The organism is Kribbella sp. NPDC026611, from assembly GCF_040638345.1.
Lineage (GTDB): Bacteria > Actinomycetota > Actinomycetes > Propionibacteriales > Kribbellaceae > Kribbella.
On the sequence record NZ_JBEZYC010000009.1, the window covers coordinates 1 to 55,364 of the forward strand.

58 protein-coding genes, 1 pseudogene and 1 riboswitch (1 of these 60 running past the window's edge) are annotated in these 55,364 nt (G+C 69.0%); of the genes and pseudogenes, 24 read left to right on the top strand and 35 right to left on the bottom strand.

Annotation, left to right across the window (positions count from 1 at the left end; genetic code table 11):
• Positions 1-1,032: 1,032 nt before the first annotated feature.
• Positions 1,033-1,740 carry an SDR family NAD(P)-dependent oxidoreductase gene (locus AB0E69_RS31220; RefSeq protein ID WP_360154208.1) on the bottom strand — a complete coding sequence of 236 codons (708 nt, stop codon included), beginning with the start codon at positions 1,738-1,740 and terminating at the stop codon, positions 1,033-1,035.
• Complete coding sequence (hisC, locus tag AB0E69_RS31225; protein ID WP_360154211.1) at positions 1,737-2,816, bottom strand: histidinol-phosphate transaminase; 1,080 nt, start codon at positions 2,814-2,816, stop codon at positions 1,737-1,739. The genes AB0E69_RS31220 and hisC overlap by 4 nt, the downstream gene beginning before the upstream one ends.
• 143 nt (positions 2,817-2,959) lie before the next feature.
• On the opposite strand from hisC, the gene AB0E69_RS31230 reads away from it, so the two are divergent.
• The gene (locus AB0E69_RS31230; RefSeq protein WP_360154214.1) at positions 2,960-3,832 is read left to right on the top strand and encodes an arginine deiminase family protein; all 873 of its coding nucleotides are present in this window, start codon (positions 2,960-2,962) and stop codon (positions 3,830-3,832) included.
• Here AB0E69_RS31230 and AB0E69_RS31235 read toward each other — a convergent pair.
• Together AB0E69_RS31235 and AB0E69_RS31240 are read right to left on the bottom strand one after the other, a co-directional pair.
• Entirely contained in the window at positions 3,816-4,427 is a 612-nt protein-coding gene (locus AB0E69_RS31235; protein ID WP_360154217.1) for a PEGA domain-containing protein, read from the bottom strand. The two genes, AB0E69_RS31230 and AB0E69_RS31235, sit on opposite strands and share 17 nt — an antisense overlap.
• A gap of 14 nt (positions 4,428-4,441) precedes the next feature.
• On the bottom strand, positions 4,442-6,055 hold the full coding sequence (locus tag AB0E69_RS31240; RefSeq protein WP_360154220.1) for a phage tail tip lysozyme: 1,614 nt from the start codon (positions 6,053-6,055) through the stop codon (positions 4,442-4,444).
• A gap of 170 nt (positions 6,056-6,225) precedes the next feature.
• Between AB0E69_RS31240 and AB0E69_RS31245 the strand changes: the two genes are divergently transcribed.
• Positions 6,226-6,894, top strand: a complete 669-nt coding sequence (locus AB0E69_RS31245) for a GntR family transcriptional regulator (protein WP_360154223.1) — start codon at positions 6,226-6,228, stop codon at positions 6,892-6,894.
• Positions 6,895-6,904: 10 nt separating this feature from the next.
• Here AB0E69_RS31245 and AB0E69_RS31250 read toward each other — a convergent pair whose 3' ends face one another.
• The 9 genes and pseudogenes from AB0E69_RS31250 to AB0E69_RS31290 all read right to left on the bottom strand — a co-directional run bounded on the left by AB0E69_RS31250 (position 6,905) and on the right by AB0E69_RS31290 (position 16,066).
• Positions 6,905-8,950, bottom strand: coding sequence for a hypothetical protein (locus AB0E69_RS31250; RefSeq protein WP_360154226.1), 2,046 nt, complete (start codon positions 8,948-8,950; stop codon positions 6,905-6,907).
• On the bottom strand, positions 8,947-10,161 hold the full coding sequence (locus AB0E69_RS31255) for an enolase C-terminal domain-like protein (RefSeq protein ID WP_360154229.1): 1,215 nt from the start codon (positions 10,159-10,161) through the stop codon (positions 8,947-8,949). Before AB0E69_RS31255 ends, AB0E69_RS31250 begins: the two co-directional genes overlap by 4 nt.
• Positions 10,158-10,775, bottom strand: a complete 618-nt coding sequence (locus AB0E69_RS31260) for an SDR family oxidoreductase (RefSeq protein ID WP_360155279.1) — start codon at positions 10,773-10,775, stop codon at positions 10,158-10,160. The genes AB0E69_RS31255 and AB0E69_RS31260 overlap by 4 nt, the downstream gene beginning before the upstream one ends.
• 324 nt (positions 10,776-11,099) lie before the next feature.
• Positions 11,100-11,297: pseudogene (locus AB0E69_RS31265) on the bottom strand (SDR family NAD(P)-dependent oxidoreductase); the annotation flags it as partial.
• A 10-nt stretch (positions 11,298-11,307) separates the two neighbouring features.
• The gene (locus AB0E69_RS31270; protein ID WP_360154232.1) at positions 11,308-12,117 is read right to left on the bottom strand and encodes a carbohydrate ABC transporter permease; all 810 of its coding nucleotides are present in this window, start codon (positions 12,115-12,117) and stop codon (positions 11,308-11,310) included.
• On the bottom strand, positions 12,104-12,979 hold the full coding sequence (locus AB0E69_RS31275; RefSeq protein WP_360154235.1) for a sugar ABC transporter permease: 876 nt from the start codon (positions 12,977-12,979) through the stop codon (positions 12,104-12,106). Before AB0E69_RS31275 ends, AB0E69_RS31270 begins: the two co-directional genes overlap by 14 nt.
• Positions 12,976-14,247 (bottom strand): extracellular solute-binding protein, encoded by a 1,272-nt coding sequence (locus AB0E69_RS31280; protein ID WP_360154238.1) that lies wholly within the window; start codon positions 14,245-14,247, stop codon positions 12,976-12,978. The genes AB0E69_RS31275 and AB0E69_RS31280 overlap by 4 nt, the downstream gene beginning before the upstream one ends.
• The gene (locus tag AB0E69_RS31285; RefSeq protein WP_360154241.1) at positions 14,244-14,960 is read right to left on the bottom strand and encodes an FCD domain-containing protein; all 717 of its coding nucleotides are present in this window, start codon (positions 14,958-14,960) and stop codon (positions 14,244-14,246) included. Before AB0E69_RS31285 ends, AB0E69_RS31280 begins: the two co-directional genes overlap by 4 nt.
• On the bottom strand, positions 14,957-16,066 hold the full coding sequence (locus AB0E69_RS31290) for a DUF4185 domain-containing protein (protein ID WP_360154244.1): 1,110 nt from the start codon (positions 16,064-16,066) through the stop codon (positions 14,957-14,959). Before AB0E69_RS31290 ends, AB0E69_RS31285 begins: the two co-directional genes overlap by 4 nt.
• Before the next feature lie 102 nt (positions 16,067-16,168).
• On the opposite strand from AB0E69_RS31290, the gene AB0E69_RS31295 reads away from it, so the two are divergent.
• Positions 16,169-16,552: a phage holin family protein gene (locus AB0E69_RS31295; protein WP_360154247.1), complete on the top strand. Its 384-nt coding sequence runs from the start codon at positions 16,169-16,171 to the stop codon at positions 16,550-16,552.
• Positions 16,553-16,554: 2 nt separating this feature from the next.
• Entirely contained in the window at positions 16,555-16,992 is a 438-nt protein-coding gene (locus AB0E69_RS31300) for a low molecular weight protein-tyrosine-phosphatase (RefSeq protein ID WP_360154250.1), read from the top strand.
• Here AB0E69_RS31300 and AB0E69_RS31305 read toward each other — a convergent pair.
• Both AB0E69_RS31305 and AB0E69_RS31310 read right to left on the bottom strand, forming a co-directional pair.
• On the bottom strand, positions 16,961-18,160 hold the full coding sequence (locus tag AB0E69_RS31305) for a pyrophosphate--fructose-6-phosphate 1-phosphotransferase (RefSeq protein WP_360154253.1): 1,200 nt from the start codon (positions 18,158-18,160) through the stop codon (positions 16,961-16,963). The two genes, AB0E69_RS31300 and AB0E69_RS31305, sit on opposite strands and share 32 nt — an antisense overlap.
• A gap of 76 nt (positions 18,161-18,236) precedes the next feature.
• Positions 18,237-18,713: an Lrp/AsnC family transcriptional regulator gene (locus AB0E69_RS31310; RefSeq protein WP_360154256.1), complete on the bottom strand. Its 477-nt coding sequence runs from the start codon at positions 18,711-18,713 to the stop codon at positions 18,237-18,239.
• Between the two features lie 53 nt (positions 18,714-18,766).
• Between AB0E69_RS31310 and AB0E69_RS31315 the strand changes: the two genes are divergently transcribed.
• Entirely contained in the window at positions 18,767-19,666 is a 900-nt protein-coding gene (locus tag AB0E69_RS31315; protein WP_360154263.1) for an EamA family transporter, read from the top strand.
• Positions 19,663-20,637, top strand: coding sequence for a TIGR03560 family F420-dependent LLM class oxidoreductase (locus tag AB0E69_RS31320; RefSeq protein ID WP_360154265.1), 975 nt, complete (start codon positions 19,663-19,665; stop codon positions 20,635-20,637). The genes AB0E69_RS31315 and AB0E69_RS31320 overlap by 4 nt, the downstream gene beginning before the upstream one ends.
• On the opposite strand, the gene AB0E69_RS31325 is transcribed toward AB0E69_RS31320, so the two are convergent.
• On the bottom strand, positions 20,630-21,625 hold the full coding sequence (locus AB0E69_RS31325) for an acetamidase/formamidase family protein (RefSeq protein WP_360154267.1): 996 nt from the start codon (positions 21,623-21,625) through the stop codon (positions 20,630-20,632). The genes AB0E69_RS31320 and AB0E69_RS31325 overlap by 8 nt on opposite strands.
• A 141-nt stretch (positions 21,626-21,766) precedes the next feature.
• Here AB0E69_RS31325 and AB0E69_RS31330 point away from each other — a divergent pair, with 141 nt between their 5' ends.
• The 5 genes from AB0E69_RS31330 to AB0E69_RS31350 all read left to right on the top strand — a co-directional run bounded on the left by AB0E69_RS31330 (position 21,767) and on the right by AB0E69_RS31350 (position 27,269).
• The gene (locus tag AB0E69_RS31330; RefSeq protein ID WP_360154270.1) at positions 21,767-22,459 is read left to right on the top strand and encodes a response regulator transcription factor; all 693 of its coding nucleotides are present in this window, start codon (positions 21,767-21,769) and stop codon (positions 22,457-22,459) included.
• The gene (locus tag AB0E69_RS31335) at positions 22,456-24,054 is read left to right on the top strand and encodes a HAMP domain-containing sensor histidine kinase (protein ID WP_360154273.1); all 1,599 of its coding nucleotides are present in this window, start codon (positions 22,456-22,458) and stop codon (positions 24,052-24,054) included. Before AB0E69_RS31330 ends, AB0E69_RS31335 begins: the two co-directional genes overlap by 4 nt.
• An 88-nt stretch (positions 24,055-24,142) precedes the next feature.
• Positions 24,143-25,567, top strand: coding sequence for a trypsin-like peptidase domain-containing protein (locus AB0E69_RS31340; RefSeq protein ID WP_360154276.1), 1,425 nt, complete (start codon positions 24,143-24,145; stop codon positions 25,565-25,567).
• Positions 25,568-25,633: 66 nt separating this feature from the next.
• On the top strand, positions 25,634-26,347 hold the full coding sequence (locus AB0E69_RS31345) for a pirin family protein (protein ID WP_360154279.1): 714 nt from the start codon (positions 25,634-25,636) through the stop codon (positions 26,345-26,347).
• Positions 26,348-26,366: 19 nt separating this feature from the next.
• A complete protein-coding gene (locus tag AB0E69_RS31350) occupies positions 26,367-27,269 on the top strand; it encodes a TIGR03620 family F420-dependent LLM class oxidoreductase (protein ID WP_360154283.1) in 903 nt (300 codons plus the stop codon).
• Between the two features lie 14 nt (positions 27,270-27,283).
• On the opposite strand, the gene AB0E69_RS31355 is transcribed toward AB0E69_RS31350, so the two are convergent.
• The gene (locus AB0E69_RS31355) at positions 27,284-27,613 is read right to left on the bottom strand and encodes an L-rhamnose mutarotase (protein WP_360154286.1); all 330 of its coding nucleotides are present in this window, start codon (positions 27,611-27,613) and stop codon (positions 27,284-27,286) included.
• A gap of 240 nt (positions 27,614-27,853) precedes the next feature.
• On the opposite strand from AB0E69_RS31355, the gene AB0E69_RS31360 reads away from it, so the two are divergent.
• Together AB0E69_RS31360 and AB0E69_RS31365 are read left to right on the top strand one after the other, a co-directional pair.
• Positions 27,854-29,755: a penicillin-binding transpeptidase domain-containing protein gene (locus tag AB0E69_RS31360; protein WP_360154289.1), complete on the top strand. Its 1,902-nt coding sequence runs from the start codon at positions 27,854-27,856 to the stop codon at positions 29,753-29,755.
• 80 nt (positions 29,756-29,835) lie between these two features.
• On the top strand, positions 29,836-30,126 hold the full coding sequence (locus AB0E69_RS31365) for a zf-TFIIB domain-containing protein (protein WP_360154292.1): 291 nt from the start codon (positions 29,836-29,838) through the stop codon (positions 30,124-30,126).
• An 8-nt stretch (positions 30,127-30,134) separates the two neighbouring features.
• Here AB0E69_RS31365 and AB0E69_RS31370 read toward each other — a convergent pair whose 3' ends face one another.
• Both AB0E69_RS31370 and AB0E69_RS31375 read right to left on the bottom strand, forming a co-directional pair.
• Positions 30,135-30,545 carry a PaaI family thioesterase gene (locus AB0E69_RS31370; protein WP_360154295.1) on the bottom strand — a complete coding sequence of 137 codons (411 nt, stop codon included), beginning with the start codon at positions 30,543-30,545 and terminating at the stop codon, positions 30,135-30,137.
• A gap of 22 nt (positions 30,546-30,567) precedes the next feature.
• Positions 30,568-30,861 carry a WhiB family transcriptional regulator gene (locus tag AB0E69_RS31375; protein WP_360154298.1) on the bottom strand — a complete coding sequence of 98 codons (294 nt, stop codon included), beginning with the start codon at positions 30,859-30,861 and terminating at the stop codon, positions 30,568-30,570.
• An 85-nt stretch (positions 30,862-30,946) separates the two neighbouring features.
• On the opposite strand from AB0E69_RS31375, the gene AB0E69_RS31380 reads away from it, so the two are divergent.
• From AB0E69_RS31380 to AB0E69_RS31405, 6 genes are all read left to right on the top strand, one after another.
• On the top strand, positions 30,947-31,411 hold the full coding sequence (locus AB0E69_RS31380) for a GNAT family N-acetyltransferase (RefSeq protein ID WP_360154301.1): 465 nt from the start codon (positions 30,947-30,949) through the stop codon (positions 31,409-31,411).
• A 138-nt stretch (positions 31,412-31,549) separates the two neighbouring features.
• Entirely contained in the window at positions 31,550-32,554 is a 1,005-nt protein-coding gene (locus AB0E69_RS31385; RefSeq protein ID WP_360154304.1) for an ATP-binding cassette domain-containing protein, read from the top strand.
• Entirely contained in the window at positions 32,554-33,360 is an 807-nt protein-coding gene (locus tag AB0E69_RS31390) for an ABC-2 family transporter protein (protein ID WP_360154307.1), read from the top strand. The genes AB0E69_RS31385 and AB0E69_RS31390 overlap by 1 nt, the downstream gene beginning before the upstream one ends.
• On the top strand, positions 33,357-34,145 hold the full coding sequence (locus AB0E69_RS31395) for an ABC-2 family transporter protein (protein ID WP_360154310.1): 789 nt from the start codon (positions 33,357-33,359) through the stop codon (positions 34,143-34,145). Before AB0E69_RS31390 ends, AB0E69_RS31395 begins: the two co-directional genes overlap by 4 nt.
• Positions 34,146-34,181: 36 nt before the next feature.
• Positions 34,182-35,261, top strand: coding sequence for a DNA polymerase IV (locus tag AB0E69_RS31400; protein ID WP_360154313.1), 1,080 nt, complete (start codon positions 34,182-34,184; stop codon positions 35,259-35,261).
• A 51-nt stretch (positions 35,262-35,312) separates the two neighbouring features.
• Positions 35,313-36,518, top strand: coding sequence for a Fic family protein (locus tag AB0E69_RS31405; protein WP_360154316.1), 1,206 nt, complete (start codon positions 35,313-35,315; stop codon positions 36,516-36,518).
• 937 nt (positions 36,519-37,455) lie between these two features.
• Here AB0E69_RS31405 and AB0E69_RS31410 read toward each other — a convergent pair.
• The 6 genes from AB0E69_RS31410 to AB0E69_RS31435 are packed head-to-tail and all read right to left on the bottom strand — an operon-like array spanning position 37,456 to position 44,056.
• Complete coding sequence (locus tag AB0E69_RS31410; protein ID WP_360154319.1) at positions 37,456-38,298, bottom strand: amidohydrolase family protein; 843 nt, start codon at positions 38,296-38,298, stop codon at positions 37,456-37,458.
• The gene (locus AB0E69_RS31415) at positions 38,295-39,812 is read right to left on the bottom strand and encodes a sugar ABC transporter ATP-binding protein (RefSeq protein WP_360154322.1); all 1,518 of its coding nucleotides are present in this window, start codon (positions 39,810-39,812) and stop codon (positions 38,295-38,297) included. Before AB0E69_RS31415 ends, AB0E69_RS31410 begins: the two co-directional genes overlap by 4 nt.
• The gene (locus AB0E69_RS31420) at positions 39,809-40,804 is read right to left on the bottom strand and encodes an ABC transporter permease (RefSeq protein ID WP_360154325.1); all 996 of its coding nucleotides are present in this window, start codon (positions 40,802-40,804) and stop codon (positions 39,809-39,811) included. Before AB0E69_RS31420 ends, AB0E69_RS31415 begins: the two co-directional genes overlap by 4 nt.
• Positions 40,801-41,889 (bottom strand): ABC transporter permease, encoded by a 1,089-nt coding sequence (locus AB0E69_RS31425; RefSeq protein ID WP_360154328.1) that lies wholly within the window; start codon positions 41,887-41,889, stop codon positions 40,801-40,803. Before AB0E69_RS31425 ends, AB0E69_RS31420 begins: the two co-directional genes overlap by 4 nt.
• Positions 41,886-42,974, bottom strand: a complete 1,089-nt coding sequence (locus AB0E69_RS31430) for a mandelate racemase/muconate lactonizing enzyme family protein (RefSeq protein ID WP_360154331.1) — start codon at positions 42,972-42,974, stop codon at positions 41,886-41,888. Before AB0E69_RS31430 ends, AB0E69_RS31425 begins: the two co-directional genes overlap by 4 nt.
• Positions 42,971-44,056, bottom strand: coding sequence for a substrate-binding domain-containing protein (locus AB0E69_RS31435; RefSeq protein ID WP_360154334.1), 1,086 nt, complete (start codon positions 44,054-44,056; stop codon positions 42,971-42,973). Before AB0E69_RS31435 ends, AB0E69_RS31430 begins: the two co-directional genes overlap by 4 nt.
• A 126-nt stretch (positions 44,057-44,182) precedes the next feature.
• Here AB0E69_RS31435 and AB0E69_RS31440 point away from each other — a divergent pair, with 126 nt between their 5' ends.
• Genes AB0E69_RS31440 through AB0E69_RS31450 form a run of 3 tightly spaced genes read left to right on the top strand, consistent with a single transcriptional unit; the run spans position 44,183 to position 46,400 of the window.
• Positions 44,183-44,893 carry a GntR family transcriptional regulator gene (locus AB0E69_RS31440; RefSeq protein WP_360154337.1) on the top strand — a complete coding sequence of 237 codons (711 nt, stop codon included), beginning with the start codon at positions 44,183-44,185 and terminating at the stop codon, positions 44,891-44,893.
• Between the two features lie 16 nt (positions 44,894-44,909).
• Complete coding sequence (locus tag AB0E69_RS31445) at positions 44,910-45,770, top strand: fumarylacetoacetate hydrolase family protein (protein ID WP_360154340.1); 861 nt, start codon at positions 44,910-44,912, stop codon at positions 45,768-45,770.
• A 33-nt stretch (positions 45,771-45,803) separates the two neighbouring features.
• Positions 45,804-46,400 (top strand): class I SAM-dependent methyltransferase, encoded by a 597-nt coding sequence (locus AB0E69_RS31450; RefSeq protein WP_360154343.1) that lies wholly within the window; start codon positions 45,804-45,806, stop codon positions 46,398-46,400.
• Here AB0E69_RS31450 and AB0E69_RS31455 read toward each other — a convergent pair.
• The 4 genes from AB0E69_RS31455 to AB0E69_RS31470 form a co-directional block, all read right to left on the bottom strand.
• Positions 46,397-46,780, bottom strand: coding sequence for a hypothetical protein (locus AB0E69_RS31455; protein WP_360154346.1), 384 nt, complete (start codon positions 46,778-46,780; stop codon positions 46,397-46,399). The two genes, AB0E69_RS31450 and AB0E69_RS31455, sit on opposite strands and share 4 nt — an antisense overlap.
• An 80-nt stretch (positions 46,781-46,860) precedes the next feature.
• Entirely contained in the window at positions 46,861-47,412 is a 552-nt protein-coding gene (locus AB0E69_RS31460) for a histidine phosphatase family protein (protein ID WP_360154349.1), read from the bottom strand.
• A 46-nt stretch (positions 47,413-47,458) separates the two neighbouring features.
• The gene (locus AB0E69_RS31465) at positions 47,459-48,208 is read right to left on the bottom strand and encodes a CbtA family protein (protein ID WP_360154352.1); all 750 of its coding nucleotides are present in this window, start codon (positions 48,206-48,208) and stop codon (positions 47,459-47,461) included.
• A 5-nt stretch (positions 48,209-48,213) separates the two neighbouring features.
• Positions 48,214-48,411, bottom strand: coding sequence for a CbtB-domain containing protein (locus AB0E69_RS31470; protein WP_360154355.1), 198 nt, complete (start codon positions 48,409-48,411; stop codon positions 48,214-48,216).
• A gap of 52 nt (positions 48,412-48,463) precedes the next feature.
• A riboswitch (cobalamin riboswitch) is annotated at positions 48,464-48,530 on the bottom strand.
• 137 nt (positions 48,531-48,667) lie between these two features.
• Here AB0E69_RS31470 and AB0E69_RS31475 point away from each other — a divergent pair.
• Positions 48,668-49,309, top strand: a complete 642-nt coding sequence (locus tag AB0E69_RS31475) for a LysE family translocator (protein ID WP_360154358.1) — start codon at positions 48,668-48,670, stop codon at positions 49,307-49,309.
• Here AB0E69_RS31475 and AB0E69_RS31480 read toward each other — a convergent pair.
• From AB0E69_RS31480 to AB0E69_RS31495, 4 genes are all read right to left on the bottom strand, one after another.
• On the bottom strand, positions 49,299-50,663 hold the full coding sequence (locus AB0E69_RS31480) for an MFS transporter (protein WP_360154361.1): 1,365 nt from the start codon (positions 50,661-50,663) through the stop codon (positions 49,299-49,301). The two genes, AB0E69_RS31475 and AB0E69_RS31480, sit on opposite strands and share 11 nt — an antisense overlap.
• Before the next feature lie 29 nt (positions 50,664-50,692).
• Entirely contained in the window at positions 50,693-51,061 is a 369-nt protein-coding gene (locus tag AB0E69_RS31485; protein ID WP_360154364.1) for a DUF1304 domain-containing protein, read from the bottom strand.
• 15 nt (positions 51,062-51,076) lie between these two features.
• Positions 51,077-51,988 carry a hypothetical protein gene (locus AB0E69_RS31490; protein WP_360154367.1) on the bottom strand — a complete coding sequence of 304 codons (912 nt, stop codon included), beginning with the start codon at positions 51,986-51,988 and terminating at the stop codon, positions 51,077-51,079.
• 124 nt (positions 51,989-52,112) lie between these two features.
• Positions 52,113-53,546 (bottom strand): DEAD/DEAH box helicase, encoded by a 1,434-nt coding sequence (locus tag AB0E69_RS31495; RefSeq protein ID WP_360154369.1) that lies wholly within the window; start codon positions 53,544-53,546, stop codon positions 52,113-52,115.
• Positions 53,547-53,920: 374 nt separating this feature from the next.
• Between AB0E69_RS31495 and AB0E69_RS31500 the strand changes: the two genes are divergently transcribed.
• Positions 53,921-54,430 (top strand): DinB family protein, encoded by a 510-nt coding sequence (locus AB0E69_RS31500; protein WP_360154372.1) that lies wholly within the window; start codon positions 53,921-53,923, stop codon positions 54,428-54,430.
• Positions 54,431-54,434: 4 nt separating this feature from the next.
• On the opposite strand, the gene AB0E69_RS31505 is transcribed toward AB0E69_RS31500, so the two are convergent.
• On the bottom strand, positions 54,435-55,169 hold the full coding sequence (locus tag AB0E69_RS31505; protein ID WP_360154375.1) for a phosphotransferase: 735 nt from the start codon (positions 55,167-55,169) through the stop codon (positions 54,435-54,437).
• Between the two features lie 41 nt (positions 55,170-55,210).
• Positions 55,211-55,364 carry the end of a TetR family transcriptional regulator gene (locus AB0E69_RS31510; protein WP_360154378.1) on the bottom strand. 533 nt of this gene lie beyond the right edge of the window, so only the last 154 of its 687 coding nucleotides appear in the window; the start codon falls outside the window, past its right edge; its stop codon occupies positions 55,211-55,213.

Sequence of the window (55,364 nt, forward strand, 5' to 3'; positions counted from 1 at the left end):
ACCCCGTTCGAAGCCCTCACCAACCACCAACGAACAACCCCCGCCGCCTAACCAACCACCCACCACAACTGTCCAAGATCCTTGACACAGCCCACCCCGGCTTAGCGCCGGCTTCCTGCCAGCTACCGCTGGCGAGTTGCTCGCTGCCGCTCGCGGGTGACAACTCCGGGCTGGCGCATTACTCGCCGTACTGCTGGTGCCTGGTGCAGGTGGTAGTCCCATCGCGCTGCTACGCACCGCTCCTCCGTCGCCGAGCTACGCGCCGCCCCACCCACCCTGTTGTTCGGGGGCGAGTGGCCCCCGGTGCATCCGGCTACCGCCGGGGGTTCGCTCGCTGCGCTCGCGGGGTTCGCGGCTGGCGCCGCGGGTTGCTCGCTGCCGCTCGCGGGTGACTGCCCCGGGCCGGCGCATTACTCGTCGTACTGCTGGTGGGTGGTGCTGCTGGTAGTCCCAGCGCGGTGCTACGCACGGCTCCTTCGTCGCCGAGCTACGCGCCGCCCCACCCACCCGTCTGTTCGGGGCGAGTGCCCCCGGTGCATCCGGCTACCGCCGGGGGTTCGCTCGCTACGCTCGCGTGTTGCGAGCTGCCGCTCGCGGGTGACAACTCCGGGCTGGCGCACTACCCGTCGTACTCCTGGCGCGTGGTGCTGGTGTAACCCCACCGCGGGGCTACGCACGGCTCCTTCGTCGCCGCACTACGCGCCGCCCACCCACCCTGCCTGTTCGGGGGCGAGCGCCCCAGGTGCGTCCGGCTGGCGCCGGGAGCTCGCTTCGCTCGCGGTTGCGAGCTGCCGCTCGCTGGTTCGCGGCTGCCGCCACGGGTTGCTCGCTTCGCTTGCGGTTGCGAGCTGGCGCTCGCGGGTGACTACGGCGGGCTGGCCTACTAACCCGTCATACCGGTGGTTTCGGGTGCTGCAAGTGAACCCTGCGCGGTGCTACGCACTGCTCCTCCCGCGCTGGCCTCACGCTCGATCTTCGGAAGGAAAGTGTCGTCACATGACACTTTTCCTCCGGAAACCAGGGGCGCCGGGCCTACAGGTTGCGGAGGTCCACGCAGGAGCCGTTGGGGAGGTCCTTCGTCAGGAGCGACCAGATGCCGGACGCCGCCGTCTCGGGGCTAGACAGCGCTCCGGTGGACTTCAACGTCTGGAAGCGGGCTACGGACGGGAACGACTCGACATCTGCAGAGCGGATCTCCGACTGCATGGGAGTGTCGACCACCCCGGGCGCGACGGCCAGGACCTGGCAGGTGGGTGGGAGTTCCAGGGCAACCGTGCGGACCCATTGTTCGGAAGCTGCTTTGCCGGCGCTGTACGACGACCACCCGGCATACGGTGTCTTGGCGGCCCCGGAGGAGATCAGGATCAGGTGCCGCGGGCACGACAAGTGGGCAGACGCGCGGAGGAATGCGCTGCCCAGGATCTGGGGTGCGGCTGAGTTGAGTAGGACCGCGTGGGTGTAAGCATCCCGGCCCACCTTCTCAGCAGGACCGATAGGGCTGATCGTCCCGGCGTTGTGGATGAAGACGACTCGGTCGCCGGTGTACGACGCCAGCTCGGTCGTGAAGTGCTGTTCGACGCGGAGCCAGTCGGCAGGATCTGACAGGTCGGCCTTGAAGTGTTCTACACAACCACCAGTGCGGGACAGATCGATGACCCGGGCGTCCGGGAACGGTACCGACGCGGCGAGTGCGGCGCCGATCCCGGACGAGGCTCCGGAGATCCAGACGAAGGGCCTCACGAGCGCCAGGCGCAGGCGACCTGGAGGAACAGGTCGTTGGCCTCGGGTTCGCCGATCGAGACGCGGACGCCGTCGCCGGGGAACGGGCGGACCGAGACACCCTCGGCCTGAACTGCCTCCGAGAACGCCACCGTCTCCTCGCCGAGGTCCAGCCAGACGAAGTTGGTCTGGGTGTCCGGCACCTCCCAGCCGGACGCGCGCAGTGTCGCGACCACCCGGGTCCGCTCGGCGACCAAGGACTCGACCCGCTCGAGCAGCTCCTCCTCGACCTGCAGCGACGCGATCGCCGCCGCCTGGGCGACGTACGAGACCCCGAACGGCAGCGCGCACTTCCGGATCGCGCCGACCACGTCCGGATGCCCGATCGCGTACCCGACGCGGAAGCCGGCCAGCCCGTAGGCCTTCGAGAACGTTCGCAGGACCAGCACGTTCGGCCGGTCGCGGTACAGGTCGACGCCGTCGACGACGTCCGGGTCGCGGACGAACTCGCGGTACGCCTCGTCCAGCACGACCAGCACGTTCGACGGTACGGCGTCCAGGAACGCGAGGAGCTCGTCGCGGTGGACCACCGGGCCGGTCGGGTTGTTCGGCGTACAGACCAGCACGACCTTCGTCCGGTCGGTGATCGCCGCCTCCATCGCCTTGAAGTCGTGGCGGGCCTCGTCGGTCAGCGGGACCTGGACCGAGGTGGCCCCGGTCAGCTGGACCGCGATCGGGTACGCCTCGAACGAGCGCCAGGCGTACACCACCTCGTCGCCGTCGTGGACCGTCGCCTGCAGCAGGTGGTACAGCAACGCGACCGAGCCGGTGCCGACCGCGAGATCGCTCACCGGTACGCCGAACCGCGCGGAGAGCGCTTCCAGCAGCTCGACGGCGCCCATGTCCGGGTACCGGTTCATCTGCTCAGCGGCCTGGACCGCGGCGGCGAGCACGCCGGGGAGCGGCGGGTACGGGTTCTCGTTGCTGGACAACTTGTACGTCGGCCGGCCGTCGGTGCGCGCCGGCGGACGGCCGGGCTTGTAAGCCGCGACGTCGTCCAGGCAGGCGCGAAATCGAACCTCAGGGTCAGGGGTCATGACCGCAGGTTAGTCCTTACATCCGCACGCCGGTACCCGTCCCCCACGAGGGTTTGACTACAGCCCCATCCGCCCTCAAACTGACTGATTGTCGGACAATCAGGGGATCTGGCCACCAGGTCTCAGCGCGTCAGGAGGGTGTCATGGGTCAGCGGCTGGAGTGGGGGCGCCGGTATCTGATGGTTCGTCCGGATCACTTCCGGATCGACCACGTGATCAACCCGTACATGTCGACGCAGGACCAGCCGGACCCGGTGCTGACGCTGAAGCAGTGGGAGTCCTTGGGGCAGGCGATCGTCGACGCCGGTGGCGAGGTCGAGGTGCTCGCGCAGCGGTCCGACTCCCCCGACATGGTCTACGCGATGAACCTCGGGCTGGCGGCCGCCGACGGCCGCGCGATGCTCTCGCACATGCGCTTCGAGCCGCGGCGCAAGGAGTCGCTGACGGCCGCGGAGTGGTTCGCCGAGCACGGTTTCGCGCTCGGCCGCACCGGCGGCGAGGGCGTCGGCCCGCACTTCGAGTCCGGGGACGCGTTCGTGTTCGGCGACAGCCTGGTCGTCGGGTACGGCCCGCGCACGGAGGCCGAGGCGCTGAAGCACCTGGCCACCGACTGGAACATCCGGGTCCGCGGCCTGCGGATCGCGCACGAGGGCATGTACCACCTCGACCTGCCGTTCTGCCCGGTCGACAGCACGCACGCGATGATCTACCCGCCGGCCTTCGACGCGGCGAGCCAGGCCGAACTGTCCGGGATCGTTCCGGACCCGATCGTCCTCACCGACGCGGAGGCCTTCGCCTTCAGCGCGAACTCGATCGTGGTCGGCGACACGATCATCATGCCGGCCTGCTCGGACCGCCTGCGCGCGATCCTCACCGGCCTGGGCCTAACCCTGGTCGTCCTCGACCTGTCCGAGTTCCACAAGGGCGGCGGCTCGGCCCGCTGCCTGACCAACCCGCTGGACTTCCCGCTCGCGGACATCACCGTCCCCGGCGGCGAGCTCATTGCCCCGGCTTGACCCAGATCAGCTCGAGCGTCTCCGGCTTGTACCCATGCCCGGTCAACCAGTCGAGCGCATTCTGCCGCCCCTCGGGGTAGGTTACCCGGATGTAGAACCCCAGCACCTCGGGGTCGTCGGGGTGCGCCTGCGACTTGCCCTGGTCGATGGTGAAGCCCGGGCCGTGGTACGGCAGTTCCTGGAGGATCGGGTACTTCCTCGCCATCCGGCGGTTCAGCTCGTCGAACCGCCGGCTGGACTCGGCCTGGAGCTTCTTCTCCTGCTCCAGGTTCTGCGCTTCCCAGGCTCGGCCCTCGTCGCTGTTGGCGAACAGGAACACTTTCGCGTCGGTGTCGCCGCGGACGTCGATCGTCTGGGAGTAGGTCTCGAAGCCACGCCGCTCACCGGTCAGCGTGTGCTTGCCGCCCTTCACCTTGACCTCGCCGTTGGCCGGGATCTGCTTGCCGTCCAGGGTCAGGGTGAGGTCGTTCGGGACCGATGTGACCTCCAGCTTGTGCTCGCTCCCGCCGCCGAAGAGAAGGACGCTGCCGATCACGATCAGCACCACTACGAGGACGGTGCCGCCGACAACCATCATCCGCCGGTTCAGCTCCATGCGCCTGCTGCTCCCTACTGCTTGAGTCGGGCCACGACGTAGTGGCCGCCGTAGTCGGAGAAGAACATGTGCTCCGCCTGAGGTGTGTGGCCCCCCAAGGACGCGGACGCAGCGTTGTACTTGGCGTTGTCGCCGCCCGTGTAGGGGCCGGTGTAAATGTAGGTGTGCCCGGAGCCGTCCGGCCTGTTGATGATGAAGATGTCGCCCGGATGCAGATCGTGTTCGTCGTTGAGGTTGTCGTACACGTCGTACTTGCCGGAGCTCCTCAGGTACGGCAGTTGGGTGCGAGTGCTGACGCCGGGGTAGTCCTTGTCGGCGCCGCTCATGTGCATCACGGTGGCGACGAACACACCACAGTCGGTCAGGTCGCTGTTGCCCTTGTTGTACTGCGCGTTGGCTGCCGCGTAGCCCGGGCCGCCGTCGTTGTGGTAGTTCGCCGGCTTCGGCTCGTGCGAGTTCTTCTCGGTGTCCCAGGCCAGCAGCAGCGCGGTCTTGACGATGCCTTTGGGGTCGCCGGTGCAGGCACCGCCCGCGGCGGGCGCCTGGCCGGCGTACTTGTCGAAGGTGGTTCGGGCGTCTGCCTGCCGGTGCTTGAGCTCCGGCGAATTCGGGTCCGTGCTGAATTTCTCGAACTCGAAGCCGAAGATGTAGGCCGCGTCCTCGACCGTCTTCGCGGCCTTGACGTGATCGCCCACCTCCTTCTTGGGCATCGGGCCCTTGCCGTCGAGCTGCTCCTTGAGCCACTTGAGCTGGAATTCGAGCGTGCCGATCGTCTGGTCGTCGGCGCCGGTGCCCCTGGCGTTCTTGATGAACTCGCTCGGCGGGTGCCACTGCGCGATACCCCAGGCCTTGTCGGAGCTCGCGGCCTGCGCCGTTGGCGTGTTCGTGCCGGGGAGATCAGGGTTCATCAACAGCGGCTCGACACTCGACTCCGCGACCAGGTTGCCGGTGATCCCGGCGGCCTGCTCCTTCGTGTAGCCGCTGGTGACGAAGAAGTTAAAGGCCTTCTGCTCGTTGTTGGCGCCGGTCAGCGGACCAGTGCCGCCGCCGCAGCCGCCGCAGCCGCCGCCAGTCGCCCCGGCCGGCGTGCCCGGGTCGCCGAAGATGTCCTCGTCGTGGGGCTTCTCGTTCTGGTAGTTGCCCTTGCCTTCCTTGTCCAGCCACATCTCGAGGTGGACGTGTTCGCCGCTGTCACCGGGCGCGGCCTCGTCACCGGAGCCCGAGGTGCCGATCTGCTGGCCGCGCTTCACCTCGTCGCCGGGCTTGACCATGATGTCGTGGAAGAACTGGGTGTGGGTCTGCAGGGCCTCGCCGTGGTTGATGACCACGGTGTTGTTGTCGATCGAGACGACCTTGCCGTCCTGGATCGCGTAGACCTTGCTGCCTTCCTTGACCTTCCAGTCCAGGCCGGAGTGGCTGTAGCCGTTCTCGTCCGGGTCCTGCCAGCCCTCGTCGAGGTCGTGGCTGTCGGTCGGGTAGCTGAACGACTTACTCTCGGTCGTGACCGGCTGGCAGCTCTGGGCGTCAGCCGTGCCGCTCAGCGCGGACAGGAGCATGGCGATCACGATGACCAGGGCGAAGATCATCACGAAGGGAATCATGATGATTCCCCAGATCTTGTTAGCCACGCTCAGCTCCTCGGTCCCTCGGCGGCTCCCCGCGCCGTTCCGCGGAGAGGGGCGGCCGCTGGCCCCTATGCTGCCCGAAAACTGGGTCAGTATGTCGGGAGTTATCCACAGGCGGGCACCCAGACCGGGTCGCGCGCGACAACGGCGCTGGACTGGACGAGAATCTCCCCATGTACGAACGGCTGCGGGTAGACCGCTCGACCACCGTGGACCGGGTGGTCGACGCCCTGCGCGCCGCCATGTTCGCGGGCGACCTGGAGCCCGGTACGCCGTTGCGCGAGCAGCCGCTGGCCGAGGCGCTCGGGGTCGCCCGCAGCACGGTCCGTGAGGCGATGACCATGCTGGTCACGGAGGGCCTCGCGGTCCGCGAGCCGAACAAGGGCGTCAGCGTCGCGATCCTGCACCCGGAGGCGGTGGCGGACATCTGCCGCGCCCGCTTCGTGCTCGAGTCCGCCGGGATCCGCGCCTGGTACGACGCAGACGAGCCGGCCCGCGAGCGCGTCCGGGAGGCGATGCGGGTGTTCGCCGCGACCGCGAAGGACGGTGCCGACCCGGAGGCGATGACCGAGACGCACCTCGCCATCCACCGCAGCCTGGTGGCCCTGACCGGCAGCGACCGCCTGATCGCCACCGCCGACTCGATCCTCGGCGAGGCCAGGCTCGCGCTGGCCCGCGTGGACGCGTTGCGGCAGGACGCGCGCCAGCAGGTGGCGTCCCACCGCAAGCTGATCCGGCTGCTGGAGCGAGGCGAGCTCGACGACTGCATCGCCGAGCTCAGCCTCCACCTCGACGGAGCGCAGGAGTCACTCCTCGAAGCCATCGCGATGCCCCAGAGCTGATGCACGGCTGCTAGGACGCAGCTGGTCGCTCCACGGCTCCGTCGGCGGTCACGTCGTACGTCCTCGCCCCAACGCGCAGGCCGGTCAGCCGGGCGGTGGGGTCGAGCGCGGCGACCTGTGGGTTGGCGGTGACCGTGCCGTCGAGCGCTACCTCGATGCCGAAGATGCCTTCGAGTACGAGGCTCACCCAGGAGCCGGAGGACGAGCAGGACCAGTCGATCAGGTACGGGAACTGTGGTGGCACCTTGCGCGCACCACCAGCCATCGCCGGTTGCGCCTCCTCGACGAAGTGCGCCTGGCCGCACGGCCCCTGGTTGGCGGAGCGCGCCAGACCAGGCAGCCAGTCCAGCAGTACGTCGCCCCGCCCAAGCTGGAACAGCGCACGCCCCGCATCCGCCGGCCAGGCCGGGTACGCGCCGTTCCACTGGTGGTCCGGACGAACGCTGAAGGCCGCGTCGGCGTCGTACGGCGACAGCGCGCGCATCCACGTGGGTGTCTGGAGCTCCCGCTGGAAGAACGACACCATCTCGGACCGCTGCGACTCCGAGAGGTCGCCGGCCATCGTCGTACCGATCAGGTTGAAGTCGTAGCAGTGGCGAACCGGGACCAGCGAGCCATCGGGCTGGCGGGCATGCCAGAAGCCGCGGCCCTCGACGTAGAGCTCGTTCACGTGGCCGGCCTGGATGGTTGCCTCCTTGCGGAGCAGCTCGGCGCGGTCGGTGTCACCGGAGCGCTCGGCCACCTCAGCAGCCACCCGCATGCACCAAACGTTGGCCGCGTTGAAGCTGGCTACCTCGTGCACGTAACTGCTGACGCACTCCAGCAGGTTGTCGATACCGCCGTAGTCCGCCAGCGCGTGCTCACCGCGCAGGCCGCGCCAGGCGGTCGCCCAGTCGTGCAGGTGGTCCCCAACGGCCTTCTCACCAACAGCAACGTCCAGGAAGCCGTCGTCGCCGGTGAAGCGCACGTAGTCGCGGACCAGCCGGGTCATGGCGAAGTCGTTGACCGAGTACCAGTAGCCGACCGGTCCACCGGTCAGCCACTCGGTGCCGAAGTGCTGGTGAATGTCCAGGTCGATCCAGTGCTCGATGTGCTTGCGCATCGGCGCGGGGTCGAGCAGTGCATGCGTCAGCGAGGACAGGCTGTAGTCCCAGATGAAGGTCGTGGTCTGCCAGTACCGCGGCATCAGCGTGTCGTACGTCCGGCCGAGCACGCTGGCCGGGTTGTCGCGGCGGAACCAGACCACGCCGAGCACGCCCCACCAGTACAGCTTCTTCAGCGCCGCGTTGGAGGTCTCCAGCACCGGCAGCGACCCACTGAAGCCTTCGCTGGACGGGTCGAACGCATCTGCCAGGGCCATGTCCCACACACCCTCGGCCACCGCCAGCACCGCGGGTACGTCGGCCACGCACACGTCGAAGTGCTCCGTCGCCTCCTCCACAGACCCCGCGAGCACGTGCACGTAGGACAGCTGCCCGTGCCCAGCCTCATCAAGCACCACGGTGGCCTGCAGCATCGTCCTGTCGACAGTGCTGGGTATATCGAGACCTTGCATGCTCACGGCTGATTCAGACTCACCGAGGACGCGGTCGCCTATTGCTCGAAGGGTGTTCGGCTCGGACGGAGGCTCGGGGCGCAACCACGCGGTCGACGAGCGGGTCGCAGTACTGGCCAGCGAAAGCCCCAGCCGTACGGACCGCCCCGCCTCCCCGGACACCTCCAGCAGGACGACCACAGCCGGGCGACCGGGAGCGCACGCGGTTGTGGTGCGGAGGTGGAGGCCGTCCACAGTGGTCGAGCGGACCACGCGGTCGGGGCGCCACACGACCTCGACCGTGCCGCCGTACGAGCGGGTCAGGCGGCCGTCGACGTACAGCTGGCCGGTGATCGTGTCGCCGTGCGAGTACGGCGGGAAGTTCACGCTGCGGATCGCGGCGACGTCGAGGTCGACCTGCGCCGTACCGAGGAAGTTGGTCAGTCCGGGCGGGTTGAACATGTCGTCGTACGTGTGCGTGAGGACGTCACTGGCCAGGTCGGCGCTGCGCGGGATCGTCATGAGGGGTCGGCCCAATCGGAGTTCGGGAGCAGGGGGTACCAGCCGGGGCGGGCGGGGTCGCGGTCGTAGGGGTACGGGCCGAGCTCGCGGAACAGCTCGGCGTACTCGGCCAGCTTGACCCGGTCCAGCTCGACGCCGAGCCCGGGCGCGTCCGGTACCGCGATCGCGCCGCCGGCGTACGAAAGCTTGCCTCCGGCAATGATGTCGTCGCGCAGGTGGTGGTAGTGCGCGTCGGCGGCGAACGAGAGGTTCGGTACGACGGCACCCAGCTGCAGCATCGTCGCCAGCTGGATGCCGAGCTCGCCCGACGAGTGCACGGCGACCCCGAGCTGGAACGTCTCGCAGACCCCGGCCGCTTTGATACACGGCCGGATCCCGCCCCAGAACGTGGTGTCGAGCAGGATCACGTCGACCGCCGGGTCGCGGACGTTCGCGGCGAGCTGCTCGAAGTTCACCACCACGGTGTTGGTGGCGAGCGGGATCGGGGTGTTGGCGCGGACCCGGCGCAGCCCGTTCATCCCCCAGGTCGGGTCCTCGAGGTAGTCGTTGTCGAGGTCCTCGATCCCGCGCGCGAACCGGATCGCCTCCTCGACGCTGAACGCGCCGTTCGGGTCGAAGCGGACGCGGTGCCCGGGGAACGCCTCGGCGAGCGCGCGGAAGCACTCGCGCTCGTAGTCGGGCGGGAAGACGCCGCCCTTCAGCTTGTGCACGGTGAAGCCGTGCGCGTCCACCAACTGCTGGGCGTGCGCGACCAGTTGCTCGGCGGTCCGGATCTCGCCGGTGCCGTCGTCCGCGGGGTGGCGGAAGAACAGGTAGCTGGCGAACGGGACCTTGTCGCGTACCTTGCCGCCCAGCAGCTCGTGGACCGGCACGCCGAGCTGGAGACCCTGCAGGTCGAGGCAGGCGAATTCGATTGCTGCTAGCAACTGAGTGCGGTTGTTGTAGAGGCTGGCGGTCGGGTTGGCGAGCATCCAGCGCAGCGCCTCGGTCTGGGCCGGGTCGTGACCGAGCAGGTACGGCTTGAGGCCGGCGACGGCATCCTCGGCGCTCTGGCCACCGCCGCCCATCTCGCCGAGGCCGATCAGGCCGTTGTCGGCTTCTACTTCGACGACCGTCCGGACGAAGCGTCCCCAGTGCGCGCCGTTGCTGTGCCGGAGTGGCGCCTCGAGCGGCACGGTGACGGTGGTGGCGCGGACGTCGACGATCCTCACTTGGCTCCCTCCGGGAGGACGACGGGCAGCCCCGCGGTCAGCCCGCCGTCGACCTTCACGTCCGCGCCGGTCATGAAGGACGCGGCCGGCGAAGCCAGGAAATGGATGACCTCGGCAACTTCTGCCGGCGTCGCAACCCGACCGAGCGGGTGCGACCGGCCCCACTCGGCAATCACCTCGTCCGTTGACCGCTCGCCGGCGAACTGCTGTGCCGACGTCCGCAACATCGGCGTATCCACCGAGCCTGGGCAGACTGCGTTCACCCGGATGCCGCCCGGTGCGTGATCCACCGCCATTGCTCGTACCAGACTCAGCAGCGCGCCCTTACCCATGGAGTACGCCGCGACGCCGGTCTGCGCCGCATACGCCTGCACCGACGCGACCACCACAACACTCCCGCCCCGGGGCAGCTTCGGCACAAACGCCTGACAAGCAAAAAACACCCCGCCGACGTTGACGGCCATCACCTCGTCGTAAACGTCGCCGGGCGTGTCAATCACCGTCCCGTACCGCTGAATACCCGCTGCACAAACCAGCACATCCACCCCACCGATCTCCTCCGCGGCGGAAGCCAACGCAGCCCGGTCCGAAACATCAACCTGAACCCCAGTCACCCGCCCACCCAGAACTGCAGAAAAAGCAGAGCCGCCCCAATGCCCATCCGCCGGGGCAGGTGGGTGGTGGGCCGAGTCGCCCCCATGCCCATCCGCCGGGGAAGCGGGGTGGCGGGCCGGACCCCCGTCGCCCCCGGACCCACCGGCCGAAGCAGGCACGTGGTGGGCCGAGTCACCCCCGAGCCCATCCGCCGGAGCCGGCAGGTGGCGAGCGGAGTCACCGCCAAGCCCACCGGCCGGAGCAGCGGGGTGAAGGACCGGATCCCCGTCGCCTCCGGGCGCCTCGGCCGGGGCAGCGGGGTGGTGGGTTGGGCTCCCCAGCTGGGCCTCTAGGGCTGCTAGCGCCTCGGCGTCTCGGTCCAGGGCTATTACGTGGTCTCCGGCTGCCGCGAAGCGTTCGACTGCTGCTCGGCCGATTCCGGCTGCGCCTCCGGTGACGACGACTGTGCGCCCGCCAGCCACCCCGCCCCGAGAGATGGCGTGCTCTTCTCCGCCGAAAGCGGCGTCGGACTGCTGCGGCATGGGTGTCCTCTCAGAACTGGCCCAGGGCTAGGCCCCGGGAGAAGAAGCGTTGGGCGGCGAGGAAGAGGATGACGGTGGGGAGGGAGACGAGGAGGCCGCCGGCCAGGACGGTGGGGAGAGAGGCGCCGCCGTACGTGCTCTGGAGTCCGGTCAGGGCCGGCATGATCGGGCGGACCGATTCGGACTGGCTCAAAGTGAGCCCGAGCAGCAGGTCGTTCCACACGAAGGTCGCCTGCAGGATAAAGATCGCCGCCAGCGCCGCCCCCGCCATCGGCAGGTAGATGCTGCGGAAGATCCGGAACAGCCCGCCGCCGTCCACGACCGCGGCCTCGAAGACGCTCCGCGCGATCCCGGTGAAGAAGTTCCGCATCACGAACGCCGAGAACGGCACGCTGATCGCGGTGTACACGACGATCATCCCGGCCCGGGTGTCGTACAGCCCGGAGTTCGCGTACCCGGAGAACAGCGGCATCAGGATCATCTGCACCGGGAAGATCGTCCCGCCGAAGATGAACACGAACCACAGGAACCCACGCCGCAACCGCAGTACGACGACCGCGTAGCCCGCGGCCGCACCGATGAGGACGGCGAGCACCGGCGCCACCACGGAGTACAGCGTCGTCGCGACCAGCGTGTCCCCGAGCGCGGCCTTGCTCCACGCGTCCCCGAAGTTGGCGAAGAGCGCGAACCCGTCGGGGCTCCACACGCGATCAGCGTCGTACCCGTCCACCGGCTTCGACGCGTTCACGATGAGCAGGTAGACCGGTGCGAGCCAGATCAACCCGAGGAGCACGAGGACGCCGGTTCTAACCCTGCTCACGGGCGTCCCCCAGCTGGTAGCGCAGGTACAGGATCGAGGCGGCGAACGTGACCAGGCTGAGGAACAGCGCGATCGCCGCACCCTGGCCGTAGTCGTTCAGCACGAAGGTCTCCTTGTACATCGACAACGCGAGCGTCTCCGACGAGGTACCCGGACCACCCTGCGTCATCACCCAGACCACGTCGAAGGTCTTGAGGCTGCCGACGATCGACAATCCGATGACAACTGTGGTGATCGCGCGGAGCTGCGGCCAGAGCTGGTGCCGGAAGAGCGCGAAGCCCTCGGCACCGTCCAGCCGGGCGGCCTCCAGCGGCTCGTTGGGGATGGACTGCAGACCTACGACGAAGAGCAGAGCGTTGACGCCGGCAGCTTGCCAGGTCACGGCCACGATCATGATCAGCGTGTTGCCAGGCCCGGACTGCAGCCAGCCGGTGTGGGCGCCGGGCAGGCCGAAGAAGCCGAGTGCCTGGCCCAGTGCGCCGTCCGGCTGGAGCACGAAGCCCCAGATGACGCCCACTGCCACACCGGAGATCGCATAGGGCAGCAGGAACGGCAGCCGCAACCACGTCCCCCACTTGTGCCCATAGGTCAGTACTGCGACGACCAGCCCGAGCGCCACGGGCAGGGTCACCATGCCGACCACCCACAGCAGCGTGTTGACCAGCGCCCCGACCAGGTCGGGGTCGCTGAACATCGCCTTGTAGTTGGCCAGCCCCGACCACACCGGTGACGCGAGCCCGTCGTAGGAGGTGAAGCTGACGTACGTCGTCCACAGGAACGGGAGGTACAAGAGCAGCGCTACGACGGCTACCGCCGGCAGTCCGAACAGCGGAGCCGTGCGCGCACCGGTACGGTCCTTCACTTCTGCTTGGCCCAGTACGCGTCCGCCTCGGCCTGGATCTTCTGCAGGCCCGGCATCGGGTCGCCCGGCTTGGTCACGAACGCGCCGAACACCTCGAGCGCCTTGTTCGCCACCGGCACCGGCGTCGCCTCGAACCACCGGTTGATCAGGCGATACCCGGTGACGTCCTTGTTCAGCTGCGCCAGACCCGGGTCCTTGACCTCCGCCTTCGGGTTGAAGGACAGGTCGCCGCGCGAGTTCGCCCAGGCGGTCTGCGCCTGCGGCGTGACCCACCAGTCGGTCCACTTCTTCACCGTGGACGCGTGGTCGGAGGCGGCGGCCGAGCACACCGGCCCGGTCTCGAAGATCATCGACGTCTTGGGCAGCGCCGGATTCACGTTCGGAATCACGAAGAAGTCGTAGTCGGTGCCCGCCTTCATCTTCAGCGTGTTCAGGTTGCCGCTGAACCAGGTGCCGAAGTTGATCATCGCGACGTCGCCGTTCTTCAGCTGCGCCTGCGGCTCGGTCTTCGCGCCCGGATCGCTGAAGTACCCCGCGTCGATCAGCTTCTTCCACTCGTTCATCACCTCGACCACGCCCGGGTCGGTGTACTTCGCCTTACCGGTCGCGAGCGCGTCGTACAGGTCGGGGTCCTTGCCGGCCAGCAATGTCTCGAACCAGACGAACGAGAACAGGATGTTGGTCTGGTAGAACGGCTTCACGCCGGCCGCCTTGACCTTGTCGGCGGTGGCGAGCAGCTCGGCCCAGGTCGTCGGGGTCTTGGTGATCCCGGCCTTCTTGAAGACGGCCTTGTTGTAGTACATGACCCAGTAGCCGGCGTTCAGCGGCACGCAGTACTGCTTGCCGTCGAAGGTGAAGTACTGCTTCAGCTGCTCCGGCACGTTGCCATCAGCAACTGCCTTGGTCCACTGGTCGGTGGTCTCGGCAACGAGCTTCTGGTCCACCAGATCCTGAAGTTCCTTGCCGGTGTGCCAGGTGAACAGGTCGGCCTTCTCCTTGGTCCGGAACGACGACCGGATGAAGGCGGTGTACGTGTTCGAGTCGGAGTACCCGACCGGCTCCATGCCGACGCCGATGTCCTTCTTGCTGGCCGCGCCGACCTGGGCGAACGCGTCCTTCCACCCGCCTTTGTCGTTGTAGAACTTCAGCGAGTCGACCGGCTTGTCGTCGCCCTTCTTGGGCGCCGCCGCGCCACCACCGCCGCCACAGGCGGACAGCGCCAGCGCTCCGGCGACGACGAGGGCGGTCAGTGTCTTACGCTGCCTCATGCGCGTCCTTCCAGGTCCAGTCGTTCGTTGATGACGGCGAGGACGCCGTCCAGGTGCTCACGGGTGAGCAGCTCGGCGAGGTCGGGGTCGCCGGAGCGGACCGCGTCGTAGATCGCCCGGTGCTCGTCCAGGTCGGCCTGGCGGTCGCCGTGGATGTGCAGGATCTCCAGCTGCTCGCGTGCGTTCACGACCGTCACCGACTCGACCACCTCGGCCAGCGTCGCGTTGCCGGACGCCTGGGCGAGCGAGCGGTGGAAGTCCATGTTCACCTCGGCCAGCTGCGCATGGTCGCCCGACGCGATCAGCTCGGCCGCAGCGGCAAGGTCGTGGCTCATCTGCTCGAGCGCCTCGGCCCCCTGGGTCCGTGCGGCGAGCGCAGCGACCGGCGGCTCGATCAGCGCGCGAGCCTGCAGCAGCTCCACGAGCCGGGCCGCCGAAGGCGCGAGCGCCAGCGGGTTAGCCAGCACGAGCCTGCCGACGTTGGGACCGACATACACACCAGACCCGTGCCGCAGCTCTACAGCTCCGGTTGCCTCGAGTCGCCGGAGCGCCTCCCGCACAGTGGGTACGGCGACCTTGTACCGCTCGGCGAGCGACCGCACAGCCTCGAACTGATCACCTGGCGCCAGCTTGCGCTCGGCGATCAGCGCCAGCATCGACGTAGCCAGGTCATCCAGCAGACTGCGCCGTACGACGCCACCCGAGGCGCTCATCGGGTCGCCGCCAGGGTCACCGCGAGGAACCTTGGCCGGTAGATGCTCACGTCGCCGTACAGGTCGTCGCTGACCAGGCTGTTGACGTTGTAGCTGACCAGGAGCTCGTCGCCGCGGCGAAGGTCCGGGTGCTCGTGGGAGTTGTAGGTGATGATGTTCCCTCCGGTCTCCGGGGTCTGGTAGAGGTCGACCGGCTTCACCCACGGTCCGGTCGGCGAGCAGCCGAAGTACGCGACCACGCGGCTGCTGAACAGCTCCTTGGTGTCGTGCGTGACCAGCAGGTAGCCGTCCTCGAAGGCGGTGACGCTGTGCTCGTTGGCAACGCCCTCCAGCACCCGCACCGAGGCGGACTCGTCCTGCGACCAGCCACTGCCCGTCCAGTACTCCCACGGCTTGCCGGTGAGGTCGTCGCCGCGCACGCGAGCAACGTGCTGGTACTTCGAGGCGCCGAGGTCCTCGACTCCGTAGATGTAGGTGTAGCCGCGGTCGCGCAGCAGCCACCCGGACCACTGCACGTTGGCAGCGGACGGGATCGGCTTGAGCGACTGGAGCTTCAGCGTCTTGCTGTCGAACCGGGCCAGGTAGTTCGCGACCCAGCGCCAGTCCCACTGCCCCGGGCCGGTCTTCTCGAAGCGCAGTGCGACCACGTCGAGGTTCTTGCCGGCGTTGCTGGTCTGTGCGGCGCCGACCCAGTACCAGCCGTTCGACGGCGGCGGGATCAGCGCGGTCGGGTGGCTCGCCGTACCGCCGGTGACCGTGGTGAGCCGGCTGCCCTGCTGGACCACGAACGAGTTGTTGATGAACGGTGCGGTGGTCGGACGGCTGCCGTCCGGGTTCACCGGGCCGAGAAACGTGTCGGAGAAGATCCAGACCGTCCGGCCGCCGGACAGCTGGACCGAGTAGGTGCTGTCGGCGCCAGTCCAGCCCTTGCCGGTATTGCTGTAGGCGTTGAGCAAGCCCTCCGGCGCGGCGTGCGGCACTGTCGTGGCCGTCCAGTTGGTGCGGACAGCACTGCAATCCGCGGAGACAGCGGCAGAAACACCAGGGACGGCGAGGCCGCCGACCGTCAAGGACAGCGCGAGAGCCACACCAAGGCGTCGAAACATGAAAGTGATCAGATCACTTGGTCATTTTCGTGTCAAGACTCAGGGTGGAATCAGGGCGGGTGCCCAGCGTGGCGCTCCGGGCCGGATGGCAGGATCGTCGGCATGAAACTGATCATCAGGCTGGTTGCGAACGCGGTCGCCCTGGCCGTGGCGAGCTGGCTGCTGGCCGGCATCACGCTGCAGGGCTCCACCACCGGGCGCCGGATCCTCACCCTGCTCGTGGTGGCCGCGATCTTCGGCATCGTGAACGCGATCGTGAAGCCGGTCGTGAAGACGCTGTCGTGCCTGTTCGTGTTCCTGACCCTCGGGCTGTTCCTGGTCGTGATCAACGCGGCGATGCTGCTGCTGACCTCGTGGATCACCGGGAAGCTCGACGTCCAGTTCCATGTCGACGGCTTCTGGTCCGCGGTCTGGGGCTCGATCATCATCTCGGTCGTCGGCGTGGTGGTGAACGCACTGCTCCGCGACAAGGAGGACGCGCACTGACCATGCGGATCGAGATCGTCTGCTCAGGCAACATCTGCCGGTCCCCGATCGGCGAGGTCGTGCTGCGCGCGAAGCTCGCCGCGGCGGGGATCGACGGCTTCGAGGTGACCAGCTCCGGGACCGGTGGCTGGCATGTGGGTGACCCGATGGATCCGCGCGCCGCGGCCGTCCTCGAGCGCAACGGGTACGACGGCAGCGCGCACCGGGCCCGCCGGTTCGACCGCGCCTGGACGCCCGATCTCGTGCTGGCGATGGACTCGGGCCACCTGGCCGAGCTCGGCGGCGACGCCCAGCTCTTCGCGGCCGACGACGTACCGGACCCGTACTACGGCGACGAGGACGGCTTCGACGACGTCCTCGCCCAAATCGAGAAGGCGGCCGACCAGTGGGTCGACCGCCTTCGCACGACTAGTTCTGGCCGATCTCCGACTTCAGGCTGACGAACCAGTCGACGGTCGGGTCGAAGGCCTTGCCGCCGGCGATCCGCGGGAACTCGATCGCGCGCAGCTGGTCGCCCCGCTCCTCGTCGTGGCCGACGACGCCGCTCTCACCGCGCAGCGCGGCGTCGACCGCGTAGTCGGTGCACTCCTTGATCAGCGCGAGGTCGCGGTCGTTGGCCGCGGCCGAGCGGCTGAAGTAGCCACTCTTCTGCACCATCGTCTTCTCCGCGCCGATCCGCTCCGCGAACTGCTTCGCGAACCAGGCCCCCGGGTTGATCGTGTCCAGCTTGACGTGACCGAACGGGTCCCGGGGCACGTCCTCGCCGCGCGACTCCAGCTCGGCGACGATCGACTCCACGCCGGCACCCTCGGACAGGAAGATGTTGACGCAGTCCTCGGAGTCCATCACCTTGCGCAGCCGGTCCGCCTCGGCGTCCAGGTCGATCGTTGCCTCCGGCACGTACACGGCGTGCACGTCCCAGCCCTTCTGGTCCAGGCCGATGCCCGGGTTCCACTCCTGCTCGTCGACCCACTGCTGGTAAGCCTGTGCCGTCGCGGCGGTCAGCCAGCCGCAGTTGCGGCCCATCACCTCGTGGACGATCAGCATCCGGGGGTTCGACGTGTGCTCGCCGATGATGTTGCGGGCGAACAGCGCGCCCTGCTCGGCGGCGGTCCACGCGCCCAGGCTCTGCCGGATCGGGATCACGTCGTTGTCGATGGTCTTCGGCAGGCCGACCACAGTCAGGTTGTAGTCGTGCTCCTGCAGGTACGCCGCCAGGTCCGCGGCGGTCGTGTTGGTGTCGTCACCACCGATGGTGTGCAGTACGTCGACACCGTCGGCGACCAGCCGCTCGGCCGCGACCTGCAGCGCGTTCTGCCCGTCCTGGATCAGGCCGCGCTTGACCAGGTCGGCGGTGTTGGTCAGCTTCACCCGGCTGTTCCCGATCGGGCTGCCGCCGAACTTGTGCAGCACGGCCGCCTTCTCCCGCACCTCGGGCGTCACCTCGAGGAACCGGCCGCTGAGCAGCCCGTGGTACCCGTTCAGGTAGGCGATGATCTCCACATCGGGCGCCACCGCGGTGTAGCGCTCGATCAGCCCGCCGACAGCGGACGACAGGCAGGGCGCGAGCCCGCCGGCGGTAAGCAGGGCAACTCTGCGGACAGCCATGGTCCAGGGTCCTTCCGAAGTGTCTGAAGTCGCCCCCACCCTAGTGATGCAGACCACTCCCCGCGGTGGTTGGGGTTCACCTTGCGGACAGCGGGACCGGACGAGGTGGGACCGGCGTGGAGACGACGAAGGAGCTGGTGGTTTGGCCGTGCACGAGGAACTTGTCCAGGACGTCTTCGAGAGCGGCGATGGCGGGGACCTGGACGCGCATCAGGAAGCAGTCCTCGCCGGAGATCCGGTGGCACTCGGTGACCTCGGGGGTTCGGTCGGCCAGCTCGATGATGCGCGGGATCTGGCCCGGGCCGGGTCGCAACCGGACCCAGGCGGCGACCGGTCGGCCCAGTGCGGCCGGGTCGATGTCCAACCGGTAGCCGCGGATCACGCCCGACTCCTCCAGCCGGGTCACCCGCTCGCGCACGGTCGGGGTCGAAACCCCTAGCCTGCGGGCCAGCTCGGTGGTCCGCAGCCGGGGGTCGGCAGTCAGCTCTTCCAGGATGCGGATGTTGAGGCTATCCAGGAGTTGACTTCTCGTTTCGGTAAGTTCGGCGGCCATTCTGGCTCCGTTTCGCCATGTGCAGGCAGAGATGTCGTTCCTAGGCTAGTCACGTGTCAAGCCTCGTGGAAGCTCCCCCCGACCGCCGGCTCGCGACCGCTGCCGCAGCGGTGACCGTCGTGCTGTGGGCCTCGTCGTTCGTCGCCATCCGGCATGCCGGCACCGAATTCTCGGCCGGCGCCCTCTCGCTGGCCCGCCTCGGGCTCGGCAGCATACTGCTCGGCGCGATCCTGCTCGCCCGCCCCAAACCGGAGGTCGCCGTCCGGCGGTGGCCGGCCAGACGGGACTGGCCTCCGCTGCTCGCGTGCGGTCTGTTGTGGTTCGGCGTCTACAACCTGGCGCTCAACGAGGCCGAGCGCCGCCTCGACGCCGGCACCGCGGCCATGCTCGTCCACATCGCTCCGCTGCTGATCGCCGTACTCGCCGGAATCACCCTGGGCGAGGGCTTCCCGCGGCGGTTGGTGATCGGCGGTCTGGTCGCGTTCGGCGGCATCGTGGTAATCGGTACGTCGACGTCGACCGGCCGCGCGGAGACGTGGGGTGTCGTGCTCTGCGTAACGGCCGCCGTGTCGTACGCCGTCGGCGTGGTCACGCAGAAACCGCTCCTCAGTCGCCTGCCCGCCGCGGAGGTCACCTGGCTCGCTTGCACCATCGGCGCGGTCCTCTGCCTCCCGTTCGCGCCCACGCTGGTCAGCGAGGTCCGCTCCGCGAGCGCCGGCACGATCTGGTGGGTCATCTACCTCGCCGCCTTCCCGACCGCGCTCGGCTTCACCACCTGGGCCTTCGCGCTCCGCCGTACCAGCGCCGGGAAGATGGGCATCACCGTGTACGCCGTACCGGTCGTGGCCATCGCGCTCGGCTGGATCTTCCTCGGTGAGACCCCGGCCCTGCTCGCCCTCGCCGGCGGCGCGCTCTGCCTCGGCGGCGTCGCCATCTCGAGGAGGACGCGATGAAGTTCGGCGTCTTCGTGCCGCAGGGCTGGCGGATGGACCTGACCGAGCTGGCCGATCCGGTCGAGCAGTGGGAGGCGATGACCGCCGTCGCCCGCGCGGCCGATACCGGGCCGTGGGACGCGATCTGGCTGTTCGACCACTTCCACACCGTTCCTGAGCCGGTCCGCGAAACCGTCTTCGAGGCCTGGACGACCACGGCCGCGCTGGCCCGCGACACGCAGCGGGTCAAGATCGGCCAGATGGTCGGCTGCAACGGTTACCGCAACCCCGCGCTCTACGCGAAGATGGCGGCCACCGTGGACGTCGCCAGCCACGGCCGCCTGTACGCCGGGCTCGGCGCCGGCTGGTCGGAGGGCGAGTGGACGGCGTACGGCTATCCCTGGACGAGTCAGAAGGACCGGATGGGGTCGTTCGCGGAGTCGGTCGAGCTGATCCACCGGCTGTGGACCGAGGACGACGTGGTCTTCCAGGGCAAGTACCACTCGGCCGACAAGCCGTACGTCGTGCCGCGCCGGAAACCGCCGCTATGGATCGGTGGCGGCGGCGAACGGGTCACGCTCCGGCTGGTCGCGAAGTACGGCGACGCGTGCAACTTCGGCACCGGCCGCGTCGACATCATCGAGCGCAAGCTCGCCGTACTGCGGGAGCACTGCGAGCAGGTCGGCCGGGACTACGCCGAGATCGTCAAGTCGACCAGCCTGAACGTCTTCCCGGTCGAAGCCGGCGCCGACCCGGTCGCGGCGACCGCCACGGCCCGTGGGCGTTACACGCTCGACGAGTTCGCGGAGATCGGGTCCGGCGGCACGAGCGGCGTACGGGCCGAGATCGTCACGACGAAGGACCTCATCGAGCACGTGGGGCGGTTGGCTGAGGCGGGGATCGAGTACGTGATCGTCTACATCCCGGGCGTCGCCTACGACCACGAACCGTTGCGGTTGTTCGCGGAGGAGGTCGTGCCGCGGTTCAGCTGAGGTCCGTCGAGCGCAGGTGCTGGTGGATGCCGTCGTACACGGTGGTGCCGGGCAGCAGGCGCTTCGGGACCTTGGTGACCACGCTGTAGTTGGCGTCGACCACGTTGGCCAGCGGGACCTCGCTGATCTGGCTGAGCAGCTGGTATGCGTCCAGCTTGTCCAGGCCGTACAGCTCGCCCAGCCAGCCGACCATGTCCACCTGACCGGCCCGCCACGCGTCCTCCAGCGGGCGGCTCGACCCGACCACGGCCAGGTACTCGTCGTTCTCGATCCGCGGCCAGGTCGGACCGGGCGTCTTGAGCAGCTCGACGACCATGGCGACGTTCATCGCGCCTTCGACCGCCGTACCGCAGGACTCGCCCTCACCCTGGCGGTAGTGGCCGTCACCGACCGAGAACAGCGCGCCCTCGACGTTGACCTTCAGGTAGCAGGTCGCTCCGGCCCGCATCTCCGGCGTGTCCATGTTGCCGCCGAACATGTCCGGTACGAGGGACGAGCGCGCCTCGCCCGCGGCCGGTGCGACCCCGACCGTGCCGAGCATGGGCTCCAGCGGAAGGGCGAGCTCCAGCCCGCTGCTCTGCGCGTGGAACCCGACAGTCTGGTTCGCCGAGTCCACGTCATAGACCCAGGTCCGCTCGGGCAGCGGGTCCTGAAGCGTCGCCGTCCGGTCGGTGCTGGTCAGCCCGCCGAAGAACGGGATGGTCGTGGAGACTCCCCAGCTCCGGGCCGGGGTGAGCTCGACGAAGTGCAGGACCAGGGTGTCCCCCGGTTCGGCGCCCTCGACGTGGAATGGGCCGGTCTGCGGATTCACGAACGGCATCTGCAGCGAGGCGCTGGCCAGGTCCGCGGTGCTCCGGATGGTGCCGCAGTACGCGTCTTCGGTCCACAGCCGGAGCGCGGTGCCCGGCTTGACCCGGCGCACCGGCGGCTTCCCGCCGAAGGTCCAGGCATACTCGTCGGGTTCGGGCGTGAATTCGAGGATGTCCACCTGTGAAAACCTAAGGTGTCCCCGAGGTACCGGGCCAGGGCGGCTCGCGATTTGAGGCTCTACCGTCAGCGGGTTCTCAGGCGATTCTCAAAAAGCCGACCTACTGTCGGTCACGGAACTTCGAGTGGAGCGGGGTGCGCGATGCGGGTGCTGGTGGTGGACGACGACCGGGCGGTCCGGGACTCGCTGCGCCGTTCGCTGGAGTTCAACGACTTCGAGGTGGTCACCGCCGCCGACGGTGCCGAGGCGCTCGCGGTGATCGGCAACGTCGAGCCGGACGTCGTGGTGATGGACGTGATGATGCCGCGGCTGGACGGGCTCGAGACGACCAAGGCCCTGCGGGCCGCCGGCAACAACGTCCCGATCCTGGTGCTGACCGCGCGCGACGCGGTCGCCGACCGGGTGGACGGCCTGGACGCCGGCGGTGACGACTACCTGACCAAGCCGTTCGCGCTCGAGGAGCTGCTCGCCCGGCTGCGGGCGCTGCTCCGCCGCAGCAGCACGCCCGGCGAGGGCGGCCAGCGCGGCGAGGTCCTGCAGTACGCCGACCTCGTGGTCGACGTGGACGCGCACGAGGTGCACCGCGGCGACGTCGCGATCCAGCTCACCCGGACCGAGTTCTCGCTGCTCGAGCTGCTGATCCGCAACCCGCGCCGGGTGCTAGAGCGGGCCGTCATCCTGGACGCGGTCTGGGGCTACGACTTCCCGACCACGGCGAACTCGCTCGAGGTCTACATCGGCTACCTGCGCCGCAAGACCGAGGTGCACGGCCTGCCCCGGCTGATCCACACCGTCCGCGGCATCGGGTACGTGCTCAGGGACACCCCGCCGTGAGCCAGCAGCACCCCGGCGACTTCCCGTCGTACGCCGACCGTCCGCAGCAACCACCGCAGCCTCCGCAGCCTGTTGCCAAGAGCAACGGAAACCGTATGGCGGCGACCGCTGCCCGCACCCAGACCTGGTGGAACGAAACCCTCCACAGGCTGAGCCTGCACGCCCGCGTCACCCTCCTCGCCGCGGTGGCCGTCGGCCTGGCGGTCGCGATCGTGAGCATCGCGGCGTACGTCACGGTCCGCCAGCAGATGTACCAGAACCTCGACAACAGCCTGGTCATGCGGGTCTCCCAGGCCTCGCAGAAGGGCGTCCTGACCAACCTCACCAACCTGTCGAACGTCTCCTCGGACGCCTTGGGGCTGAGCGACATCCAGGTCGGCGTGCTCGCCACGGACGGCCAGGAGTACGCCGCGCGGAACAGTGTGCCGCCACCGGTAGGCGACGACGAGCTGCAGGTCGCCCGGAATCAGAACACCAACGAGGCCAGCCTGCGGACGGTCGGCGTCCGGAACGGCAGGTCGCACCTGCGCGTGGTCGCCGTCGCGGTGCAGTACTGCCCGGTCGGGTACACCGACGACTGCCGGCAGAACCCGGACGACTTCCAGCAGCCGGGTGCGCTCGTGGTGGCGCAGTCGCTGGGGCCGATCGACAAGACGCTGCACAACCTCGGGATCGTGCTCTGGGCGTTCGGGCTGATCGGCGTGATCGGTGCCGCCCTGGCCGGGAACGCGGTGGCCAGGTCCGGGCTGCGGCCGTTGGCCCGGTTGACTCGGGTGGCCGAGCAGATCGCGGTGACCGAGGACCTGAAGCCGATCCCGGTCGGCGGGACGGACGAGATCTCCCGGTTGGCGATGGCCTTCAACGCGATGCTGAGTGCGCTGGCGCAGTCCAGAGACCGGCAGCGGCGGCTCGTCGGGGACGCGGGGCACGAGCTGCGGACGCCGCTGACCAGCATCCGGACCAACCTCGACCTGCTGGCGCAGGCGGACAAGCGCGGTGGTCTGCGCCCGGAGGACCGCCAGCAACTGCTGGACGACGTACGCGCGCAGATGGACGAGCTGACCACCCTCATCGGCGACCTGACCGAGCTGGCCCGGGACACCCCGCAGGTGCACAACGCCGAGCTGATCGAGCTGTCGAACGTGGTCGAGGACGCGCTGATCAAGGTACGGCGACGGGCGCCGGGGATCGCCTGGGACGTCCAGCTCCAGCCGTTCCCGGTGTGGGGCGACGAACGCCTGCTCGGCCGTGCGGTGACCAACCTGCTCGACAACGCGGCGAAGTACAGCGTGCCGGAGGGTGCGGACCAGCGCAGCGACGGTGAGCCGATCGGACACGTCACGGTGCAGCTCATGGACGGCGTACTGACGGTCACCGACTCCGGGCCGGGGATCTCCGAAGCTGATCTGCCGCACGTGTTCGAGCGGTTCTACCGATCCAGCGAGGCGCGCAGCCGGCCCGGATCGGGGCTGGGGCTGGCGATCGTGAAGCACGCGGCGCAGCAGCACGGCGGGGTGATCTACGTGCGCAACGTGCCGGGTGCGGGCGCGCAGTTCACGCTGTGGCTCCCGCACGCGGCGACGCAGACCCGGTAGGCGTCTTCAGAGGATCTTCATGGAGTTCTTCGGTGGCTCCGAGAAGATCTTCAGGGGGTTCTCAGGTCCGGCCGACACAGTACTTCTCATGACCGAGAACCAGCCGCAGCAGCCGCAGAACCAGCCCGGCCAGACCCCGCAGCACCCCGCGGGACCGGAGCGGACGCAGCAGTTGCCGATGTATGGGCAGCATCAGCAGCAGCAGTTCGCGCCGAACGCCGGTCAGTTCGGGCAGCAACGGCAGGAGTCGGGGCCGCAGGGGCAGCGGCCGGGTCAGCACCCCGCAGGTGGTGGCGCTTACCCGCAGTTCGGCGCGCCGGGGACGCATCAGGGGGCGTCTCCGGGCCCGAACTGGCCCCCGTTCGGCCCGCAGCCGCCGGCCGGCGGTACGACGACGGCGGAGAAGCCGAAGCGGCGTACAGGGCTGGCCCTGGTGGCGCTGACCGCGCTCCTGGTCGGCACCGCGGGCGGTGTCGGTGGCGCGGCGGTCTACTCGGCGACCAACGACAGCTCGACGAACACCCCGTCGGTGACCGCCCCGCTGAACGGCAACCAGGCGGCACCGGTCTCGGCACCTGACGGCTCGGTGCAGAGCGCCGCCGCGAAGGTGCTGCCGAGCGTGGTGAAGATCGCGGTCGCGACCCAGCAGGGCGCGGCGACCGGATCGGGCATCGTGATCAGCAAGGACGGCCTGATCGTCACCAACAACCACGTGGTGGCCGGCGCCGGACCAGGCGCGAAGCTGTCCGTGATGCTGAACGACGGCCGGACGGTACCGGCCACGGTCAAGGGCACCGACCCGCTGACCGACCTCGCCGTGATCCACGCCGACGCGACCGACCTGACCCCGGCCACGCTCGGCCAGAGCGGGCGGCTCGCGGTCGGCCAGGACGTGGTGGCGATCGGCTCACCGTTCGGCCTGGAGGCGACCGTGACGAACGGTATCGTCTCGGCGCTGAACCGCCCGGTCACCTCGGGCGACGAGCAGCAGGACAGCACGACAGTCTTCCCAGCAATCCAGACGGACGCCGCGATCAACCCCGGTAACTCGGGCGGCGCCCTGATCGACCTCGCCGGCCAGGTGGTCGGTATCAACAGCGCGATCAAAACCGCCGGCGGATCGGGACAGTCCGAAGGCGGCAACATCGGCCTGGGTTTCGCGATCCCGATCGACCAGGCCAAGCCGATCGTCGACGAGCTGGTGGCCAAGGGCAAGGCCACGCATGCGCGGCTCGGCGTACAGGTGGGCGACGCGCAGTCTTCCGACGGGCTCACGAGCGGAGCACGCCTCGGCGAGGTGACGTCCGGCGGTGCGGCGGACAAAGCAGGTCTGCAGGCGGGTGATGTGGTGACCGCTGTAGACGGCAAGGCGATCGCGTCAGGGGACGCGTTGGTCGCCGCAGTCCGCTCGCACCGCCCGGGCGATCAGGTCAAGATCACCTTCACCCGCGCAGGCAAGACCCAGTCGGTCACCCCCACCCTCGGCTCCGACAACGGGAACCCCACCGGCTGACCACCCGTCTCACCTACCGAGGACTGCGCCGCCCACCGAGCGGCGCAGTCCTCTTTACTTGGGGTCATGAGTGTGGATGTACGGCGGGCCGCGGACCGGTTCCGCAGCTCGAGTGGCTGGCTGGAGTCGTCGCATTCGTTTTCGTTCGGGGAGTACTACGATCCGGCGAATGTCGGGTTCGGGTTTTTGATGGCGCACAACGACGAGGTCGTGGCGCCGGGTCGTGGGTTTGCGGAGCACCCGCACCAGGACCTGGAGATCGTGACGTGGGTACTGCGGGGCGCGCTCGCGCACCGGGACTCGCAGGGGAACAGCGGAGTGGTCTACCCGGGGTTGGCGCAGCGGATGAGTGCGGGGTCAGGGATCCAGCACTCGGAGTGGAACGAAGGCCAGGAGCCGGTGCATTACGTGCAGATGTGGCTCCGGCCCGATCGTTTCGACCTCACGCCGTCGTACGAGCAGGCCGAGCTCGATCTCAGCACCGGGGAGCTCGTCCCGGTGGCGTCCGGGCTCGCGAAGCACGCGGGAAGCACAGCGATCCGCATCAACCAGCCCGGCGCCGGCCTGTCCGTCGCAAAGCTCGCGGCGGGGCAGTCGGTGCACCTACCGGCGGCGCCGTACCTGCATGTCTTCGTGGCGGCCGGGACCGCGGAGCTCGAAGGAGCCGGCGAGCTGAGTACTGCGGACGCCGCCCGGCTGACCGACTCGGACGGCGAACGCGTCACGGCCGGTCCAGGCGGCGCGGAACTGCTGATCTGGGAGATGACCGCTCGAACCTGAGCTCCGCTACGCTCGCGCGGTGACGGACCGAGCGGACGCGAGCGGGTTCACCGAACGAGCCGGACAGGTCGGCGTGTGGCTGCCGCCGACGGTGCTGGACGCGACCGCAGCCTACGTTCTGGTCCGGGAAGTGGCGCGGATCGATGCGCTCGGATACGGGTCGGTGTGGACAGGCGAGCGTCTGGTCGGCGCCGAGGCCTTCGCCCGGCACGGTCAGTTGCTGGCGAGCAGCCGACGGCTGGTGGTCGGGACCGGGATCGCCAACCTGTGGGCGCGGGTCCCGGAGGCCATGCGCGGCGGCGCGGTGACCTTGGCCGCGGCGTACCCGGGCCGATTCGTGCTCGGCATCGGCACCAGTACGCCGAACGTCGTCGAGCGCATCGGAGCGACGTACGACCGCCCGCTCGCCCGGATGCGGGCCTACCTCGAGCGGATGGACGCGGTCGAGGGACCACCGGACGCCACCTGCCCGCGGGTCCTGGCGGCGCTCGGGCCGAAGATGCTGGAACTGGCGGCCGAACTGACCGACGGTGCGCATCCGTTCCTGACGCCGGTCGAGCACACCGCCTTTGCCCGCACGGTTCTCGGCCCGGACAAGCTGCTGATCCCCCACCAGACCGTCGTCCTGACCGACGACCGGGACGCGGCCCGCGCGGCGATCCGTGCGACCTACGGCCCGCTGCTCGAGCTGGCGACGGATTCGCCGTACGTCGCGAACCTCCGCCGGCTCGGCTACCAGTCGGACGACAGCGAGCGCGTGCTGGACGCACTGTTCGGGTACGGCGACACCGCGGCGATCACCGACCGGGTCCAGCAACATCTCGACGCCGGCGCCGACCACGTCCTGATCCAACCGTTCGCCGCCGGGCTGACCGAGATCGTCGATCAGCTGGAAGAGCTGCGCTCGGCCCTCTTGGCCTAGTGGGTTCTATTGGCCTAGTCGGTCTGCTCGCTCATGGTCCAAACGTGACGCAGGGACTGGCCCGCGACGCCCTCGGGGTTCTGGGCGAAGCCCTCGACGAACTGGCTCATGTGCTGCTGCCAGCGCTGGTCGACCGGGTCGTTCTTCAGCTGCGCCACGGCGGCCTCGAAGTCGTCGGACACGACCAGGTGGAAGAGGTCTCGGCCGCTGCGCCAGATCGACCAGTCGCTGATCCCCGCGGCGTTCATCGCGGTGATCAGTTCCGGCCAGACTCGAGCGTGCTCGAGCTCGTAGGCCTCTTCGGTACCGGGAATCAGCCGGCTGTGCAGAGCAAGGCGGGTCACAATCGTGCAGGATACGCCCGCTCCGGCGGGCGCTGGAACGCGGTTCCAGCATCCCGGTGGACCTCTGCCGCGCCGATTCACGCTGCCACTTGGCCCCGATTCGCGGGCACTCTGGTGCCAACTCAGGCGCCGGGACCGGCGTCGTACTTGGGTGGGTTGAGTAGTTTCGCCCTCGTGGCAGGTCCAACCCGCCGCAGGCCGTGCCGGGTGTCCATTCGTCGTCGTGCGAGAGTTGGGAACGTGAAGCGAACCACAGCGATCGTCTGCTTGAGCAGTCTGCTGATCACCGCCGGGTGTTCCGACAGCAAGTCGGGTGGCGGGAAGTCCGGGAGCGACGAGCAGCAGGCGTCCGGCGCGGTGATCAAGCAGTTCGCCGACGCCTGGGTGAAGGCCTGGGCACCGGACGGCAAGCCGGACGCGGCCGGTGCGCTCACCGACAACCCGACGACGTTCGCGAAGCGGCTCGACGACGTCGACACCGCGCTGGTCGCCAGCACGGTGACGGTCGCGCCGCAGGACAAGCCGAAGTGCAGTGACGACAACACCTGCACCCAGGACCTGGCCGTCGAGGCTCAGCTCCGCGGGATCGGCGCGATGAAGTGGACCAGTACGGCGACCGCGGTGAAGACCGGCGACGCGTGGAAGATCAAGGCCTCCGGCGACACGATCTACCCCGGCCTCGGCGACACGAACTACCTCAAGCGCGTCCGGGCGGTGCCGGACCGCGCCTCGATCCTGGACCGGAACGGCGTCGCCCTGACCGCGAACCGGCCGGTCGTGATCGTCGGCGTCGAGGCAGGCACCAAGGCCACGGCGGCGACGTACGCGGCGTTCACGAAGTACCTCGATGTCGACGGCGCGAAGCTCGCGGCCCGCGCGAAGAAGGCGCCGGCCGGCCAGTTCGTGGACGCGATCACGATCCGGGCCGACCAGTGGGAGACGCTCCGGCCGACGATGACCAAGCTGCCCGGGGTGCTGACCATGGGCGGTACGGCGTCGCTGCCGCCGAACCCGACGTTCGCCCGTTCCATCATCGGCACGATGCGGACCGCGACCGCGGACACGCTGAAGAACGCCGGCCCGACCGCCTCGGGGCAGGACCAGGTGGGGACGACCGGTCTGCAGTACGCGTTCCAGCAGCAGCTCGCCGGGACGCCGGGCGGCACGGTGACGCTGCGCGACGGCAAGACCAAGCTGACGATCAAGACGGTCTTCGCCGAGAAGGGCACCGCCGGGAAGCCGGTGAAGACCACGCTCGACACCAAATTCCAGCAGTACGCCGAGGCCGCGCTGGCGACCAGCAAGCTGCCGGCGTCGCTGGTCGCCGTCCAGGCGTCCACCGGCCAGATCCTGGCCGCGGCGAACGGTCCGCAGCCGGCGTCGTACAACCGGGCGTTCCAGGGCCGGTACGCGCCGGGCTCGACGTTCAAGATCATCACCTCGGCGGCGCTGCTCGCCAACGGTGAGACCGCGGCGACCCCGCTGCCCTGCACGGACACGATCAACGTGTTCGGCAAGACGTTCAAGAACTACGACGCGCTGGCGGCGTACGGCGTGGGGACGATGCAGAAGGCGTTCAACGAGTCCTGCAACACCGCGTTCATCTCGCAGCACGCGAAGGTGCCGAAGGACGGGATGACCAAGGCCGCGGCGATGTTCGGCATCGGGCGCGACCTGAACCTGTCGATCTCGGCGTACGGCGGCCAGGTCCCGGCGCCGAAGGACGACGTCGAGGAGGCCGCGTCGATGATCGGCCAGGGCACGGTCACCGCCAGCCCGCTGGCGATCGCGCTGGTCGCCGCCACCGTCGACCACGGGACGGCGATGAAGCCGGTGCTGGTGCCGGCCAAGGACGCGGCCGGGCCGGCCGCCTCACCGTTGCCTGCGGCAACTGTCGCGGCGCTGCGCACGTTCATGCGGACCACGGTCACCGGCGGTACGGCGAAGGTGCTGGCCGCGAACGGCGCGGTCGCGGCGAAGACCGGTACCGCCGAGGTGGTGGTGAACGGGAAGGTCACCACGAACGCCTGGATGGCCGGCTACCGCGGCGACGTCGCCTTCGCCGTCATCGTCGAGGGCGGCCAGTCCGGCTCCCACACCGCAGGCCCGATCCTGAAAAACTTCCTCACCAAGTTCAAGTGACCTGAGAGTACTTCTCCGAAGATGCTGAGAGTTGGCTGAAAGCGCCGGGTTGCCGGGTTTTGGTCACTTAGGGTCGCCGGATGGAGAGCTTGGTGTGCCCTAAGTGCCGAGGCGGAATGCGGTCGTACGAGCGGAGCGGGATCACCGTCGACCAGTGCGGCGAGTGCCGCGGCATCTTCCTCGACCGTGGTGAGCTGGAGCGGCTGGTGGATGCCGAGGCGCGGTTCAACAGTGCGCCCCGGCAGGAAGAGCGGCGGTACGACGACCGGCGGCAGGAGTACCGGTCCGACGACGACCGGCGCTACAGCAACCAGAACCAGTACCACCACAAGAAGAAAAAGAACTCGTTCCTGGAGAACCTGTTCGACTGACGGGGCGGTTACCGTCGGGCGATGACGGTGCCCTGGGCGATGGCGCAGAGTGTGATCGTGCCGGACTCGTCCAGGGTGGTTAGCTCGCAGGTGCAGGTCGCCTGCCGGCGGCTCGAATGGGCGACTCGGGCCTCGGCGCGGAGCACCAGGCCCTTCGCCGGGCGCAGGTAGCTGATCGTGAACCCGCCGGTGAGCACGTCCGCGCCGAGCGCCGTACCACCGGCGAAGGTGATCGCGTTGTCCGCGGCGTACGCGAGCACGCCACCGTGCAGGAAGCCGTTCTGCTGCCGGAGTTCGTCGCGGATGTCGAGCTCGAGCGTCGCGCCGCCGTCGCCGAACGCGGTAACCCGCGCGCCGACCAGCACGCTGAACGGTTGCGCCGCGAGGACCTGCTGCGCCAGCTCGAGATTCAGCTCCATGGCCACAAACTAGTGCCACGCACTAGGCCAGGCGCTCCTCCTCGGTTGTTCCGCCCCAGACGCCGTAGGTTTCGCCGACCATCAGCGCGTGGTCGCGGCATTCCCGCTGGACCGCACAGGTCCCGCACAGCGACTGGGCGAGCAGCTCGCGGGCGTGCTTGCGCGGGCCGCGTTCGGACTCGGCCGCGAAGAACAGCTCGGGGTTCACGTCGGCGCACGCCGCCCGGTCCTGCCACTCCCAGTTCTCCAGCAGGGGCGACGGCAGGCCGTCGGGCGCCTTGCTCACTACACCCGAGGGCGGTTTGCGCCGTCTCATCGTCGTACCTCAGCTTGGCGGTCTTGGTCGGATACTGGTCCCAGTACCCGTGGGCAAACGCGCCGTGTTGGCTATCGTCGGGCAGGTGATCACGCCCACGGTGCTCCTCCGCCCGATTGCCGCCAGCGAGTACTCGCAGTGGAGGACGCGCGCCGACGCGACGTTCGCGGCCGGCATCGGCCCGGCCCGCGGGCTGGACCCGGAGGCGGCGCTGACGCTGGCCCGCGCGGAGATCGACAAGCTGCTGGTGGACGGGCCGGGGACCGAGGACCACCTGATCTGGATCGCCTGCACCGGTGACGAGCCGGTCGGGAGCCTGTGGATCTGGACCAAGCCGCAGGTGCCGTTCGTGTTCGGGATCGAGGTGGACAGCGAGCGCCGCGGCCGGGGGTACGGGCGGGCGATCATGCTCGCCGGCGAGGCCGAGTGCCGCGCACGGGGGTACGCGCAGCTCGACCTCAACGTGTTCACGAACAACCGGACCGCGGTCGGACTCTACGAGTCGCTCGGCTACACGGTCGTCGCGCAGCAGATGCGCAAACAGCTCTAATCCGCTGGACGACGCTTTCCGGGTCTGCCTATCGTGGGTTCCGGCAGCCGGTTGTTCAGGCGCCTTCATGCGGTGATGCTGCGTGCGGTGATGCTGCCCGGTCCGACAGTCACACCGACTCTCGAAAGCGGTAGCCACGTGACGAATGTTCACGCCCGGCCGCGGGTGATCGCGGCACATGATCTGACCAAGACGTACAGGTTCCACCAGCAGGGCGCGGGCCTCGGCGGCGCCTTGAAGAGCCTGGTCCGGCGCAGGTACGAGACCCGGCTCGCGGTAGACCGGATCAGCTTCGGCATCGACCGCGGCGAGGTGGTCGGCCTGCTCGGCCCGAACGGCGCCGGTAAGACCACCACGCTGAAGATGCTCTCCGGCCTGCTCTACAAGACCTCCGGCGACCTGCAGGTCCTCGGCCACACACCATCCGACCGCAAGCACGACTACCTCCGCCGGATCGCACTCGTGATGGGCCAGAAGACCATGCTCTGGTGGGACGTGCCGGCGATGGAGAGCCTGCTGCTCCACAAGGAGATGTACGGCCTGTCCACTGCGGAGTTCGAGCGCAACGTCGCCGAGCTGGCCGAGCTGCTCGAGGTGCAGGACCTGCTGAACGTGCAGGTCCGCAAGACCTCGCTCGGCGAACGGATGAAGCTGGAGCTGATGGCCGCGCTCGTGCACGGTCCGGAGATCCTGTTCCTGGACGAGCCGACGATCGGGCTGGACGTGGTCGCGAAGGCCCGGGTCCGCTCGTTCCTCGCCGAGGTGAACCGGCTCCGCGGGACCACGATCCTGATCACCAGCCACGACATGGACGACATCGAGGCGCTCTGCTCGCGGGTGATGATCATCGACCACGGCCGCCTGCAGTACGACGGCTCGCTGGACGAGCTCGTCCGTACGGCGCGGCCGCGCAAGCTGGTCCGGGCGACGTACGCGACGCCGGTCGACGGCTCCCGGCTCATCGGCCTGGACGGGGTAGGCGGTGTGGACGTCTCGGGAGAGACGGTTGTACTCGAGGCGGATCGCGAGCGCGCCGGCGCCGTGCTGTCGGAGCTGACGCGGCTCGGGCCGCTGGTCGACCTGGATGTCGCGGACGCGGACATCGAGGAGATCATGCGCGACCTCTTCCTGCGGGAGGCGTGATGGTCTGGCGCAATCTGCGCGTGCTGCGGCGGATGACCGCGGCCGACATCGCCCAGGCCTCGGTGTACCGCGGCGAGTGGGTGATCTTCATGCTGGCCAACATCTGCGTGCCGATCATCTCGCTGCTGATCTGGCGGACGGCCCTCGCGAACGGCGCCGGCCTCCCGGTCGACGAGCGCTACGTGACGACGTACTTCGTGCTGCTCGGGTTCGTCACGATGGCGACGTCGTCGTGGATGGCCGCGTTCCTCGCGCAGGACATCCGGCTCGGGAAGCTGTCCAGCTGGATGGTCCGGCCGGCGTCGCTGCTGCTCGGGTTCGTGGCGAACAACCTGTCGGAGAAGTTCCTGAAGCTGTTCGCGCTGGTGCCGATGATCGGCATCGTCTGGTGGATCTTCCACGACTCGATGAACCTCCCGGCCGGCCCGGGCCGCTGGGCGCTGTTCGCGGTCAGCATCGGGCTCGGCGCCGCGCTGGTGTTCACGATCGACATCCTGATCGCGTCGCTGGCGTTCTGGATGGACGACGTCACCGGGCTGCTGCAGGCCCGGGCGATCGTCGCGGGCGTGCTGTCGGGTGCGGTCGTACCGCTGGCGTTGATGCCGGCGTGGTCGCGCGGTTTCGTCGACTACCAGCCGTTCCGGTACACGGTGTCGTTCCCGGTCGAGATCGTGGCGGGCCGGTTGTCCGGTGCGGACTTGGCGGCCGGGCTGGGTGTGCAGCTCGGGTACGTCGTCGTCTTCGGCGCACTCGCCCGGCTCGTCTGGGCGGCGGGGATCCGCGCGTACTCGGCGGTGGGCGCATGATGGTCCATCTGCGGTTGTGGCGGCGGTTCGTGCTGCAGGCCGTCGTCCGGGAGACGCACTACCGGGCGCACTTCCTGACCACGTTGGTGGTCGGGCTGGTGCAGCTCGGGGTGGGGATCGTTCCGACGCTGCTGCTGTTCGGGTTCACCCAGGAGGTGCACGGGTGGACGCGGGCGGAGGTGATCGCGCTGGTCGGGGTGTTCCAGATCGTCACCGGGCTGCTGGCGACGTTCATCGCGCCGAACCTGAACCGGATGACGGCGTACCTGACCGAGGGCGAGCTGGACGTCGTACTGCTGCGGCCGGTGTCGAGCCAGTTCTACCTGACGTTGCGTTGGGTGAACGTCGCGGAGCTCAGCAATGTTGCCAGCGGCATCGTTGTGCTGGTTCTCGGGCTGGCGCAGTCCGGGGTGACGCCTTCGGTGCCGGAGGTCTTGCAGGCCGTCGTCCTGGTGGTGTGTGGGCTGGTGCTGCTGACGGCGGTGTGGTCGGCGATGGCGTTCCTGGCGTTCTGGCTGCAGTCGGTGAACCCGATCTCGGGCGTGTTTCTCGGGCTGGTGGAGGCTGGGCGGTATCCGCTGGCGTTCTTCCCGGTGGCGGTGCGGACGTTCCTGACCTTCGCGTTTCCGGTGGCGTTCGCTACGACGTTTCCGGTGCGGGCGCTGTCGGGTGACCTCGGCTGGGGACCGGTCGGGCTCGGGGTCGGGTTGGCGGTGCTGGGGTTTGGGCTGGCGCGGTTGCTGTGGCGGCGCGGGCTCTTGACCTACGCGAGTGCGTCCAGCTGAAGGGTCTTTGTCGGGGGGCTGTGGTTTGCTGTTGGTATGAGCTGGTGGGTCCTGCATGTGGACATGGATCAGTTCATCGCGGCTGTGGAGATCCGGCGCCGGCCTGAGTTGCGTGGGCTGCCTGTCGTGGTCGGTGGGTCCGGAGATCCGACCCAACCACGGCAGGTGGTCGCCACTGCGTCGTACGAGGCGCGGGCTTTCGGCGTGCACTCGGGTATGCCGGTGCGGGCGGCGTACAAGAAGTGTCCCGACGCCGTCTTCCTGCCGACGGACCCTGCGGCCTATGACGCGGCGTCTCTCGAGGTGATGGACACTCTCCGCACCTTCCCCGTCGTCGTCGAGGTCTGGGGTTGGGACGAGTGCTTCGTCGGGGCCGAAACCGACGACCCCGAGGCCCTGGCCGCTGACCTGCGCGCCGCCGTCGCCACGACCACCGGCCTGACCTGCGCAGTAGGCATCGGCGACAACAAGACCCGAGCCAAACTGGCCACCAACTTCGCCAAACACACCCGGTCCCACGCCCAGCCGTTCTCCGGAGCGGGCGACGGCTCCGCGGCCGGCATCTACCGCCTGACCGCCGACAACTGGCGCGACGTCATGAACCACCGCCCGGTCCGCGACCTCTGGGGCATCGGCACCCGGATGGAACACAACCTCAACGAACTGGGCATCACCACCGTCGAAGAACTGGCCGCCGCCGACGTGGACACCCTCAAGAAACGCTTCGGCCCCAAGATGGGTGCCTGGTACGCCGCCCTCGGCCGCGGCCTGGGCGACACCCACGTCACCGACGTCCCCCGCGAACCCGTCTCCCGCAGCCACGAGGAAACCTTCCCCACCGACCTGACCGACCCCACCGACATCGCCCGCGAAGTCCGCCGCATCGCCGAGGAAGTCACCCACGAGGTGGTCGCCGACGGCCGCACCATCCAACGCGTCTGGGTCAAACTCCGCTTCACCACCTTCTACACCCCCATCAAAAGCCGCAAACTCCCCAACCCCACCCAAGACCCCGAGGTCATAGCCACCACCGCCCTGACCCTCCTAAAGAAATTCGAACTCCGCCGCCCCATCCGCCTCATCGGCATCCGCGTCGAATTCGTCCCTCCCGCATAGGTCGCTGCTCGCTATATAACTTTAATCTGTGAAAGTTATATAGTGGCTCCCGTGAACCAACCCGGAGAGCTCCCGCTGGCGGTCGGCTGGGAACGCTGTGAATGGGACGGGGCTGACAGACCCATGTCCCGGCGCGAACGAGCCGCGGCCACGGGTCAGTACCTCGCCTCGATTCCGCCGGCGATCTCCGGTCTGGATTTCGAAATCCCGTCCGACCTTGCGGCCGAGGCCGAAGACGCTCTGATCGAGATCTCTCGTTTCGACGCCGAACTGTCCGCCGCTCTCCCGCGAGCCGATGGCGAACTCGCGCCACTCGCGGTCGTCCTGCTCCGCACCGAGTCAGCGTCCTCCTCGCAGATCGAGGGTGTCACCGCCGGCGCCAAGGCACTGGCCATCGCGACCCTGAACGAATCCTCGGCGCAGAACGCCCGGATGGTCGCCGCCAACGTGGAGGCCATGCAGAAGGCGATCGACCTGGCTGACGACCTCAGCATCGATTCGATCCTCGCCGCCCATCGCGCCTTGATGCACGATCAGGCCTACGCCCTCCCCGGCCGAACGCGCGACGGTCAGGTCTGGATCGGCGGCGGGCCGACGCCGCACACCGCGACCTTCGTCCCACCTCGGTACGAACGGGTCCCGGCGTTGATGGACGATCTGATTGGCTTCTGCCTGCGGACCGACCTTCCGGTCCTCACCCAGATCTCGATCGCGCACGCCCAGTTCGAGACGATCCACCCGTTCAACGACGGTAACGGCCGCACCGGCCGGACCCTGGTGCACGCGATGCTCCGCCGGTCCGGCGTCACCCGGCGTCTGACCGTCCCGGTCTCGGCTGGTCTGCTGACCGACACCGAGGCGTACTTCGCTGCGCTCGGCTCGTACCGGGAGGGCGACCCGGCACCGATCATCAGGCAGTTCAGTCGCGCCGCGTTCGCGGCCGTCGGCAACGGCCGGAACCTGGTCGACGACCTCACCGGAATCTACGCCACCTGGCAGCACGACGTCCCCTCACGCGAGGGCTCGAGCGCCCGGAGGCTCCTTCCGCATCTGCTCAGCCAGCCGGCAGTCACCGTCAAGCACGTCCAAGAGCATCTGAGCGTCTCTCAGCCCGCAGCACAGCGCGCGATCGACCAACTTGTCGAGGCGGCAGTCCTCCAGCAGATCTCGACCGGAAAGCGCGATCGCGCCTGGATCGCACGCGACGTAATCACCGCCCTCGACAACTTCGCCACCCGCTCCGGCCGCCGCAGCTGACCCACCCGGGCAGACCCTGGGCCTGTGGAGCCGTGCGCACCAGTTCAACCACCCAACCCGTCACCACCAGTCCGTCTACGAATGGACACCAACCCCCGGTAGTCACTGCGAGCGCAGCGAGCAACCCCGCAGCGGCAGCCGCGAACTCGCGAGCGAAGCGAGCGAACCCCCGGCGCCAGCCGGATGCACCGGGGCACTCGCCCCCGAACTAGCAGGGTGGGTGGGGCGGCGCGTAGTGCGGCGACGGAGGAGCCGTGCGTAGCACCGCGATGGGACTACCACCTCAGCCCATCATCAGCAGTACGACGAGTAGTACGCCAACCCGGGGTAGTCGACCGCGAGCGGCAGCTCGCAACCCCGTGAGCGCAGCGAGCGAGCCCCCGGCACTCGCCGGGAACTCCGGGGCGCCCGCCCCGAACAAACGGGTGGGTGGGGCGGCGCGTAGCTCGGCGACGAAGGAGCCGTGCGTAGCACCGCGATGGGACTACCACCTCAGCCCATCATCAGCAGTACGACAAGTAGTACGCCAACCCGGGGTAGTCACCCGCGAGCGGCAGCTCGCAACTCCGCGAGCGCAGCGAGCGAACTCCCGGCACTCGCCGGAAACACCGGGGCGCTCGCCCCGAACAGACGGGTGGGGGGGCGGCGCGTAGCTCGGCGACGGAGGAGCCGTGCGTAGCACCGCGATGGGATTACCACCTCAGCCCGTCATCAGCAGTACGACGAGTAGTACGCCAGCCCTGGGGTAGTCGTCCGCGAGCGGTAGCGAGCAACCCGCGGCGGCAGCCGCGAGCACGCCAGCGGCAGCTGGCAGAAAGCCGGCGTTAAGCCGGAGGGTGGGTGGGAGCGCGCGTAGTGGTCGCGTAGGAGGAGCGGAGCGACGACGGAGTGGTCGCGGAGCACGCGTGGGTCGGCTACCAGCAGCACGCGTGGGCGGTTAGGTGAGGTTGTAGGTGGTGGTGGCTGTCGTGGTGAAGATTGATTGTTGTTCGGTGGGGGTGAGGGCTGAGGTTAGGGACTCGGCGGCTGCTACTACCTCGGCGTACGTGGCGGCCAGGAGGCAGACGGGCCAGTCGGAGCCGAACATGACTCGGGATGGGGTGAAGGACTCCAGGACTACGTCGGCGTAGGGCTGGAGGTCGGCGGAGGTCCAGGTTTGCCAGTTGGCTTCGGTGACCATGCCGGAGAGTTTGCAGGTGACGTTGGGGAGGGCAGCCAGGGAGCGGATGCCCGTGGCCCACTCGTCGAGGGGGTCGCCGATGACTGGTTTGGAGATGTGGTCGACCACGAAGGTCAGTTGCGGGAGGTTGCGGGCCGTCTCTACAGCGGCTGGGAGGTGCGGGGTTTTGGTAAGGAGGTCGTACGCGAGGCCAGCGTCTGCTACCGCAGCCAGGCCGCGCTGGACGTCGGGGCGGAGGAGCCAGTTGACGTCGGGTTCGTCGTGGACCTGGTGCCGGATCGCCTTCAGGTACGCCCCGTCGGGGCGCGACTGCAGGCCGTCGAGTACGTCGGTGATGTCGTCGGCGGTGAGGTCGACCCAGCCCACCACCCCGGCCACCAAGTCGTTGCCAGCGGCAATCTCCAGGAACTCGACCGTCTCCTCCACCAGGCCGACGGTCTGGACCAGCACCGTCGACGTCACGTCCGCGGCCGCGGCGAGTGGTGCGAGGTCCTCGATCGAGTAGTTGCGCCGGATCGGGTCCAGCTCCGGCCCCACCATCCACGGCTGCTCGCGGATGCTCAGGTCCCAGACGTGGTGGTGCGCATCGACTCTGCTCATGCGGCGGTCGTTCCTTCGGTGTGGATGAGGCGGATGACCTGTTGGCTCATCCGGTCGTAGTCGTGGTCGTTGGGGAGCTCGCCCTGGACCCGGTGGTCGCGCATGACGACGACGCGGTCGGCGAGCGTGATCATCTCGGGAAGGTCAGAGGTGATCAGCAGGATCGCCAGGCCGTTCGCCGCGAGGTCCCAGATCAGCGTGTGGAAGGCGTCCTTGGTGCGGACGTCGATCCCGACCGTCGGCTCGTCGATGATCAAGATCTCGGTCTGCGCGGCCAGCCACTTCGCCAGCGAGACCTTCTGCTGGTTGCCGCCGGAGAGCGTGCCCGCATGCTGCGCCGGTGAGGCGATCCGGATGCCGAGCTGATCGACGTACGCCGCGACCGTCGCGGTCTCCGCCTTCGCGGGAACGTAGCCGAGCGCCTTCCGCAGCCGGTCCCAGATCGTCACCGCGATGTTCCGGCTGACCGACTGCTCGAGGAAGACGCCCTCCTCCTTCCGGTTCTCGGTGACGTACCCGATCTTGTGGTTCCGCAACGCGTCCCGCACGTTCCGGATCCGCACCTCGGACCCGCGCACCCGCACCGACCCAGCTGTGATCCGATCCAGCCCGAGCAACGCCTTGGCGAGCTCACTCCGGCCGGCGCCGACGAGACCGTACAACCCGACGATCTCCCCGCGGCGTACGGCGAGATCCACCTCCGCATGCCCGGTCGCCGTACCGACTCCCGACAGCTCCAGGACCGGCGGCGACGCCGAATCCACCGACCGCGGCGGCAGCGACAACGCCTCGTGCACCCGTCCGACCATGAGATCGACGACCTGGTCGCGGGTGAGGTCGGCCAGCGCGCCGCCCGTCAGCACCGAAGCGCCGTCGCGGAGCACGGTGACCGTGTCGCAGATCTGGAAGACCTCCTCCAGCTTGTGGCTGACGAACAGGATCGCGCGCCCGTCGTTCTTCAGCTTCTCGACCACCCGGAACAACAAAGCGGACTCGTTGGGCGTGATCGACGCAGTGGGCTCGTCGAGGAGCAGCACGCGGCTCTCCACCGACAGCGCCTTCGCGATCTCGACAAGCTGCGCCTGCGCGACGGAGAGCTCGGTCACCGGCTGGTCGGGATCGAGGTCGAGCTCCAGCTCGCCCAGCCAGCGAGCGGCCTCCGACTTGATCGCGGCACGATCCACCAGGCCTCGGGCGGTCGGGAGCTTCTGCAGCAGGATGTTCTCCCCGACGGTGAAGCCAGGGATCAGGTTCCGCTCCTGGTGTACGACGCCGATCCCCGCGGACGCCGACTCGTGCGGTGAGCCGAAGGACACCTCGCGGCCGTCGAGGAGCAACCGCCCGCCGTCCGGCCGGTACAGCCCGGTGATCACCTTGATCAGCGTGGACTTGCCGGCACCGTTCTCACCCAGCAGCGCGTGCACGGAGCCTGCCTCGAGCGACAGGTCCACCCGGTCGAGCGCGCGGACGCCCGGGAACACCTTCTCCACCTGCGATGCCTGGAACAACGTCATGACACACCTCCGGCCACGGTCGCGTCGGGTGTCTTCACGACGGTACGGCGATCCTGCCGCCGGCTCCGCAGCTGACCGAGCACGACCGAGCCGAGCACCACCGCACCGACGACGAAGTTGACCCACGACGGCTCGAGCGAGAACTCGGCCCGCGCGGTGTCCACGAAACGCACGATGAACGCCGCCAGCACGGTCCCGAGCACGACCGCCGAACCGCCGGTCAGCAATGCGCCGCCGATGATCGGCGCCGCGAACGAAGGCAGCAGCCAGTCGCCGCCGATGCTCTTGTTCACGCCCGGCGAGGACGCGACGGTCAGAATCGCGGCGACGCCGAGGATCGCGCCGGACAGCGTGTGCGCGACGATCACCGAGCGGTCGTTGGAGATCCCGGACAGCCGCGCCGCGATCGGATTGCCCCCGGACGCGAGCAGCTGCCGACCAGGGACGGTACCGCGAAGCAGCACCGAGAGCGCTCCGGCAACGAGCAGCGCCACGACGAAGATCCACGGGATCACGCCGAAGATCGCGGCCGCCCCGAAGTCCTTCAAACCCTGCGGATACGCGTCCACGGTCCGGGTGCCGACCAGACGGTACTGGACGCCGAGCAGCACGGTCATCGTCGCCAGCGTGACGATGAAACCGTTGATCCGCGTCAGCACCACGAGCACTCCGTTCAGCAGTCCGGCGACGGCAGCGAGCAGGAACCCGATCAGCAACGCGAGCGGGACCGGTACGCCGTGGTCCGCTATGAGCACGCCCATCGCGGCCGCGGCGAATCCACCGATCGCGCCGACGGCCAGGTTGAGTTGACCCACTGCCAGGACCACCATTTGAGCCAACCCGATCAGAACCGGCACCGCAAGGAACTGAAGTAGCACTCGTAAGGAATTCGCTGCGACCAGCTCGCCCTTGGACGCGATCACCAGGAAGACGAAGAACACGACGCAGATGACGAGCAACGTCATCTCGGTGGAACGGGCGAAGCGCTTCATCGGGATCTCCTTCGGACGGCGGCCGGCTGCCGGTCCGACAGCAGCGTCCGGACCCGGTCGGTGCTCAAGGCAACGAGCAGGATCAGGCCGAGGTAGATGTTCAGGCTCTCGAGGCCGACGCCCAGCAGGTCGAGGCCCTTGCGGATGACGGACGTCAGCGCCGTGCCCAGGAGCGTTCCCCAGATGGAGACGAACCCGCCGGCCAGCAGCGTGCCGCCGAGGATCGGGCCCAGGAAGGAGGGGAGCATGAACTCCTCGCCGATGGTGGCTTTGATCGAGCCGGTCGAGACGGCGAGCATGAACCCCGCCAGCGCGGCCAGGCAGCCGGACATGGCGTGGGCGATGATCACCCGGCGCGCGGTGGGGATGCCCGAGAGCTCAGCGGCGCGCACCGACGAGCCGGTCATCAGCAGTTCGCGGCCGAGCCGTGTGCGCGTGAAGATCCACCCGACCACCACCATCGCCACCACGGCGAAGATCGCCAGTTGCGGCACAGCAGGCGACCCGCACAGGTTCCCGACGCACACGTCGGCCAGCGAGTAGTTCCGCAGCTCCCGCATCCCCGGTGGCTTGGTCACGAACGCGGCGTTGTCCGTCAACGCCGTGTAGACGAGCGGAATCAACCCCAGCAGCAGGAAGTCCAGCGCGAGCGTCACCACGAAGCTGTTGACCCCGGTCCGCGCGATCACCCATCCCGCCAGCGCACCGATCGCCGTACCCGCCACCAGTCCGACGAGCAGACCGGCGTACAGCCCGAACTCCCACAGGTCGTAGGAGATGCCGGTGATCATCATCGAGAACGCGGCCATCCGCCCGACCGCCAGGTTCATGTGGCCGATCGACAGCACGCACAGCTGCGCCAGCCCGACCACGGTGAACATGGCGATGTCGCGCAGCAACGGGAACACCACCAGCTGCTGGTTGAAGAACGCAGGCCGCAGTACGCCGAACAGCGCCGACAGCAGCACCACCAGCACGAGCAGACCGATCCGCTGGTTCGCCCACCACGGCGTACCGCGCACTGCCGGAGCCGGTGCCTCCTCCTGCAGAGCCTCGGTAGCGGTAGAGGAAACCGGCGCGCTCATCCCACGCGCCGATCGTCGATGGCGTCAGCGTCCCAGTCGATCCCCAGCCCCGGTACGTCGGGAGCGACCGCGTGCCCGTCCGCCACGGTCATCTCCGACCGCGTGATCGCCCGTAGCTGCGGTATGTGCTCGACGTACCGCCCATTAGGTACTGCGGCCGTCAGGCTGACGTGCAACTCCATCAGGAAGTGCGGGCACACCTCCAGGTTGAACGTCTCGGCCAGATGCGCCACCTTCAGCCACGGGGTGATCCCACCGACCCGCGCTACGTCGACCTGCACGATCCCGGCGCCGCCGGCAGCGACGTACTCCCGGAACTGCGAGACGGAGTACAGCGACTCCCCCACCGCAATGGGGATCGACGTCCCAGCCGCCAGGCGCACATGCCCAGTCACGTCATCCGCCGGCAACGGCTCCTCGAACCAGGACAGATCCACGGCCTCGAAAGCAGCAGCTCGCCGCCGGGCCTCTGGGTACGTCAGGGACTGGTTGGCGTCGACCATGATGTCCATAGCCGGCCCAACAGCGTCCCGTACCGCCCGCAGCCGCTCCAGGTCCTCATGTACCCGCGGCTTCCCCACCTTGAGCTTCACACCCGGCCAACCGGCCTTCTGCGACGCCAGCGCGCCCGCAACCAGCTCCTCAGTTGTCAGGTGCAACCAGCCACCCTCGGTGTCGTACAGCGGCACCTGGTGCCGGTACCCACCAGCGAGCCGCCATAACGGCTCACCGGCACGCAGGCACCGCAGGTCCCACAGAGCCGTGTCAACGGCCGCCAGGGCAAGTGAAGTGACCGCACCGACCGTGGTGGCGTGTGTGGACCAGAACAGGTCCGACCACAGCTCCTCCACGTTCCGTGCGTCCTTGCCGACGAGCCGCGGCAACAGATGGTCCCGCAGCAACGCCAGAACGGAGGTGCCACCAGTACCGATCGTGTACGAGTAGCCGAGACCGCTCAGATCGTCTGTTGTCGACAAGGAGACGAAAACGGTCTCCTGCTTGAGGAAGGACTGCACGGCGTCGGTCCGCACGGTCTCCACCTCGAGGTCGACGAGGTACGCCGTGGCGTGCGTGATGATGCTCACCGGCAGCTCAGGTGCTTGACGAACTCGGTCTGCAGCTCTTTGGTCTTCGCCTGCCGCTCCTGGTCGTACGTGTCCACGTTGGCCTTCGTCACCACGAACGAGCCGGAGTCCACGATGACGCCCTCGTCCTTCATCGTGCACTGCTTCGACTCCAGCAGCGCGAGCAGCCAGCCGCCGACGTACGCCTGACCGACCGGGTTCTGCGTGACCGTCGCCGCGACACCGCCGGACTTGATCCCGGCCAGGATCTTCGCGTCGTCGTCGATCGCGACCACCTTGATCGGAAGCTTGCTGCTGGCAACACCGTCGGCCGCGGCCACGGCCGGGTTGTACGCCGTCGTCACGATGCCGTTGATCTTCGTGCCCTGTGCCGCGAGCAGGTCCGCGACCGCCTTCTGCGCGGTGGACAGATCCTTGTCGATATCGGTGATCACCGGCAGCTCGGTGACCTTGCCGTTGGTCTCGGCGATCGCCTTCTTCACGCCGGCGATCCGGCGCTGGGTGTTCGAGTCGACGTTGTTGCCGGTCAGATGCACGATCGTGCCCTGGCCGCCGATCGCGGCAATGGTCGCCTTGGTCGCCTTGTACGCCGCGGTCTCGACGTCGGTGGACAGGCAGAAGTCGGCCGAGTTGGTGTTACCGGCCGGGCAGGATGCGAGCGAGCCGACCGCGAACCCCTTGGCCTTGAGGTCCTCGAAGGTGGAGTTGATGTCGGTCGGCGACACGCCGAAGATGCCGAACGCGTTGTAGCCCTGCGCGGCCAGCGAGTTGATCACGTTGTTCTGCTTGCCCTGGTCCCACTCACCGGTCTCGTTGAAGGTGACGGCACCGAGCTTGAACTCGCTCTTGTCGGTGTCGGCAGTGGTCTTCCACGGCTGGAAGTAGGGGTGCGCACCGCCCGGGATCAGGGCCAGTTTCACCTGCGAACCGTCCTTCAGCGTCACCGGCCCGGAGGAAGTCGAGGTGGACGCGTCGTCCCCGGTCGCGGCGCTGCCGCTGTCGGAGGCGTTCTTGGTGGTGCAACCGGCGGCGAGGGCGACCACGGCCAGGCAGAGCGCGGTCCGGCGGATCGTGACGTTCATGGGGCGGCTCCAGATCCTATAGGATATTGCGAATCCGATGCTGCCGCCTCACACTGGACCCGTCAAGAGTCGTCGAGGTAACGATGAGGGTCGGGTAGTTTGGGTGCTTGCCCGGGAGGAGCGACAGTGACCGATGCGCACGTGGGTCTGGCAGGGCAGCTCGCCCGCCTGCCCCAGCGGCAGGTGCTCAGTGACGACGTCTACGAGACCGTCAAGGGGCTGATCATGGACAGCGTGGTCGAGCCGGGGACCCGGCTGAACATCGACGCGCTGACCCGTGAGCTGGGCATCTCGCAGACCCCGATCCGGGAGTCGCTGGCCCGGCTGGAGTCCGACGGGCTGGTGATCAAGGAACCGCTGCGCGGGTACCGGGTGTCCTCCCGCCTGACCCGCGAGGAGTTCGAGGACCTGTTCGAGTACCGGCTGCACATCGAGCCGTGGGCCGCCGGGCGGGCCGCCGAGCGGTCGGGCACGGACGACCTGGCCCGGCTGAAGGCCGAGATGCTCAGCTACACCGACGTACCCGACCGGCCGGCGTACGAGAGCTACCGCGCGATGGCGGCGCACGACCAGCGGTTCCACGACCTGGTCCTGGAGCTGTCCGGCAACGAGACGGCCCGGCTGTCCTTCCAGCGGACACACTGCCACCTGCACCTGTTCCGGCTGTACTACGGTGGCGGCATCGCGACGAAGGCGTTGCGAGAGCACAAGGCCGTGGTGACCGCGGTCCGCAAGGGCGAACCGGAGGAGGCGGCCGCGGCGATGCGGTCGCACATCGAGGCCTCCCGCGCCCGCCTGCGGCCGATCTTCGATCAGGACCCGCCAAAGACTGACTAACGCTGGGAGACACGCAGTGGAACTGCTCCGCCTCGGGGCAGTCGGCGAGGAGCGCCCGTACGTGCGCGCCGCCGACGGCACCGTTCACGACCTGAGCTCTGTCACTCAAGAGACCGGGGGCGACATCGACGGCGCGTTCCTCGCCGCTGACGGCATCGCCCGGACCCGCGCCGCGCTCGAGGGCGGCGACCTGCCGGTGGCCGACGTCGAGGGCCTGCGGATCGGCGCACCGATCGCGCGGCCTGGCGCGGTGGTCTGTATCGGGATGAACTACGCGGCGCACGCGGCCGAGTCCGGCTCCGAGCCTCCGAAGCAGCCGATCGTCTTCTTCAAGCACCCGAATACGGTCGTCGGGCCGGACGACGACGTGCTCGTGCCGCGCGGATCGGCGAAGACGGACTGGGAGGTCGAGCTCGCGGTCGTCATCGGCAAGCCGGCGCGGTACGTCGAGACCGACGAGGACGCGCTCGCCTGCGTCGCGGGGTACACCGTGTCGAACGACGTGTCCGAGCGAGCCTTCCAGATCGAGGAGTCCGGCGGCCAGTGGTCGAAGGGCAAGTGCTGCGAGACGTTCAACCCGCTCGGGCCGGCGCTGGTCCCGGCCGACGAGGTCGATCCGACCAAGCTCGGCCTCAGGTCGTGGGTGAACGGTGAGCCGCGGCAGGACTCGAACACGGCCGACATGGTGTTCTCGGTGGCGGCGCTGATCCGCGACCTTTCGCAGTACATGGTGCTGAGCCCGGGCGACATCCTGAACACCGGTACGCCGGAGGGCGTGGCGCTCTCGGGCCGGTTCCCGTACCTGAAGGCCGGCGACACGATGGAGCTGGAGATCGACGGCCTCGGGCGGCAGCAGCAGAAGCTCGCGCAGGCCTGAAAACTGTCCCCGGCCGGCTCTAGGGTCGGCCGGGTGACTGACTATCTCGCGGACATCGCCTGGTCCTACGACAACGTCGCGGTCCCGTACGCCGAACGGGTGGTCGACGGCGCCGACTGGGAGGTCGAGGCGTTCGATCTGCTCGCGTCGTACGTCGACGACGGGCCGGTCCTCGACGTCGGCTGCGGCCCCGGCCGGACCAGCGGGCTGCTCGCGGCGCGCGGTCTGGATGTCGTCGGCATCGACCTGTCACCTGGGATGATCGAGGTGGCCCGGCGCGACCATCCGGACCTGGACTTCCGCGTCGGCTCGATGACCGCGTTGGACATCCCGGACGGATCCGTTGCCGGTGTCGTCGCCTGGTGGTCGATCATCCACCTACCGCGCGACGTCGTACCCACGGCCTTCGCCGAGTTCCACCGCGTCCTCGCGCCTGGCGGCGTACTCCTCCTCGGCTTCCACGTCGGCGAACACTCGACCCACAAAACCTCCGGCTACGGCGACCACCCGATGAACATCCACGTCCACCGCTGGACCGCAGCCACCCTCACCCCGCTGGCACTGACCGCCGGCTTCGTTCCCGACACCGCGGACGTCCCAGAGGACCGCTTGCTCTTCCGGAAGGTCTAGAGGTCGTCGACGTAAGGGGTTTGGCCGGTGAAGGTGAGGCGCCAGTCGCTGGTTCGGGCGTCGACGGTGAGGTCGTAGCCGTTGCGGCGGGCGGTGAGGTGGTGGTGGTCGCCGGACACGTCGTCGACCTCCACCTTCCAGCCGCGGGCTTCGAGGGTCTCGGCCGCGAAGCTGATCTGGGCCTCGGGGTCGGGAGTCGTCGGGTCACCGGTCTCGACGGTGATGGTGCAGACGGACTCGCGGCCGCGGTCGTCGGCGAGGGCGCCCTCGTTCACCGGGCCGACGTCCTGGGTCACCGTCGGTGTCTGGTCCGGTACGACGGTCGCCGCCACCGCGAGGAGCTCCGAGCGGAGGTGGTTGCGGGCTTCGGTCAGGGTCACGGTTCCGTGATACACCGTCCGGCCAAACCCTCGCGACACCTGCCCGCGATTCTTCACGAAGCAAACCCTTGCCGAGCGGGTCAGCCGAAGGTCAGGGACCAGGTGCCGGCGTGGTGGGAGAGGGCAACGGTCGCCAGCGGCCGGACGTTGACGTGACGGAGGGACTCAGCGGGCGCGTCCAGCACGTAGAGGACGATCGCGCGGACGACGGCCGGGTGGACGACGGCGACGACCGTACTGCGGTCCTCGTGGCGGGCCGTGAGGTCGCCCAGCCAGTCAGCGGCCCGGGCCAGGACGTCGTTCTCGGTCTCGCCGCCGGGCGTTGCCGTGTGCGGACGCTCCAGCCACGCCGAGACCGGCCCCGGCTCCGCGCCCAGGAGCGACTCCAGGTCACGCCCGGTCCACTCGCCGTACTCGCGGTCCCGCAGCGCCGGGTCCACAATCGGGGACAACCCGAGCGCCTCCGCCGTGCGCACGGCGGCCGGCTCCGGCCCGGCGTACGACGCGTCCGCGGTGAGCTTCAGCTCACGGGCCGCGTCGACGCTCGCGGGATCGGGCTCGGCGTCGCCACCGAGCACGAGTCCACGCAGGGCGGGGGTCAGGGCATGGGCAACCAACGTCAACGCCGTCAAGCGCCAACCACCTTCCGTCAGGCCGTCAAGCGGCGAAACCTGGTCGTCACGCGGCGACCTTCTGTCGAGCCGGTTGGCGGTCGACTGCGGCGGCGTACCCGAAACCGAGCAGGAGCCACAGCGTCGCCTGCGTACCGAGCGAGGCGAACCGGAACTGCCAGAGCAGCGTAGCGGGGAATGTCTCCGGAACCTCGTTGATCCGCGGCAGGATCAGGTAGGCCGCCACCACGACCGCGACCAGCCCCACGACGCCACCGCCGAGCCGCGCGACCTCGCCGTACCGTGCCGCCCAGCGGGACAGCGCCACGCCGGCCCAGACCGCGAGCAGGCCGATCACGAGCGTCAGCAGGTACGTCACTGTCCGCCGGGTGATCGTGTCCGGATCACCGACCGCGGGCGGGTTCGGTGGATATTTGAAGAACGGGACGAGCACGATCCCGACGAACCCGGCCGCCGCCAGGCCGAGCGCGGCGTACGCGTCGTTCGTGGTCCGGAGCTTGCGCCGGAGCAGGGTGAACGCGACGGCGAACATCCCGCCGAGCGCGACGCCGTAGAGCCCGGTGGCGAGGAACAACCCCGCCCGCTGGCCGTCCCGGCTGACCAACGGCTTCTCGTCGTCAGCGGCGTGTTCGTCGGCGGTGCCGTGATCATGTGCGTGCGCGGCGCCGGACTCTTCGATCGCGATCGCCGCGTCGACGCGCGGCTCGCCCATCACGTAGGCGAAGGTTCCGGCCAGCAGGCCGGCGAAGAGTCCGACGATCAGTCCGCGCACCAGGAGCGATCCGAAGGTGCGCATGGTTGCTAGTGGCAGGGCACGCCGAGCAGGTGCCGGCCGTCGTGCATCAGCTCGTGCAGGTACATCCCGGACCGGGAGACCGCGCCCTGGTCGAAACCGACCAGGTAGGCGAGCAGGAGCATCAGGCCGACGCTGAGCAGCGCGGTGACGAGGAGCTGGGGAGAAAGAGCCGGTACGGCGACCGAGCGGGCAGGAGCTGCCATCTGAACCTCCTGGGGAAGTGCGCGTCCCCTTCGAAAGGCTGCTGGTGCCCGAGCATCCTGACTCACGAGCCGGAGCTCGCTCACAGTGGCGCGGCCGTGCCGGTCTCTCACCGGCTTCCCTCATGGCACCGCAGGTTGTCCCTGGAACCGTAGAGGCCCGGTCCGAGCCGGGTCAATGCGGCACGGCGCGGCGGTGATCTATCCCACCTGTGAGATTTCGGCTGCGCCGCGACCGCGTCGCACTTACAGTGGGCAGATGCCGTCCGCTCATCACCTGATCGCGTTCGCGATCACAGCGTTCATCATCATCGTCGTCCCCGGCCCGAGCGTGCTGTTCATCGTCGGGCGCGCGCTGGCGGCCGGGCGCCGGGAAGCCGTGCTCACGATGGTCGGCAACACCGTCGGGGCCGCGGTGATGCTGGTGCTGGTCGCGCTCGGGCTCGGCACGCTGATCGCGGCGAGTGCGATCGCGCTGACCGTGGTGAAGCTGTGCGGAGCGGCGTACCTGATCTATCTCGGCGTGCACGCGTTCCGCGCACGGAAGTCGCTGGTCGAGGCGATGACGAGCGGTTCGAAGCCCGGCGGCAGCCGGAAGGCGCTGCGGCAGGGGTTCCTGGTCGGGGTGACGAACGCGAAGACCGCGGTGTTCTTCGCGGCCGCGCTGCCGCAGTTCGTGGACAAGAACGCGAGCAGCCCGGCCGCGGTCCAGATCCTGCTGCTCGGCCTGGTCTTCATCCTGATCGCGCTCTGCTCGGACAGCACCTGGGCCCTCGTGGCCGGCACGGCCCGCCAGTGGTTCGCCCGCTCACCCCGCCGGCTGGAAATGGTCGGCGGCACCGGCGGCCTGATGATCATCGGCCTCGGCGCCAGCATCGCCGTCACCGGCACTAAGGATTAGTACGCCGGGCCGCCTGGACGCCGATCAACGCGAGCATGGCCGGCAGGCCGAAGGCCAGGAGGTACGCCGTGATCGCCGAGTGCGGCTCGACCGCGGCGAACAGGGACCCGCCCACCGCCAGGATCGTTGCCGTAGCCAACGAGTCGCTCAACTGCAGCGCCGAGCTGTTCGCGCCCTGCTCGTCGATCTCGGAGTACTCCAGGACGAGCACGGACACGGTCGGGAAGACGGTCCCCATCCCGAGCCCGGTCAGGCCCCAGCCGAGAATGCCGACGACGACCGGTACGTGCGGATCGAGCGTCAGGGCCGCGGTGACGATCCCGAGCACGATCGAGATCATCCCGGCCTGCAGGAAGACCGTGTGCGAGAACGGTTGATTCGGCCGGCCGCGGTACCACGAGGCCGCCGTCCAGCTGAGTGCGCTGACCGTCAGCACGAGTCCGGCGAGAGCTGGTGACAGTCCACGCTCGCGGGTCAGCATGAGCGGCAGGAACACCTCGGCGCCGAACCCGGCCGCCGCCACCAGACCGCGCAGCGCGACCACCGACGGGAGACCACGCCCGAACGCGAAGGTCCCCCGCGGGAGCAGTCGGGGAGCGAAGGCAACCACTCCGGCGAGACCCGCCACGAGCAACACAATCTGCAGCACCCCGCGCAGCTGGCCGCCGTAGTGCAGCAGACCAACCCCGACCGCGGCGGCGACCGCCCACATCGCCCGCTTGTCCCACAGCTTCCCTGGCCGAACGTCGTGCGCGCGACCGCGGGCCAGCCCGGGCCGCATCACCAGCGCCGCCGGGATCGCCATCACCGGGACGGCGAGGAACACGAGCCGCCAGCTCGTGTGCTCGACCACCAGCCCGGCGATCGCTGGTCCGACCAATGATGGGACCACCCATCCGGTCGAGAAAGCGGCGAAGATCCGCGAGCGCAGGCGCGCGGGGTACAGCTGACCGACCACGACGTACAGCGCGACCGTCAGCAGACCGGATCCGAAGCCCTGGATGATGCGCCCGGCAACCAAGACTCCCATGGTCGGCGCGAGTCCGGCGATCACCAGACCGGCCAGGAACCACGCAGTACCGTGCCAAAGCGGCCGGGTCGGGCCCTTGAGGTCGCTCCAGGTGCCGGAGACAACCATCGCGACCACGCCGGAGGCGAGCGGCCCACCGAAGGCGAGCGCATACAGACTGAGACCGTCGAGGGCCTGCGCCACGGTCGGCATCGCGGTCGTGACGGCGAGCGCCTCGAACGCGACCAGCGTGATCAGCGCGACCATGCCGATCGTCAGGGCGCGGTACTGCGGGCTCAGTACGCCACTGGTGTCAGGTGCGGTGTCCTCGGCGATAGTGGTCATACCGAGAACCCTGGCCGCTCAAGTGCACTTTAAGTCAAGGCGGCGAGGACCAGCGCCAGGATCGGCGGGACCGCCTGGGTGGCCGCGGCGCGGAGCATCCGGCGGTCGGAGGCGAGCAGCACGATGCCGGCGCCGGCCATGCACGCGCAGGCGAACAGGGCGATCGCGTGGCCCTTGTCGCCGGCCCAGATCAGTCCACCGAGCGCGCCGATCGCCAGGAACAGGTTGTAGAAGCCCTGGTTGAACGCCCACGGCCGCGCGGCCGCCATCTCGGTCTCGTCCTTGACCAGGAACCGCCGGTAGGTGCTCGGCTTGCGGAACAGCAGGCTCTCCATCGCGAACACGGCGAGATGGAACAGCCCGGCAACCACCACGAAGACCTGCGCGATCACGCTCACGCCTGGAAGGTACCGTCAGCCGCGCCAATCCGTGGCGAAGGCGCGCGCGGGGTTGGTCCGGAACACGGCCTCGGCGACGTCGGCGCCGAAGTACTGCGTGATCCGCGGGCGGAGGTGGGTGAGCAGGTACGGCATCCCCGGGCCCTCGCCGGTCACCGCGCGGGCGCGGGCGGTGGTGGTGTCGCCGCCGAGCAGGAGCTGGCCGCCGTACCCGGCGTCGACGAGGGCGGCGAGGCAGTCCATCAGGCGCGGGTCGGTGGCGCTGTTGGCCCGCGACGGGCCGTCGAAGGCGAGCCAGGAGCCGCGCTTGGCGAGGTCGAGGTGCGCGCGGTGGTCGGGGAAGCGGTTGAGGTGACCGAGGATGACGGCCGCCGGGTGTACGTCGAGCTCGTCGACGAGCAGATCGAGTACGGCGTCGGCTGCGGAGCCGAGCTCGTGGTGGACGGCGATGGGCGCGTTGGTCGCGTGGTGCGCCTCGGCGGCGGCTCGCAGTACCAGCTCTGCGTGTGCGTCGAGGACGTGGAAACCGCCGGCCAGCTTGATGATCCCGGCCCGGACCTGGGTGTCGCCGATGCCGACGGTCAGCTCACGCACGAAGATCTCGGCCAGCTGATCCTGAACCTTGTCGACGAAGCCCTCCGGGTAGTGCTCGCGCCGGTGCAGCCCGGTGGCGGCAACCAGCGCAACCCCCGTGCGCTTGGAGATGCCGGGCAACAGGTCGGCCCGCCGGTTGAGTCGGTGCGGGGTCCACTGGACGATCGCCTGGCCGCCGACGTCGGCCCAGGCGATCACCTCGGCCAGAGCAGCTTGCTCGTCGTCCAGCTCTTGTCCTGGCAGCAGCTCCGACCGGAAGAACAGGTGATCATGCGAGTCGCACACCCCGAACGCCTCCGGCAGAAGGTCGTTCAGGACGGTCCGAATCCGCATAAGCACCCCTAGCCCACTCGAAGTCTGTCGAACCCCAGACTAGGCACCAAACCAGGCCGCCCCGCAGCTCGCACCGGGGTGGCCTCGCCGTCCTAGCGGCGAGGCTCCCCGGCGATCCCGTTGGTCAGCGGCCGCGGCGGCTCGAGCGGGAGGAGCGGGCGCCGGCTGAGAAGGCAGCCGCTCCGCCTGCTCCGGCACTCGATCCAGAGCGCGAGCTGGGTCCGCCGGACTTGGCGCCGGAACGACCCGGGGCGGACTTGCTCCCGGAGCGCGGAGCGGTGCCGGTGCTACCGGACCGTCCCGCAGCGCTCGCACCACCGGAACGTCCGTTGGCGGGCTTGCCGGAGCGTGCCGCGGCGGGGGTGCGGCGGCGGCCTCTGCGGGGGCCGGTGCGGGCGACGTCAGGTCCGCTCTGGTCGCCGCGGGGACTGGCGGGAGCGGCGGGCGGCGGCTCGACGTATGTGCGTTCGCCGGGGGCCAGTTCGGTGAGGAGGGGGTCGCCGGTGGTGAGTTTGGTGACAGTCGGGCGGATACCGGCCTGGCGGGTCAGGTCGCGGACCTCGCGGACCTGTTCGTCGGTCATCAGTGTGACGACAGTGCCCTCGGCGCCGGCCCGGGCCGTGCGGCCGGAGCGGTGCAGGTACGCCTTGTGCTCGACCGGCGGGTCCGCGTGGATCACCAGCGCGACGTCGTCGACGTGGATCCCCCGGGCCGCGATGTCGGTCGCGACCATCGTCTTCGCCGTACCGGCCGCGAAGGCTTCCAGGTTCCGGGTGCGGGCGCCCTGGGAGAGGTTGCCGTGCAGCTCGACCGCCGGCACGCCCTGGGCGATCAGCTTCTTGGTCAGCGCCTTGGCGCCGTACTTCGTCCGGGTGAAGACGAGCGAGCGTCCGGGCGCGGCGGTCAGGTCGACGAGCACCGGCAGCCGGTTCGCGGGCTGGATGTGCAGGACGTGGTGCGCCATCTTCGCGACCGGCGACTGCGCCGAGTCGACGCTGTGCGTGGCCGGGTCGTTCATGAACCGGCGGACCAGGACGTCGACGCCCGCGTCGAGCGTGGCGGAGAACAGCAGCCGCTGCGCGCCGGCCGGAGTTGCCTCCAGGATCCGGCGCACCGCGGGCAGGAAGCCGAGGTCGGCCATGTGGTCGGCCTCGTCGAGCACGGTGATCTCGACGGCGTCGAGCTTCGCGTGCCCGGCCTGGACGTGGTCCTCGAGCCGGCCGGGGCAGGCGACGACGATGTCGACGCCCTTGCGCAGGCCGTTGATCTGCGGTCCGTGCCCGACGCCGCCGAAGACCGTCATCGAGCGCAGACCGAGGGTGTCGGCGAGCGGGGTGATCGAGGCCTGGATCTGGGTCGCGAGCTCCCGGGTCGGCGCCAGGATCAGCGCGCGCGGCCGGTTCGGGCGGGCCTTGGCCCGGTTGGTCGCGAGTCGCGCCAGCACCGGCAGGACGAAGGCGTACGTCTTGCCGGAACCGGTCCGGCCGCGGCCGAGCACGTCCTTGCCGGCCAGCGAGTCCGGCAGCGTGGCCGCCTGGATCGGGAACGGTTTGGTCACCCCGGCGGTGGCCAGGGCCGCCGCCAGCGGTGCGGGTACGCCGAGATCGGCGAAGGTCAGGTTGTCGGGGACAACGATCGGGGCAACTGCGGAGTACGTGGCCGGCTTGTTGCTCTCAGCAACATTGGTGGCAACAGTGGTGCGAGAGCGCTGCCGGCGTGGGCGTTGACTGATGGTTGGTGCTCCAAAGAATGGTGGGGAGTCGTCCTGCCCGGCGCGGCCGGAACGGGCCGCGGCGCGTGGTGGTCGACTGCTGGCGCGAGACGTTCGCGCACACCGGCCCGAGGCAGAACTGGGCGGGCCGTCGGAACCAGTCTACGGCATCGGCGGTCGACCCTGCCGGAGTTTCGCGTCACACCAGTAAGTTGTGCGCCATGACGACACAGTTCCGGGTGGATCCGCCGACCGCGGCGGGCGAACGCGAGCTCCTGCAGGGTTTCCTCGACTTCCACCGCGGCACGCTCCTGTGGAAGGTGTCCGGGCTGAGTGGCGAGCAGCTCGCGGCGCAGGCGGTCGAGCCGTCCACGCTGTCCCTGATCGGGCTGGTCCGGCACCTGAGCGAGGTCGAGAAGTACTGGTTCCACCGCGCGCTGGCGGGTCATCCGTCCGAGCCGAAGTACTGGACCGCGGAACACCCCGACGGCGACTTCGACCTCGTGGACCCCAGCCAAGCCGAGCAGGATGTCGCCGACTACCGCGCGATCGTCCAGCTCTCCGACGACCTGGCCGCCCGCTACGAGCTGGACCACACCTTCATCCGCCCGGGCCACGAGGGCGCGTACTCCGTCCGCTACCTCTACATCCACATGATCGAGGAGTACGCCCGTCACAACGGGCACGCCGACCTCCTCCGCGAACGCGTCGACGGCACCACCGGCGAGTAGGCCCCTACATACGCGCTTTCAGTACGTCGACCTCGCACCCCGGGCTGTACGGGTCGAATCCGTGCGCGATCAGCCAGCGGATGTTCAGGAGGCCCCGCATCGACCACCAGGCACGGATGACGTCCAGGTCCGCGTCGCCGTAGCCGGCCAGCAGGTCGGGCAGGTGGTCCTCGTGGCCGAGCGTCACCGTGGCGACGTCGAAGAGCGGGTCGTCCTGGGCCGCCTCAGACCAGTCGAGGATGCCGGTGACCTCGTCACCCTCCACGAACACGTGATCGATCTGCAGATCGCCGTGCGTGAACGCCGGGGTCCACGGCCGGAGCGCGGCCTGGGCGACCTCGCGGTTGCGTTCGACGAGGTCCTTGGGCAGGACGTCCTCAGCGACGAGCAACTCGCACTCTGCTTCGAGCTTCGTCACCAACGCGTCGAGGTCCCGGCCAGGCCACCGTGGCAGCGGCGCGTCGTGCAGCTTGCGGAGGGCAGCACCAGCTGCGGCCCACGCCGCCGGTGACGGGTTCGCGGACCCGCCGAGCTTGCCGAGCGGTGCGCCGCGCAGGGCGGCGAGCGCGAGCACGGGCGGCTGCCGCCACAGGACCTGCGCGGTTGGGACCGGTACCAGCTCCATCGCCTCGACCTCGACGTCGATGTTCGCCTGATCGACGTCGATCTTCAGGAACACGTCACCGACCCGGAGCGTCGCGCGGTCCTGATGGGCCACCACGACCTTGATCTCGTCCACGGCGCCCATCCTGGCGGGGATCCCTACCGGCGTCACCGCATTTACGGCTTGACGGCCTTGATCAGGCCCACGATGTCGGTGGCGATCCCCCGGACGACCGGGAGCCGGGTCAGCCGGAGCAGCCGGTCGACGAGCGGGACGGCCCGGTTGACGAGCGACGTCGTACGCCGGAGGTCCGGCGACTTGTCGTGCACC

What these genes read in the sequence shown, in the direction of transcription:
- AB0E69_RS31235 (WP_360154217.1), bottom strand. Translation starts at nt 4,427, where the DNA reads ATGGAGCTGAACCGGCGGATGATGGTTGTCGGCGGCACCGTCCTCGTA.
- AB0E69_RS31410 (WP_360154319.1), bottom strand. Translation starts at nt 38,298, where the DNA reads ATGAGCAGAGTCGATGCGCACCACCACGTCTGGGACCTGAGCATCCGC.
- AB0E69_RS31500 (WP_360154372.1), top strand. Translation starts at nt 53,921, where the DNA reads ATGACGACACAGTTCCGGGTGGATCCGCCGACCGCGGCGGGCGAACGC.
- AB0E69_RS31475 (WP_360154358.1), top strand. Translation starts at nt 48,668, where the DNA reads ATGCCGTCCGCTCATCACCTGATCGCGTTCGCGATCACAGCGTTCATC.
- AB0E69_RS31465 (WP_360154352.1), bottom strand. Translation starts at nt 48,208, where the DNA reads ATGCGCACCTTCGGATCGCTCCTGGTGCGCGGACTGATCGTCGGACTC.
- AB0E69_RS31480 (WP_360154361.1), bottom strand. Translation starts at nt 50,663, where the DNA reads ATGACCACTATCGCCGAGGACACCGCACCTGACACCAGTGGCGTACTG.
- AB0E69_RS31425 (WP_360154328.1), bottom strand. Translation starts at nt 41,889, where the DNA reads ATGAGCGCGCCGGTTTCCTCTACCGCTACCGAGGCTCTGCAGGAGGAG.
- AB0E69_RS31245 (WP_360154223.1), top strand. Translation starts at nt 6,226, where the DNA reads ATGTACGAACGGCTGCGGGTAGACCGCTCGACCACCGTGGACCGGGTG.
- AB0E69_RS31390 (WP_360154307.1), top strand. Translation starts at nt 32,554, where the DNA reads ATGGTCTGGCGCAATCTGCGCGTGCTGCGGCGGATGACCGCGGCCGAC.
- AB0E69_RS31345 (WP_360154279.1), top strand. Translation starts at nt 25,634, where the DNA reads ATGAGTGTGGATGTACGGCGGGCCGCGGACCGGTTCCGCAGCTCGAGT.
- AB0E69_RS31395 (WP_360154310.1), top strand. Translation starts at nt 33,357, where the DNA reads ATGATGGTCCATCTGCGGTTGTGGCGGCGGTTCGTGCTGCAGGCCGTC.
- AB0E69_RS31470 (WP_360154355.1), bottom strand. Translation starts at nt 48,411, where the DNA reads ATGGCAGCTCCTGCCCGCTCGGTCGCCGTACCGGCTCTTTCTCCCCAG.
- AB0E69_RS31420 (WP_360154325.1), bottom strand. Translation starts at nt 40,804, where the DNA reads ATGAAGCGCTTCGCCCGTTCCACCGAGATGACGTTGCTCGTCATCTGC.
- AB0E69_RS31320 (WP_360154265.1), top strand. Translation starts at nt 19,663, where the DNA reads ATGAAGTTCGGCGTCTTCGTGCCGCAGGGCTGGCGGATGGACCTGACC.
- AB0E69_RS31365 (WP_360154292.1), top strand. Translation starts at nt 29,836, where the DNA reads ATGGAGAGCTTGGTGTGCCCTAAGTGCCGAGGCGGAATGCGGTCGTAC.
- AB0E69_RS31340 (WP_360154276.1), top strand. Translation starts at nt 24,143, where the DNA reads ATGACCGAGAACCAGCCGCAGCAGCCGCAGAACCAGCCCGGCCAGACC.
- AB0E69_RS31230 (WP_360154214.1), top strand. Translation starts at nt 2,960, where the DNA reads ATGGGTCAGCGGCTGGAGTGGGGGCGCCGGTATCTGATGGTTCGTCCG.
- AB0E69_RS31370 (WP_360154295.1), bottom strand. Translation starts at nt 30,545, where the DNA reads ATGGAGCTGAATCTCGAGCTGGCGCAGCAGGTCCTCGCGGCGCAACCG.
- AB0E69_RS31305 (WP_360154253.1), bottom strand. Translation starts at nt 18,160, where the DNA reads ATGGCTGTCCGCAGAGTTGCCCTGCTTACCGCCGGCGGGCTCGCGCCC.
- AB0E69_RS31300 (WP_360154250.1), top strand. Translation starts at nt 16,555, where the DNA reads ATGCGGATCGAGATCGTCTGCTCAGGCAACATCTGCCGGTCCCCGATC.
- AB0E69_RS31285 (WP_360154241.1), bottom strand. Translation starts at nt 14,960, where the DNA reads ATGAGCGCCTCGGGTGGCGTCGTACGGCGCAGTCTGCTGGATGACCTG.
- AB0E69_RS31400 (WP_360154313.1), top strand. Translation starts at nt 34,182, where the DNA reads ATGAGCTGGTGGGTCCTGCATGTGGACATGGATCAGTTCATCGCGGCT.
- AB0E69_RS31330 (WP_360154270.1), top strand. Translation starts at nt 21,767, where the DNA reads ATGCGGGTGCTGGTGGTGGACGACGACCGGGCGGTCCGGGACTCGCTG.
- AB0E69_RS31310 (WP_360154256.1), bottom strand. Translation starts at nt 18,713, where the DNA reads ATGGCCGCCGAACTTACCGAAACGAGAAGTCAACTCCTGGATAGCCTC.
- AB0E69_RS31295 (WP_360154247.1), top strand. Translation starts at nt 16,169, where the DNA reads ATGAAACTGATCATCAGGCTGGTTGCGAACGCGGTCGCCCTGGCCGTG.
- AB0E69_RS31490 (WP_360154367.1), bottom strand. Translation starts at nt 51,988, where the DNA reads ATGCGGATTCGGACCGTCCTGAACGACCTTCTGCCGGAGGCGTTCGGG.
- AB0E69_RS31375 (WP_360154298.1), bottom strand. Translation starts at nt 30,861, where the DNA reads ATGAGACGGCGCAAACCGCCCTCGGGTGTAGTGAGCAAGGCGCCCGAC.
- AB0E69_RS31250 (WP_360154226.1), bottom strand. Translation starts at nt 8,950, where the DNA reads ATGACGATCCCGCGCAGCGCCGACCTGGCCAGTGACGTCCTCACGCAC.
- hisC (WP_360154211.1), bottom strand. Translation starts at nt 2,816, where the DNA reads ATGACCCCTGACCCTGAGGTTCGATTTCGCGCCTGCCTGGACGACGTC.
- AB0E69_RS31290 (WP_360154244.1), bottom strand. Translation starts at nt 16,066, where the DNA reads ATGTTTCGACGCCTTGGTGTGGCTCTCGCGCTGTCCTTGACGGTCGGC.
- AB0E69_RS31280 (WP_360154238.1), bottom strand. Translation starts at nt 14,247, where the DNA reads ATGAGGCAGCGTAAGACACTGACCGCCCTCGTCGTCGCCGGAGCGCTG.
- AB0E69_RS31415 (WP_360154322.1), bottom strand. Translation starts at nt 39,812, where the DNA reads ATGACGTTGTTCCAGGCATCGCAGGTGGAGAAGGTGTTCCCGGGCGTC.
- AB0E69_RS31435 (WP_360154334.1), bottom strand. Translation starts at nt 44,056, where the DNA reads ATGAACGTCACGATCCGCCGGACCGCGCTCTGCCTGGCCGTGGTCGCC.